Source organism: Neoaquamicrobium microcysteis (assembly GCF_008180155.1).
GTDB classification, from domain to species: Bacteria; Pseudomonadota; Alphaproteobacteria; order Rhizobiales; family Rhizobiaceae; genus Aerobium; species Aerobium microcysteis.
Genome location: NZ_VSZS01000063.1, coordinates 1 through 55,707, shown reverse-complemented (window position 1 = coordinate 55,707; position 55,707 = coordinate 1). Strand labels below are relative to the sequence as shown.

54 protein-coding genes (1 of these 54 only partly in view) are annotated in these 55,707 nt (G+C 64.7%); 21 read left to right on the top strand and 33 right to left on the bottom strand.

Annotated elements, in window-relative coordinates:
* Window positions 1-941, bottom strand: partial view of a threonine synthase gene (gene thrC, locus FY036_RS12240; protein ID WP_148915022.1) — the 5' portion only. 472 nt of this gene lie to the left of the window's left edge; only the first 941 of its 1,413 coding nucleotides appear in the window; it begins with the start codon at window positions 939-941; its stop codon lies off the left edge, out of view.
* Window positions 942-1,059: 118 nt separating this feature from the next.
* Between thrC and FY036_RS12235 the strand changes: the two genes are divergently transcribed.
* Entirely contained in the window at window positions 1,060-1,653 is a 594-nt protein-coding gene (locus tag FY036_RS12235) for a hypothetical protein (RefSeq protein WP_148915021.1), read from the top strand.
* 7 nt (window positions 1,654-1,660) lie between these two features.
* On the opposite strand, the gene FY036_RS12230 is transcribed toward FY036_RS12235, so the two are convergent.
* Window positions 1,661-2,350, bottom strand: a complete 690-nt coding sequence (locus FY036_RS12230; RefSeq protein WP_148915020.1) for an HAD family hydrolase — start codon at window positions 2,348-2,350, stop codon at window positions 1,661-1,663.
* A gap of 159 nt (window positions 2,351-2,509) precedes the next feature.
* Between FY036_RS12230 and FY036_RS12225 the strand changes: the two genes are divergently transcribed.
* On the top strand, window positions 2,510-3,643 hold the full coding sequence (locus tag FY036_RS12225; protein WP_148915019.1) for a site-specific DNA-methyltransferase: 1,134 nt from the start codon (window positions 2,510-2,512) through the stop codon (window positions 3,641-3,643).
* 110 nt (window positions 3,644-3,753) lie between these two features.
* Here FY036_RS12225 and FY036_RS12220 read toward each other — a convergent pair whose 3' ends face one another.
* Window positions 3,754-4,362 (bottom strand): HAD family hydrolase, encoded by a 609-nt coding sequence (locus FY036_RS12220; protein ID WP_148915018.1) that lies wholly within the window; start codon window positions 4,360-4,362, stop codon window positions 3,754-3,756.
* Complete coding sequence (gene mutY / locus FY036_RS12215) at window positions 4,359-5,474, bottom strand: A/G-specific adenine glycosylase (RefSeq protein WP_148915261.1); 1,116 nt, start codon at window positions 5,472-5,474, stop codon at window positions 4,359-4,361. The genes FY036_RS12220 and mutY overlap by 4 nt, the downstream gene beginning before the upstream one ends.
* Window positions 5,475-5,529: 55 nt before the next feature.
* Between mutY and FY036_RS12210 the strand changes: the two genes are divergently transcribed.
* The 4 genes from FY036_RS12210 (at window position 5,530) to FY036_RS12195 (ending at window position 10,850) form a co-directional block, all read left to right on the top strand.
* The gene (locus tag FY036_RS12210; protein WP_148915017.1) at window positions 5,530-6,027 is read left to right on the top strand and encodes a DUF721 domain-containing protein; all 498 of its coding nucleotides are present in this window, start codon (window positions 5,530-5,532) and stop codon (window positions 6,025-6,027) included.
* Window positions 6,028-6,172: 145 nt separating this feature from the next.
* Window positions 6,173-6,880, top strand: coding sequence for a DsbA family protein (locus FY036_RS12205; RefSeq protein WP_148915016.1), 708 nt, complete (start codon window positions 6,173-6,175; stop codon window positions 6,878-6,880).
* 51 nt (window positions 6,881-6,931) lie between these two features.
* The gene (gene smc / locus FY036_RS12200) at window positions 6,932-10,390 is read left to right on the top strand and encodes a chromosome segregation protein SMC (RefSeq protein ID WP_148915015.1); all 3,459 of its coding nucleotides are present in this window, start codon (window positions 6,932-6,934) and stop codon (window positions 10,388-10,390) included.
* Window positions 10,391-10,436: 46 nt separating this feature from the next.
* Complete coding sequence (locus tag FY036_RS12195; protein WP_148915014.1) at window positions 10,437-10,850, top strand: hypothetical protein; 414 nt, start codon at window positions 10,437-10,439, stop codon at window positions 10,848-10,850.
* 13 nt (window positions 10,851-10,863) lie between these two features.
* Here the strand turns inward: FY036_RS12195 and FY036_RS12190 are convergent, their stop codons facing one another.
* On the bottom strand, window positions 10,864-11,205 hold the full coding sequence (locus tag FY036_RS12190) for a VOC family protein (protein WP_148915013.1): 342 nt from the start codon (window positions 11,203-11,205) through the stop codon (window positions 10,864-10,866).
* A 199-nt stretch (window positions 11,206-11,404) separates the two neighbouring features.
* Between FY036_RS12190 and ppdK the strand changes: the two genes are divergently transcribed.
* Window positions 11,405-14,068 carry a pyruvate, phosphate dikinase gene (gene ppdK / locus FY036_RS12185; RefSeq protein ID WP_148915012.1) on the top strand — a complete coding sequence of 888 codons (2,664 nt, stop codon included), beginning with the start codon at window positions 11,405-11,407 and terminating at the stop codon, window positions 14,066-14,068.
* A gap of 76 nt (window positions 14,069-14,144) precedes the next feature.
* Here the strand turns inward: ppdK and FY036_RS12180 are convergent, their stop codons facing one another.
* From FY036_RS12180 to FY036_RS12170, 3 genes are all read right to left on the bottom strand, one after another.
* Entirely contained in the window at window positions 14,145-15,767 is a 1,623-nt protein-coding gene (locus FY036_RS12180; protein ID WP_148915011.1) for an ABC-F family ATP-binding cassette domain-containing protein, read from the bottom strand.
* A 75-nt stretch (window positions 15,768-15,842) separates the two neighbouring features.
* Entirely contained in the window at window positions 15,843-17,240 is a 1,398-nt protein-coding gene (locus FY036_RS12175) for an aminotransferase (RefSeq protein ID WP_148915010.1), read from the bottom strand.
* Between the two features lie 70 nt (window positions 17,241-17,310).
* On the bottom strand, window positions 17,311-17,730 hold the full coding sequence (locus FY036_RS12170; RefSeq protein ID WP_148915009.1) for a hypothetical protein: 420 nt from the start codon (window positions 17,728-17,730) through the stop codon (window positions 17,311-17,313).
* A gap of 170 nt (window positions 17,731-17,900) precedes the next feature.
* Here FY036_RS12170 and FY036_RS12165 point away from each other — a divergent pair, with 170 nt between their 5' ends.
* Window positions 17,901-19,529, top strand: a complete 1,629-nt coding sequence (locus FY036_RS12165) for a 3-(methylthio)propionyl-CoA ligase (RefSeq protein ID WP_148915008.1) — start codon at window positions 17,901-17,903, stop codon at window positions 19,527-19,529.
* A gap of 134 nt (window positions 19,530-19,663) precedes the next feature.
* A complete protein-coding gene (locus FY036_RS12160; RefSeq protein WP_161601129.1) occupies window positions 19,664-20,455 on the top strand; it encodes a DUF1499 domain-containing protein in 792 nt (263 codons plus the stop codon).
* Here the strand turns inward: FY036_RS12160 and FY036_RS12155 are convergent.
* Window positions 20,426-21,331 carry an MBL fold metallo-hydrolase gene (locus FY036_RS12155; protein ID WP_148915006.1) on the bottom strand — a complete coding sequence of 302 codons (906 nt, stop codon included), beginning with the start codon at window positions 21,329-21,331 and terminating at the stop codon, window positions 20,426-20,428. The two genes, FY036_RS12160 and FY036_RS12155, sit on opposite strands and share 30 nt — an antisense overlap.
* A gap of 123 nt (window positions 21,332-21,454) precedes the next feature.
* On the opposite strand from FY036_RS12155, the gene FY036_RS12150 reads away from it, so the two are divergent.
* Window positions 21,455-22,045 (top strand): biotin transporter BioY, encoded by a 591-nt coding sequence (locus FY036_RS12150; RefSeq protein WP_148915005.1) that lies wholly within the window; start codon window positions 21,455-21,457, stop codon window positions 22,043-22,045.
* A 67-nt stretch (window positions 22,046-22,112) separates the two neighbouring features.
* On the opposite strand, the gene FY036_RS12145 is transcribed toward FY036_RS12150, so the two are convergent.
* The 11 genes from FY036_RS12145 to FY036_RS12095 form a co-directional block, all read right to left on the bottom strand.
* Window positions 22,113-23,231 carry a DegT/DnrJ/EryC1/StrS family aminotransferase gene (locus FY036_RS12145; protein WP_148915004.1) on the bottom strand — a complete coding sequence of 373 codons (1,119 nt, stop codon included), beginning with the start codon at window positions 23,229-23,231 and terminating at the stop codon, window positions 22,113-22,115.
* A 104-nt stretch (window positions 23,232-23,335) separates the two neighbouring features.
* Window positions 23,336-24,634: a sigma-54-dependent transcriptional regulator gene (locus FY036_RS12140; protein ID WP_148915003.1), complete on the bottom strand. Its 1,299-nt coding sequence runs from the start codon at window positions 24,632-24,634 to the stop codon at window positions 23,336-23,338.
* Window positions 24,631-26,049, bottom strand: a complete 1,419-nt coding sequence (locus FY036_RS12135; RefSeq protein ID WP_161601128.1) for a sensor histidine kinase — start codon at window positions 26,047-26,049, stop codon at window positions 24,631-24,633. The genes FY036_RS12140 and FY036_RS12135 overlap by 4 nt, the downstream gene beginning before the upstream one ends.
* 58 nt (window positions 26,050-26,107) lie before the next feature.
* Window positions 26,108-26,968, bottom strand: a complete 861-nt coding sequence (gene mnhG / locus FY036_RS12130; protein WP_148915001.1) for a monovalent cation/H(+) antiporter subunit G — start codon at window positions 26,966-26,968, stop codon at window positions 26,108-26,110.
* On the bottom strand, window positions 26,965-27,261 hold the full coding sequence (locus FY036_RS12125; RefSeq protein ID WP_201744750.1) for a monovalent cation/H+ antiporter complex subunit F: 297 nt from the start codon (window positions 27,259-27,261) through the stop codon (window positions 26,965-26,967). The genes mnhG and FY036_RS12125 overlap by 4 nt, the downstream gene beginning before the upstream one ends.
* The gene (locus tag FY036_RS12120; protein ID WP_148915000.1) at window positions 27,258-27,578 is read right to left on the bottom strand and encodes a Na+/H+ antiporter subunit E; all 321 of its coding nucleotides are present in this window, start codon (window positions 27,576-27,578) and stop codon (window positions 27,258-27,260) included. The genes FY036_RS12125 and FY036_RS12120 overlap by 4 nt, the downstream gene beginning before the upstream one ends.
* Window positions 27,575-29,113, bottom strand: coding sequence for a proton-conducting transporter transmembrane domain-containing protein (locus FY036_RS12115; protein ID WP_148914999.1), 1,539 nt, complete (start codon window positions 29,111-29,113; stop codon window positions 27,575-27,577). Before FY036_RS12115 ends, FY036_RS12120 begins: the two co-directional genes overlap by 4 nt.
* Complete coding sequence (locus FY036_RS12110; RefSeq protein ID WP_148914998.1) at window positions 29,110-29,520, bottom strand: NADH-quinone oxidoreductase subunit K; 411 nt, start codon at window positions 29,518-29,520, stop codon at window positions 29,110-29,112. Before FY036_RS12110 ends, FY036_RS12115 begins: the two co-directional genes overlap by 4 nt.
* Window position 29,521: 1 nt before the next feature.
* Entirely contained in the window at window positions 29,522-29,917 is a 396-nt protein-coding gene (locus FY036_RS12105) for an MnhB domain-containing protein (protein WP_148914997.1), read from the bottom strand.
* Window positions 29,914-32,214 (bottom strand): hydrogen gas-evolving membrane-bound hydrogenase subunit E, encoded by a 2,301-nt coding sequence (gene mbhE / locus FY036_RS12100; RefSeq protein WP_148914996.1) that lies wholly within the window; start codon window positions 32,212-32,214, stop codon window positions 29,914-29,916. Before mbhE ends, FY036_RS12105 begins: the two co-directional genes overlap by 4 nt.
* A 183-nt stretch (window positions 32,215-32,397) precedes the next feature.
* Window positions 32,398-33,408 carry a GlxA family transcriptional regulator gene (locus tag FY036_RS12095; protein WP_235897649.1) on the bottom strand — a complete coding sequence of 337 codons (1,011 nt, stop codon included), beginning with the start codon at window positions 33,406-33,408 and terminating at the stop codon, window positions 32,398-32,400.
* Between the two features lie 109 nt (window positions 33,409-33,517).
* Between FY036_RS12095 and FY036_RS12090 the strand changes: the two genes are divergently transcribed.
* Window positions 33,518-33,967: an SRPBCC domain-containing protein gene (locus FY036_RS12090; RefSeq protein WP_148914994.1), complete on the top strand. Its 450-nt coding sequence runs from the start codon at window positions 33,518-33,520 to the stop codon at window positions 33,965-33,967.
* Window positions 33,968-33,995: 28 nt separating this feature from the next.
* On the top strand, window positions 33,996-34,946 hold the full coding sequence (locus FY036_RS12085; RefSeq protein WP_148914993.1) for an alpha/beta fold hydrolase: 951 nt from the start codon (window positions 33,996-33,998) through the stop codon (window positions 34,944-34,946).
* A gap of 63 nt (window positions 34,947-35,009) precedes the next feature.
* Here FY036_RS12085 and FY036_RS12080 read toward each other — a convergent pair whose 3' ends face one another.
* The 6 genes from FY036_RS12080 to FY036_RS12055 all read right to left on the bottom strand — a co-directional run bounded on the left by FY036_RS12080 (window position 35,010) and on the right by FY036_RS12055 (window position 40,607).
* Window positions 35,010-35,387: a hypothetical protein gene (locus tag FY036_RS12080; protein WP_148914992.1), complete on the bottom strand. Its 378-nt coding sequence runs from the start codon at window positions 35,385-35,387 to the stop codon at window positions 35,010-35,012.
* A 27-nt stretch (window positions 35,388-35,414) separates the two neighbouring features.
* A complete protein-coding gene (locus FY036_RS12075; RefSeq protein ID WP_235897648.1) occupies window positions 35,415-35,927 on the bottom strand; it encodes a NuoB/complex I 20 kDa subunit family protein in 513 nt (170 codons plus the stop codon).
* 89 nt (window positions 35,928-36,016) lie between these two features.
* Window positions 36,017-36,607 carry a TetR/AcrR family transcriptional regulator gene (locus FY036_RS12070; RefSeq protein ID WP_148914991.1) on the bottom strand — a complete coding sequence of 197 codons (591 nt, stop codon included), beginning with the start codon at window positions 36,605-36,607 and terminating at the stop codon, window positions 36,017-36,019.
* Between the two features lie 308 nt (window positions 36,608-36,915).
* On the bottom strand, window positions 36,916-39,120 hold the full coding sequence (locus FY036_RS12065) for a xanthine dehydrogenase family protein molybdopterin-binding subunit (protein WP_148914990.1): 2,205 nt from the start codon (window positions 39,118-39,120) through the stop codon (window positions 36,916-36,918).
* Window positions 39,121-39,123: 3 nt separating this feature from the next.
* Window positions 39,124-40,101 (bottom strand): FAD binding domain-containing protein, encoded by a 978-nt coding sequence (locus tag FY036_RS12060; protein WP_148914989.1) that lies wholly within the window; start codon window positions 40,099-40,101, stop codon window positions 39,124-39,126.
* Window positions 40,098-40,607, bottom strand: coding sequence for a 2Fe-2S iron-sulfur cluster-binding protein (locus tag FY036_RS12055; RefSeq protein WP_148914988.1), 510 nt, complete (start codon window positions 40,605-40,607; stop codon window positions 40,098-40,100). Before FY036_RS12055 ends, FY036_RS12060 begins: the two co-directional genes overlap by 4 nt.
* Window positions 40,608-40,928: 321 nt before the next feature.
* Here FY036_RS12055 and FY036_RS12050 point away from each other — a divergent pair, with 321 nt between their 5' ends.
* The 3 genes from FY036_RS12050 (at window position 40,929) to katE (ending at window position 44,334) form a co-directional block, all read left to right on the top strand.
* A complete protein-coding gene (locus FY036_RS12050) occupies window positions 40,929-41,507 on the top strand; it encodes a DNA-3-methyladenine glycosylase (RefSeq protein WP_235897647.1) in 579 nt (192 codons plus the stop codon).
* Window positions 41,508-41,627: 120 nt separating this feature from the next.
* Window positions 41,628-42,125 (top strand): YciE/YciF ferroxidase family protein, encoded by a 498-nt coding sequence (locus FY036_RS12045; protein ID WP_148914987.1) that lies wholly within the window; start codon window positions 41,628-41,630, stop codon window positions 42,123-42,125.
* Window positions 42,126-42,213: 88 nt separating this feature from the next.
* On the top strand, window positions 42,214-44,334 hold the full coding sequence (gene katE, locus FY036_RS12040; RefSeq protein WP_148914986.1) for a catalase: 2,121 nt from the start codon (window positions 42,214-42,216) through the stop codon (window positions 44,332-44,334).
* Between the two features lie 244 nt (window positions 44,335-44,578).
* Here the strand turns inward: katE and FY036_RS23925 are convergent, their stop codons facing one another.
* The 4 genes from FY036_RS23925 to FY036_RS12025 all read right to left on the bottom strand — a co-directional run bounded on the left by FY036_RS23925 (window position 44,579) and on the right by FY036_RS12025 (window position 47,145).
* A complete protein-coding gene (locus tag FY036_RS23925) occupies window positions 44,579-44,752 on the bottom strand; it encodes a hypothetical protein (RefSeq protein WP_201744749.1) in 174 nt (57 codons plus the stop codon).
* Complete coding sequence (locus tag FY036_RS12035; protein ID WP_148914985.1) at window positions 44,749-46,272, bottom strand: PQQ-dependent sugar dehydrogenase; 1,524 nt, start codon at window positions 46,270-46,272, stop codon at window positions 44,749-44,751. Before FY036_RS12035 ends, FY036_RS23925 begins: the two co-directional genes overlap by 4 nt.
* Window positions 46,265-46,636 carry a DUF2231 domain-containing protein gene (locus FY036_RS12030; protein ID WP_235897646.1) on the bottom strand — a complete coding sequence of 124 codons (372 nt, stop codon included), beginning with the start codon at window positions 46,634-46,636 and terminating at the stop codon, window positions 46,265-46,267. Before FY036_RS12030 ends, FY036_RS12035 begins: the two co-directional genes overlap by 8 nt.
* Before the next feature lie 137 nt (window positions 46,637-46,773).
* Entirely contained in the window at window positions 46,774-47,145 is a 372-nt protein-coding gene (locus tag FY036_RS12025) for a PRC-barrel domain-containing protein (RefSeq protein WP_148914983.1), read from the bottom strand.
* Window positions 47,146-47,311: 166 nt separating this feature from the next.
* Between FY036_RS12025 and FY036_RS12020 the strand changes: the two genes are divergently transcribed.
* Window positions 47,312-47,569, top strand: coding sequence for a hypothetical protein (locus FY036_RS12020; protein WP_148914982.1), 258 nt, complete (start codon window positions 47,312-47,314; stop codon window positions 47,567-47,569).
* A gap of 346 nt (window positions 47,570-47,915) precedes the next feature.
* On the opposite strand, the gene FY036_RS12015 is transcribed toward FY036_RS12020, so the two are convergent.
* Window positions 47,916-48,908, bottom strand: a complete 993-nt coding sequence (locus tag FY036_RS12015; RefSeq protein WP_148914981.1) for a sugar-binding transcriptional regulator — start codon at window positions 48,906-48,908, stop codon at window positions 47,916-47,918.
* A gap of 263 nt (window positions 48,909-49,171) precedes the next feature.
* Between FY036_RS12015 and surE the strand changes: the two genes are divergently transcribed.
* Entirely contained in the window at window positions 49,172-49,936 is a 765-nt protein-coding gene (gene surE / locus FY036_RS12010; RefSeq protein ID WP_148914980.1) for a 5'/3'-nucleotidase SurE, read from the top strand.
* 59 nt (window positions 49,937-49,995) lie between these two features.
* On the opposite strand, the gene FY036_RS12005 is transcribed toward surE, so the two are convergent.
* Window positions 49,996-50,853: a metallophosphoesterase family protein gene (locus tag FY036_RS12005; protein ID WP_148914979.1), complete on the bottom strand. Its 858-nt coding sequence runs from the start codon at window positions 50,851-50,853 to the stop codon at window positions 49,996-49,998.
* A gap of 181 nt (window positions 50,854-51,034) precedes the next feature.
* Here FY036_RS12005 and FY036_RS12000 point away from each other — a divergent pair, with 181 nt between their 5' ends.
* The 4 genes from FY036_RS12000 to FY036_RS11985 all read left to right on the top strand — a co-directional run bounded on the left by FY036_RS12000 (window position 51,035) and on the right by FY036_RS11985 (window position 55,312).
* Window positions 51,035-52,141, top strand: coding sequence for an ABC transporter ATP-binding protein (locus tag FY036_RS12000; RefSeq protein ID WP_148914978.1), 1,107 nt, complete (start codon window positions 51,035-51,037; stop codon window positions 52,139-52,141).
* An 88-nt stretch (window positions 52,142-52,229) separates the two neighbouring features.
* On the top strand, window positions 52,230-53,519 hold the full coding sequence (locus tag FY036_RS11995; protein ID WP_148914977.1) for an ABC transporter substrate-binding protein: 1,290 nt from the start codon (window positions 52,230-52,232) through the stop codon (window positions 53,517-53,519).
* Window positions 53,520-53,588: 69 nt separating this feature from the next.
* On the top strand, window positions 53,589-54,473 hold the full coding sequence (locus FY036_RS11990; protein WP_201744748.1) for a carbohydrate ABC transporter permease: 885 nt from the start codon (window positions 53,589-53,591) through the stop codon (window positions 54,471-54,473).
* A complete protein-coding gene (locus FY036_RS11985; protein WP_148914976.1) occupies window positions 54,470-55,312 on the top strand; it encodes a carbohydrate ABC transporter permease in 843 nt (280 codons plus the stop codon). The genes FY036_RS11990 and FY036_RS11985 overlap by 4 nt, the downstream gene beginning before the upstream one ends.
* A 154-nt stretch (window positions 55,313-55,466) precedes the next feature.
* Here FY036_RS11985 and FY036_RS11980 read toward each other — a convergent pair.
* On the bottom strand, window positions 55,467-55,707 hold a 241-nt coding region (locus tag FY036_RS11980; RefSeq protein ID WP_148914975.1), incomplete at its 5' end, for a DUF2188 domain-containing protein.

Sequence of the window (55,707 nt, the reverse complement as noted above, 5' to 3'; positions counted from 1 at the left end):
GACGACACCTGGATGTCCATGGAAGGCGAAGTCGTCTCCACCACGCCCCGCGTCTCGTAGGTGCCGGTCGCCAGCGTGCGGGCGAGAATGTCGTTGTCGTTGGTGGCGATCACCAGCCGCTCCACCGGCAGCCCCATGCGCTTGGCTGCATAGGCGGCGAAGATGTCGCCGAAATTGCCGGTCGGCACGGTGAAGGACACCGGGCGATCCGGCGCGCCGAGAGAGACCGCCGACGAGAAATAGTAGACGATCTGGGCCATGATGCGCGCCCAGTTGATGGAGTTCACGCCCGACAGGTGCACGCCATCGCGGAAGGCGTGATGGTTGAACATGCCCTTCACCAGATCCTGGCAGTCGTCGAAATTGCCCTCGACGGCGATCGCATGAACGTTGGTGGCGGTGGACGTGGTCATCTGCCGCTGCTGCACGGGCGATACCTTGCCGTGCGGAAACAGGATGAAGATGTCGGTGCGGTCGCGCCCTGCAAAGGCGTCGATGGCCGCCCCGCCGGTGTCGCCGGAGGTTGCGCCCGCGATGGTCGCCCGCTGGCCGCGCTCTGCCAGCACATGGTCCATCAGCCGCGCCAGAAGCTGCATGGCGACGTCCTTGAACGCCAGCGTGGGCCCGTGGAAAAGCTCGAGCACGAACTCGTTGGGCGCCGTCTGCACCAGCGGGCAGACCGCATCGTGACGGAACGTGGCGTAGGCCTCGCGCACGATGGCGGCGAACGCGGCTTCCTCGATCTCGCCGGCAACGAAGGGGGTCAGCAGGCGTATGGCAAGGTCGGGATAGGTCAGCCCCCGGAGCGCACGTATCTCGTCGGCGCTGAAGCTGGGCCACTCGGCCGGGACGTAAAGCCCGCCATCCCGCGCGAGGCCGGCCAGAAGCACGTCGCGAAAGCCGAGTTCGGGCGCACCGCCCCTTGTACTCACATAACGCATGATAGCTCGTTCATCATCCTGATCTAGGGCGGCAGATTGGAAAAACGCAATCCACCAGTCGCAATTTCATCGCGGCGTTGATATAGAACGCCAGCTTTGCGTGAGGGAAGTGCAGTTTATGGCAAGCAGGTTGTTTGATCGCAGAAAGCTCTCGGGTCTGGCGGTTGCGGGCCTCGCCGTTCTCATCGCCGGTTGCCAGTCGGGCAATCCGCTGGGCGCACTCAATATGGGTGGCGGTGACGGCGGCGTCCAGCAGCAGGCCGCGGCACCGGACGGACGCATCACCGTGGAGGAACTGCGCGCATATTGCCCGTCGGCTTCTATCCGCACCGACGGCGTGATCCACGGCTCCTACCAGCGCAACGCGCAGGACGATCCCTCGGCGCTGATCTATCAGGCGTCGGTCAGCGACGTGACGCGCAGCTGCACCTACCAGGGCGGGATGGTCAACATCAACGTCGCGGTGGCGGGCAGGGTGGTTCCCGGCCCGCAGGGTCGGCCGGGCACGGTGGCGCTGCCGATGCGCATCACTGTCTTCCGCGACACCGAGGAAATCCAGTCCCAGGCCGTCAGCCATCAGGTGGCCATTGCCGATGTGGCCGGCGCGACGCAGTTCGTCTTCACCGACGCCAGCATCACCATACCCAACCCCACCGCACGCAACATCCGCGTCGTCGTGGGCTTCGAGCCCGCCGCGACGGCAAGGCGCTAAACCCGGATCAGGCGTCTTCCGACCACTCGGAGAGCGCCGCTAGCATCGCGGGGAAGTCCGCCCAGCGGCGTATCGCCGTCTCGGCGCCCGCTTCCATCAGCATGTCGGCATGGCCCGGATGGCTGTGCGATGCGCCGGTGAAGCCGATGACGCGCATGCCGGCCGCGCGCGCGCCGGAAACGCCGTGCACCGAATCCTCGATCACGAACGTCCGGCGCGGGTCCGCATCCATCTTGTCGGCCGCATGGAGAAACACGTCCGGCGCCGGCTTCGGCTTCTTGGAGGGCGTGTCGAGCGAGGAGAAAATCCTGCCGTCGAAGAAGGGCAGGATATGCGTGCGGGTCAGCATGGCCTGCAATCGCTCCGCGCTGGAGTTCGAGCATATGCAGCGCTTGCCGGTGACCGACGCCACGGCCTCGTGGACACCTTCGATGGCGCGCACTTCGGAGCGAAGGCGGCGGTCGACCATCGCCTCGGCCTCGCCGATCAGGCTCGCCTGAAAGAGCTGCTGCGATTCCTGCTCGATGCGCAGCATGATGTCCTTGAACGTCAGGCCCGAATAGAGCCGCGCCAGTTCCTCGGCCTCGATCGGGTAGCCGGCGGCCGTCAGCAGTTCCGCCTCGACCCGCGCCGCGATGATCTCGGAATCGACCAGCACGCCGTCGCAATCGAAAATGACAAGATCTATTTCGGACATGGTGTGCGCATTCTCCAACGGGTGCCGCCTGAATGAAGGCGCGGGGCTTACACCATGCCGGCCGCATCCGCAAATCGCGGCGCGCCTGTTTTCATTAAATGTTTACGCAGAAGGGTAACCATAACGCTCAGTAAACAGTAACGCGTTCCCGGTGTATCCATGTCTGTCCTGCGTCTTATCGACGACCTTTCCCATGCCGCGCCCTCGGCCGACTGGCTCGACACCATTCTGAAGGGCGATTGCGTCGCGGCGCTGGAACGGCTGCCGGAAAAATCCGTCGACGTGATCTTCGCCGACCCGCCTTACAACCTCCAGCTCGACGGCGACCTGCATCGCCCGGACCAGTCCAAGGTCGATGCGGTGGATGACGCATGGGACCAGTTCGAGAGCTTTCAGGCCTACGACGCGTTCACCCGCGCCTGGCTGCTGGCCGCCCGCCGCGTCTTGAAGCCGAACGGCACGATCTGGGTGATCGGCTCCTACCACAACATCTTCCGCGTCGGCGCGACGATGCAGGATCTGGGCTTCTGGATCCTCAACGACGTCGTCTGGCGCAAGACCAACCCGATGCCGAATTTCCGCGGCCGCCGCTTCCAGAACGCGCATGAGACGATGATCTGGGCGTCGCGTGATCCCAAGGCCAAGGGCTACACCTTCAACTACGAAGCGATGAAGGCGGCCAACGACGACGTCCAGATGCGCTCAGACTGGCTGTTTCCGATCTGCACCGGCGCCGAGCGGCTGAAGGACGAGAACGGCGACAAGATCCACCCGACGCAGAAGCCCGAGGCGCTGCTGGCCCGCGTGCTGCTGTCGTCGTCGAAGCCCGGAGACGTGGTGCTCGACCCCTTCTTCGGTTCGGGAACGACGGGCGCGGTGGCCAAGCGGCTCGGCCGCCACTTCGTCGGCGTCGAACGCGAACAGTCCTATATCGACGCGGCACTCGAGCGTATCGCCCATGTGCGCCCGCTCGGCGAGGCTGAACTGTCGGTGATGACCGGCAAGCGCGCCGAACCGCGCGTAGCCTTCGTCAGCCTCCTCGACAACGGCCTCATCAAGCCGGGCAGCATGCTGTTCGATGCAAAGCGCAAATGGAGCGCGCAGGTGCGCGCGGACGGCACGCTTGCCAGCGGCGACGTGTCGGGCTCGATCCACCGCGTCGGCGCGGCCGTGCAGGGTTTCGACGCCTGCAACGGCTGGACCTTCTGGCACTATGAGCGCAATGGCGGCCTCACCCCGATCGACGAACTGCGCCGCATCGCGCGCCTCGGCATGGAGCGTGCCGGCGCTTAAAGCATGTTGCAGTCGGGTGGAATCACCCGGCGTCGCATACATGCGGCTAAATCAATAAGTTAGACCATGATGTCGTCCGAAAACCGGTTCCCACTTTTCGGCATCATGGTCTAAAGCACGCCGAAGCTCTTGAGGTCAGCCCGCAGCTTCTCTGGATCGGTGAAATGCACCGCATTCCAGCCGGCAGCCTTCGCGCCTTCGACGTTCTTTTCGCTGTCGTCAATGAAAAGAGTGGCCTCCGGCGTCAGGCCGAACGTCTCGGCATGGGTGCGGTAGATGCGCTCGTCGGGCTTGATGAGGCCGACCTCGCCGGACACGGTCACGCCGCGCGGCTTGTGCAGGAACGGGTACATCTCCTTGGCTTCGCTGAACGTGTCGGCCGCGAAGTTGGTCAGCATCGTCACGTCGTGACCGGCCTCTATCAGCCCTTCCATGATCGCCACCGAGCCGTCGTAGGAGTGCGGCACCATCTCGCGCCAGTGGCGGCGGAACGAGCGGATCAGCTCTTCCTCGTGCGGATGCCGCTCGATCAGCAGCGCCTCGGCGTCTTCCCAGCGCCGCCCGCGATCCTGCTCGATGTTCCAGTCGCTCGTGCAGATCTCGTCGAGAAAACGAAGCCGCTTCTCCTGGTCGGGTATCAGCCTGCGATAGGGCAGTTCGGGATCGTAGTGGATGAGCACCTTGCCGATGTCGAAGACGATGTGGCGAATCTCGGTCATTCGGGTTCCTTGCGTGGATGAGGTTGTCTGGTTGCGCCCGGTATCGCAGTTTCGATTGCCTTCTTCATGACCGAAGGCAAGGCCTCGCCGGGCAATTCGTCGGGTTTCGACCACCACCAGCCTTCCGGCGCTTCGCAAGACACGGCTTGAGCGCGATAAATGTCGAGCACGAGTTCGAAATGCGTGAAAACGTGGTGGATGGAGCCTTTCATCGCCCAGATGGCGGGAAACGGCGCGGCTTGAACGCCGGTCTCGCCATCGGCGCGCGAGGTCCAGTCGGTTGTCGGCGGTTCGGCCATGTCGCCGAGCAGGCCTTTGGCTGGACGCTTGCGCAGCAGAACCGCCCCGTCGCCCCGCACCGCCACGAAAGCCGCGCCGCGCCGCCGGGGCTTTTCGCGCTTGGCAGCCTTGACGGGGTAGAGCTCCGGATCGCCGGCCAGCAGCGCCTCGCAGCCTTTCTTGATCGGGCAAAGCAGGCATTTGGGCCGGCGGGGCGTGCAGACGGTCGCGCCCAGGTCCATCATCGCCTGCGCGAAATCGCCCGGCCGGTCATGCGGCAGCATCGCCTGCACCCGCTGTTTGATTTCCGTCTTGGCGGCAGGCAGCGGGGTCGAGATCGCAAACAGCCTTGTGATGACGCGCTCGATATTGCCGTCCACCACCACGGCCGGCCTGGCGAATGCGATGGCCGCGATTGCGGCCGCCGTGTACGCGCCGACGCCGGGTAGGGCACGCAGGCCTTCTTCGGTATCGGGAAAGTGGCCCCCATGCGCATCGGCAACGAGGTCGGCGCAGGCCTTGAGATTGCGGGCCCGCGAATAGTAGCCGAGGCCCGCCCATGCCTTCATGATGTCGTCGCTGTCGGCCGCCGCAAGTTCCATCACCGACGGCCAGCGTTCCAGAAAGCGCGCGTAGTACGACTTCACCGCCTCGACGGTGGTCTGCTGGAGCATGATTTCCGACAGCCACACGCGATAGGCGTCGGGCTTGCGCCCGGCCGCCAGATCGCGCGGGGGCACGCGCCACGGCAGCTCGCGATGGTGCTGGTCGTACCATGCAAGAAGGGCTGCCGCCTGATTTTCGTTGCGATTGCTGCTAGAGTGCCCCGTCATCAACCGATATAGCCACGATCGCGCACCCGTCGTGCGCAGGGAAAGCAGACCGCTCATGGCAGGGAAACGCAAATACGGCAATGCCGCCGTGCCGGTGAGCGACGTCGCAAGCGACATCATCGACCCCGTGCTGCGCAAGCGCGCGGGCATCACCATCGGTCTGGTGCAGAGCTGGGAGGAGATCGTCGGCGAGCGGCTGGCGGCCAGCACGCGCCCAGAAAAGATCGCCTGGCCGCGCAGGCTCAACGAGGACGACCCGTTCGAGCCCGCCGCGCTGGTCATCGCCTGCGAAGGTGCGGCCGCGCTGCGCCTGCAGCACGAAACCGGCGAGATCATCGAGCGGGTGAACGCGTTTCTGGGCTTCGGCGCGATCGGCCGCGTGAAGATCGTTCAGAAGCCGGTGGCGCCGGCGCCGAAGCGCCGTCCCGTCCCCCGACGCCTCACCGGGGCGGAAACGGCGCACCTGGACAAGCTGGTCGACGGGATCGAAAATGACGGTCTGCGCGAGGCGCTGGCTCGGCTGGGGCGGTCGATCCTCGGCGAAAAACGCTGAATTGCGGCCTTGCGCATCGCGCTTTCGTGAACAATCTGTCACTTCGCGGCAATTGGATTGGGGACAGATTTGCCTTATTCGGCGACAACACTCGCGTTTAGCCCCTCAAAAGCTGCACGATCCAACCACTGAACAGGTGATTCGCATGACCCGCGCCATTCCTCGCCGTACCGTCCTCGCATCGCTGGTGGCTGTGCCCGCGTCGGCCATGCTGCTTTCGGCATGCAGCGATTCCGGCGGCAACGCGCAGGCCCAGACCTCGCCGACCCAGACGTCTTCCACCAGCGCCAGCGCGCCGCGCCCCTCCGGCACGGTGGACATGGCCAAGCTGATGGAGGAAGGCGCGCTGCCCGAGAAGGTGCTTGGCGAGGCCGACGCGCCTGTCACCATCATCGAATACGCGTCGATGACCTGCGGCCACTGCGCCAACTTCCACAACAATACGCTGCCCGAGATCAAGGCGAACTATATCGACACCGGCAAGGCCAAGCTGATCGTGCGCGAGTTTCCGTTCGATCCGCGCGCGGAAGCCGGCTTCATGCTGGCGCGCTGCGCCGACGACCGCTATTTCGCCATGGTCGACGTGCTGTTCAAGCAGCAGCAGAGCTGGGCTGGCGTGGAAAATGCACGCGCCGCGCTGCTCCAGATCGCCAGACTGGCAGGTTTTTCACAGGAGTCGTTCGAGGCCTGCTTGACTGACCAGAAGCTTCTGGATGATGTCAGATCCGTGCGAGCCCGCGGCGCAAGCGAGTTTGGCGTCGATGCGACGCCTACCTTCTTCATCAACGGAAACAAGTATTCGGGGGCACTGACGGTTGCCGAGATGTCGGCCATCATCGACAGCATGCTGTAACCGCACGGTTCCCGCGCGGCAACGCTTCCGCTCGTCTGCGGGGGCGCGGCCGTGAAGTTTTCCCGCCTTCGCCTTCTCGGCTTCAAGTCTTTCGTCGAACCCGGCGAATTCGTCATCGAGCGCGGCCTGACGGGCATCGTCGGGCCGAACGGCTGCGGCAAGTCCAATCTTGTCGAAGCCCTGCGCTGGGTGATGGGCGAAAGCTCCTACAAGAATATGCGCGCGTCCGGCATGGACGACGTGATCTTCTCGGGCTCAGGCACGCGCCCCGCCCGCAACACGGCCGAGGTCACTCTTTTCCTCGACAATGCCGACCGCACAGCGCCGTCCGCCTTCAACGATGCCGACGAGTTGCAGGTTTCGCGCCGCATCGAGCGCGAGGCGGGATCGGTCTATCGCATCAACGGCAAGGAGGCGCGCGCCAAGGACGTGCAGCTTCTGTTCGCCGACCAGTCCACCGGCGCGCGCTCGCCCTCCATGGTGGGGCAGGGGCGCATCGGCGAGCTGATCCAGGCCAAGCCGCAGGCACGCCGCGCGCTGCTGGAGGAAGCCGCCGGCATCTCCGGCCTGCATACGCGCAGGCACGAGGCCGAGCTGCGCCTGCGCGCCGCGGAGCAGAATCTGGAACGGCTGGACGACGTGGTCGGAGAGCTGGAAAGCCAGATCGAAAGCTTGAAGCGTCAGGCGCGTCAGGCATCGCGCTTCAAGAACATCTCGGCGGAAATCCGCAAGGCGGAAGCGATCCTGCTTCACCTGCGATGGACGCAGGCAAAGGCGCAGGAGGCCGAAGCCAAATCGGCGCTGGCGCAGGCGACCACGCTGGTTGGCGACCGCGCGGCCGCGCAGATGCAGGCCGCGAAGGACCAGGCCGTCGGTGCGCACAAGCTGCCCGAGCTTCGCGAGGCGGAAGCCGCCGCCGCGGCGGCCTTGCAGCGGCTGACCATCGCCAAGGCGCAGATCGAGGAAGAGGCCAACCGTATCCGCGCCCGCAACGCCGAGTTGCAGAAGCGGCTTGCGCAGTTCGACGCCGACATCGCCCGCGAAGAGCAGATGGTGCGCGACAATGCCGACGTGCTGGAACGGCTGGCGGAAGAAGAAGCCACGCTCGAGGCCGAAAATGCGGGCTCGACCGAGCGCGAGGCGCAGACCCGCGCCACCTTCGAGGAAGCGCAGGCGCACCTTGCCGCCAGCGAAGCGGCGCTCGCGAAGCTGACCTCGGAGCGCGCCGAGGCATCTGCGGCACGCGCGCAGATCGAGCGGGCGCTGCGCGACATGGGCGAGCGACGCGAGCGGCTGCAACGCCAGTTGAGCGAGATCGACCGCGAGGCCGACGAGATCGCGCACAAGATCGCATCGCTGGCCGACCCGGCGGAAAAGCGCGTTCTGGTGGAGGAGGCCGAAGCGGCTTCCGACGTCGCCGAGGGCGCCGCCACGACGGCCGAAACCGTGGTGGGCGAGGCGCGCGCGGCCGAAGCCGCCGCCCGGCCGCCTCTGGCCGAAGCGCGCGCCGAACTTCAGCGTGTCGAAACCGAGGCGCGGACGCTGGCAAAGATGCTGAACGCGGCGACGGGCGACCTCTTCCCCGCCGTGCTGGAGCAGGTGAGGGTCGAGCGCGGCTACGAGACGGCGCTTGGCGCGGCGCTCGGCGAAGACCTCGACGTGCCGCTGGATCGTGCCGCACCCGCCCATTGGGGCGATGCCGAGCCCCAAGGCGACGATCCCGCGCTGCCGGGGGGTGTCAGGGCGCTGGCCGAGCTGGTGCGCGCGCCGCATCAGCTGGCCCGCAGGCTGGCGCAGATCGGCGTCGTGGACGAGGCCGACGGCGCGCGGTTGCAGAAAGAACTCAGGGTCGGCCAGCGGCTGGTGAGCGTCAAGGGCGCGCTTTGGCGCTGGGATGGCTTGACCGCCAGCGCCGATGCCCCGACCGCGGCGGCGCTGCGCCTCGCGCAGAAGAACCGGCTTGCCGAGCTGGAGGCGGAGGCGACCGAGGCGACGCGGCATGTGCGCGCGGCGGAAGAAGCCCTTGCTCTGAACGAGGCGCGCGTGCGGCAGGCCGTAGAGACGGAGCGCACCGCGCGAGACGCATGGCGCAACGCACAGCGCCTGCTCGGCGAGGCGCGCGATGCGCTGGCGCGCGCGGAAAAGGCGGCGGGCGAGTTCATGAGCCGCCGGGCCGTGCTCGAGGAATCGCGCGGCCGGCTGACCGAAAGCCTCGAGGAAGCGCAGGCGGCCGCCGAGGAGGCAGCCGGCGCGCTGGAGGCTTCGCCCGACCTGTCGGAATTGCAGGCGCGGCTCGACGGGCTTGCCCGGGACGTCGCGGAAGACCGCGCCCGGCTGGCCGATGCGCGCGCCGCGCATGAAGGGCTCAGCCGCGAGGCCGAGGCAAGGACGCGGCGGCTGGCCTCCATCGCGGCCGAGCGCCGCTCGTGGATGCAACGCGCCGCCAATGCCGACACCCAGATAACCTCGTTGCGCGACCGCCGCGCGGAGGCTGAAGCCGAGTACGAGAACCTGGTCGATGCGCCCGACGAGATCGATGCGCGCCGGCGCGCTTTGCTTTCGCAGCTTGCCGAAGCCGAGACGCTTCGCAAGACCGCAGCGGACCGGCTTCAGGAAGCCGAGAACCGCCAGGCCGAACTGGACAAGGCGGCCACCGCCGCTATCCAGGCTCTGTCCGAGGGCCGCGAGAACCGCGTGCGCGCCGAGGAGCGCCTGACCGCCGCCGACGAGCGCCGCAGGGAGACGGAGGCGCGTATTCTCGAAGCGCTCAACGTTCCCCCGCACCTCGTCATCAGGCACACGGGTCTCGAGCCCGATGCGCCGATGCCGGATGCGGCCGAAATCGAGCGCAGCCTCGAGCGTTGGAAGATCGAGCGCGAGCGTCTCGGCGCGGTCAACCTGCGCGCCGAGGAGGAGCAGAAGGAGCTGTCGGAGCGGCTGGAGACGATCGTCAGCGAGCGGGAGGACGTCATCGAGGCGATCCGCCGGCTGCGTCAGGCTATCCAGAGCCTCAACAAGGAAGGGCGCGAGCGCCTGCTGGCGGCTTTCGATGTGGTCAACACCCAGTTCCAGCGCCTGTTCTCGCATCTCTTTGGTGGCGGTACGGCCGAGCTGCAGCTCATTGAATCCGACGATCCGCTGGAAGCGGGCCTCGAAATCCTTGCCCGCCCGCCCGGCAAGAAGCCGCAGACGATGACGCTGCTTTCGGGCGGAGAGCAGGCGCTGACCGCGATGGCGCTCATCTTCGCCGTGTTCCTGACCAACCCGGCGCCCATATGCGTGCTGGACGAGGTGGACGCACCGCTCGACGACCACAATGTCGAGCGTTTCTGCAACCTGATGGACGAGATGGCGGCCACCACCGAGACCCGCTTCGTCATCATCACCCACAACCCCATCACCATGGCGCGCATGAACCGCCTGTTCGGTGTCACGATGGCCGAACAGGGCGTCAGCCAGCTCGTCTCGGTCGATCTCCAGACCGCCGAGCAGTTGCGCGAGGCAAGCTGACGGACACCGTCGCTTCGATCCACCCCCCCGATTCAGGGAGCTTTCGATGACCAACCCCAACGCTGACAACGCGGCTCACGCCGCATCGCTCTCATCCGCGCTGAAGGATTTTCACCGCTCGCTAATCCGTGCGGAGATCGGCGACGATCCCGCCTTGCAGAACAACCCCTACACCATGCTGTTCGCGCTGATAGGCGATCCCCGCTTTGCATGGATGGGCGCGTTGTCCGAGCTTATCGCGCGTATCGACCAGACGGTCGCCGACGGAGAGGCGGCAGACATCGAAATCGTCTTCGCCTTCCGCGAGGAGGCTGCGGCATTGATAGGTGAGGGCGGCGGGGAGAGCGTTGCCGCATTCCGGCTGCGCCATCTCACCGCGCTGCAGAACGAGCCGGAAGTCGGACTCGCGACCGGCCGCCTGCGGAAGGCGCTTTCAGCCATCCCGTCCAAGAACCGCTGACGCGCGGCGCGCGTCACTCGCTCCACACCGCCAGTTCGTTGCCTGCCGGGTCGGTAAAGTGGAACCGCCGGCCGCCGGGGAACGAAAAGATCGGCCGGACGATCTGGCCGCCGGCCTCCGTCACTGCCTCCAGAGATTTTTCCAGATCCGTAGAGAAAAGCACCGGAAGCGGCTTCGTGTCGCGGCCGGCAGAGCCGTCGAAACCCCCGTCCAGCCCTTCCTCATAGGCCGCGTAGGACGGGCCGTAGTCGGTGAAGGTCCAGCCGAAGGCAGCGCTGTAGAAAGCCTTGACGCTGTCGATCGCACCCGCACCGGCCTGCATCTCCAGATAGTCCAGCTTGCCGTTCTGCCTCATCTTTCCAGCTCCGTTGTTCTTCTTTTGTTCTAGGCGCGTGTCGCCTGATGAGCAAGCGGAATTTTTCTTCCGCCCCTAATCGATTGATTTCTCCAGCGGCGCCCGCGGCTCCTTGCCTTTGCATGTTCGTGGTCTTATCGCTCAACCGGAGAGGGCGGGCTTCGCCCGACGCACAAGACACCGGAAACGGGGAAGCAGCATGACGAAGTGGGTGTACAGCTTCGGCGACGGCAAGGCGGAAGGCAGTGCCGGCGACAGGAACCTGCTGGGCGGCAAGGGCGCGAACCTTGCCGAGATGTCCAGCCTCGGCCTGCCCGTGCCGCCCGGCTTTACCATCACCACCGAGCTGTGCACCTCCTACTACGCCAACGGCCGCACCTACCCGTCCGAGCTTGCCGGGCAGGTCGCGACGGCGCTGGACGAGGTCGGGCGCATCACCGGCAAGACATTCGGCGATCCTGCGAATCTCCTGCTCGTTTCGGTCCGTTCCGGCGCGCGCGCCTCGATGCCCGGCATGATGGATACGGTCCTCAACCTGGGCCTCAACGACGAGACGGTTGCCGCTCTCGCGCGCGATTCCGGCGACGAGCGCTTTGCCTATGACAGCTACCGCCGCTTCATCCAGATGTATTCCGATGTCGTGCTGGGCGTCGATCACGAGCATTTCGAGGAAATTCTGGAGGACCAGAAGGCGCGGCGCGGCCACGAGCTCGACACCGACCTCTCGGCGGCCGAGTGGCAGCACGTCATCGGGCTCTACAAGGCGAAGGTCGAAGAAGAGCTTGGCTCGCCTTTCCCGCAAGACCCGCAGGAACAGCTTTGGGGCGCGATCGGCGCGGTTTTCTCCAGCTGGATGAACCACCGCGCGATCACCTATCGCCGCCTCCACGACATCCCGGAAAGCTGGGGCACGGCCGTCAACGTGCAGGCCATGGTGTTCGGCAACATGGGCGAGACGTCCGCCACCGGCGTCGCCTTCACGCGCAATCCGTCCACCGGCGAGCCGAAGCTCTATGGCGAGTTCCTCGTCAACGCGCAGGGCGAGGACGTGGTGGCGGGCATCCGCACGCCGCAGAACCTCACCGAGGAAGCGCGCATCGAGGCCGGCTCCGACAAGCCTTCGATGGAAAAGGTGATGCCGGAGGCGTTCGCCGCTTTCGTGGACATCTCCCAGCGGCTGGAGCGGCACTACCGCGACATGCAGGATCTCGAATTCACCATCGAGCGCGGCAAGCTGTGGATGCTGCAGACGCGCTCGGGCAAGCGCACGGCAAAGGCGGCGCTTAAGATCGCCGTGGACATGGCCGCAGAAGGGCTGATTACCACGCAAGAGGCGGTGTCGCGCATCGACCCCGCCTCGCTGGACCAGCTTCTGCACCCGACCATCGACCCTTCCGCCCCGCGCAACGTCATCGGCATCGGCCTTCCGGCCTCTCCGGGCGCCGCCACGGGCGAGATCGTGTTCTCGTCCGACGAGGCCGAGGAGATGCGGGCGCAGAACCGCAAGGCGATCCTCGTGCGTATCGAGACGAGCCCGGAAGACATCCACGGCATGCACGCGTCCGAGGGCATCCTGACCACGCGCGGCGGCATGACCAGCCATGCGGCGGTGGTTGCACGCGGCATGGGCAAGCCCTGCGTATCGGGTGCGGGTTCGCTGCGGGTGGACTATCGCAGCGGCACGCTGGTCGCGATGGGTCACACGCTGCGCAAGGGCGACGTCATCACCATCGACGGCGCGACCGGGCAGGTGCTGAAGGGCTCCGTGCCGATGCTGCAGCCCGAGCTGTCGGGCGACTTCGCCGCCATCATGGAGTGGGCCGACCAGATCCGGCGCATGAAGGTGCGCACCAATGCCGAGACGCCGGCCGATGCGCGCATGGCGCGTTCCTTCGGTGCCGAGGGCATCGGGCTTTGCCGCACCGAGCACATGTTCTTCGACGACGACCGCATCGTGGCGATGCGCGAGATGATCCTGTCCGACGTGGAGAAGGACCGCCGCGCCGCCCTTGCCAAGCTGCTGCCCATGCAGCGCTCGGATTTCGCGGAGCTGTTCGAGATCATGGCTGGCCTGCCGGTCACTATTCGCCTGCTCGATCCGCCGCTGCACGAATTCCTGCCCAAGAGCGAGGAAGAGGTTGCCGACGTCGCCAAGGCGATGAACGTCTCGGCCGAAAAGCTGCGCCAGCGCACGGAAGCGCTGCACGAGTTCAACCCCATGCTGGGGCATCGCGGTTGCCGGCTCGCCGTGTCGTACCCCGAGATCGCGGAAATGCAGGCGAGGGCGATTTTCGAGGCGGCCGTTGAGGCAGGCAAGAAGACCGGCAGCCCGGTCGTGCCCGAGATCATGGTGCCGCTGGTCGGAATCATGAAGGAACTGGATTTCGTCAAGGCGCGCATCGACGAGGTCGCAAAGGCCGTGATGGACGAAACCGGCACCACCATCGACTATCTCGTCGGCACGATGATCGAGCTGCCGCGCGCGGCCATCCGCGCCCACGTGATCGCCGAGGCGGCCGAGTTCTTCTCCTTCGGCACCAACGATCTGACGCAGACGACATTCGGCATATCGCGCGACGACGCATCGTCCTTCCTCGAAACCTATCGCCAGAAGGGCATCATCGAGCAGGACCCGTTCATCTCGCTCGACCTGGAGGGCGTGGGCGAACTGGTTCGCATGGCCGCCGACAAGGGCAGGGGCGCGCGGCCCGGCATCAAGCTGGGCATTTGCGGTGAACATGGCGGCGACCCGGCCTCAATCCATTTCTGCGAGGAAGTCGGGCTCGACTACGTCTCCTGCTCGCCCTTCCGCGTTCCGATCGCAAGGCTGGCGGCAGCACAGGCGTCGGCAAGGAAAGCGTAGCTAGTACGGACTGCGGCCGGAATTGAGAAATACCCTACGGGAAGAGTTGCCGTAGGCTATTTTGCGTAGTCACCCATCACCCCCGCAGGCCGGGTGCCTCCTGGCCTGTGCGCGCGACATACTCTGTGTAGCCTCCGCCATAGGTGTGTACGCCATCGGGCGTGAGTTCCAGCACCCGGTTCGACAGCGCGGCAAGGAAGTGGCGGTCGTGGCTGACGAACAGCATCGCGCCTTCGTAGCGCGACAGGGCATCGACCAGCATTTCCTTGGTCGCGATGTCGAGGTGGTTGGTCGGCTCGTCCAGCACGAGGAAGTTCGGCGGGTCGAACAGCATGATCGCCATCACCAGCCGCGCCTTCTCGCCGCCTGAGAGCACGCGGCACTTCTTTTCGATATCGTCGCCGGAAAACCCGAAGCAGCCTGCCAGAGCGCGCAGCGGCGCCTGTCCGGCCTGCGGAAATGCGTCTTCCAGCGATTGCAGCACGGTACGCTCGCCTTCGAGCACTTCCATCGCGTGCTGCGCGAAATAGCCCATCTTGACGCTCGGCCCGCGCGCGACGCTTCCCTCGTCGGGCTCGGCCGCGCCCGCGATCAGCTTGAGCAGGGTGGACTTGCCGGCCCCGTTGACGCCCATGACGCACCAGCGCTCGCGCCGCCGCACCTGAAAGTCGAGCCCTTCGTAGATGGTCTTGCTGCCGTAGGCCTTGTGGATGTTCTTGAGCGTGGCCACGTCCTCGCCCGAGCGCGGCGCCGGCTGGAACTCGAAACGCACGGTCTGCCGGCGCTTGGGCGGTTCGACCTTGTCGATCTTGTCGAGCTTCTTGACGCGGCTCTGCACCTGGGCTGCGTGCGAGGCCCGCGCCTTGAAACGCTCGATGAAGGCGATTTCCTTGGCGAGCATGGCCTGCTGGCGCTCGAACTGCGCCTGCTGCTGCACTTCGGCCAGCGCGCGCTGCTCCTGATAGAAGGTGTAATCGCCCGAATACGAGATGAGCGACCCGGCATCGATTTCGATGATCTTGCTCACGATCCGGTTCATGAACTCGCGATCGTGCGAGGTCATCAGGATCGTGCCTTCATAGCCTTGCAGGAAGGATTCGAGCCAGATCAGGCTTTCGATGTCGAGATGGTTGCTTGGTTCGTCGAGCAGCATCGCGTCGGGCCGCATCAAAAGGATCTTGGCCAGCGCGACGCGCATCTTCCAGCCGCCGGAAAGCTTGCCGACATCGCCGTCCATCATCTCCTGGCTGAAACCGAGCCCGTCGAGCACCTCGCGGGCACGCCCATCGAGCGCGTAGCCGTCCAGTTCGTCGAAACGGCCCTGCACCTCGCCGTAGCGGTTGATGATCTCGTCCATCTCGTCGGCGCGGTCGGGATCGCCCATGGCGGCTTCCAGTTCGGCCATCTCGGCCATCAGCGCGCTGACGGGACCGACGCCGTCCATCACCTCGGCGACCACGCTGCGCCCGGCCATCTCGCCGACATCCTGGCTGAAATAGCCGATGGTGACGCCGCGCTCGGTGGAGACCTGGCCTTCATCGGGGGCTTCCTGCCCCGTAATCATCCGGAACAGCGTCGTCTTGCCGGCCCCGTTGGGGCCGACCAGCCCGATCTTTTCGCCTTTCTGAAGCGCGGCCGACGCCTCGATGAAGACGATCTGCTGACCGTTCTGCTTGCTGATGTTTTCGAGACGAATCATGGATGGAGGGACCCTGCGGATTTCTGCGGGGTCCCTTACGGGATCAGATCATCGGGAGAAAGAGGCGACGTTGTCTCAGGCGGCCTTGCGCAGGCCTTCCTTGTCCACCCACGCTTCGGCATCGTCGAGCGCCTTTTCCAGCCGGTCGAACAGTTCGTGCAGCTCGCTCTCGCTGATGATCATCGGCGGGCACATCGCGATCGTGTCGCCGATGGCGCGCAGGATCGCACCGTGGTTCTCGCAGAATTTGGCGGTCTGCGGCCCGACGCCTTTCTTGGGGTCGAAGGAGCGCTTCGTCGCCTTGTCCGCCACCAGCTCCACGCCGCCCATCAAGCCGCAATGGCGCGCCTCGCCCACCAGCGGATGATCCGCCAGCTTCGTGATGCGCCTCTCGAACAGCGGCGTGAGCTTGCGGACATGGCCGATGATGTCGCGCTTCTGGTAGATTTCTATCGCCTTGACGCCAAGCGCGCAGCCCAGCGGATGCCCACCATAGGTGAAGCCGTGGCCGAAGGTGCCGATCTTGGCCGAGTGGTCGACATAGGCCTGATAGATGTCTTCGGGCACCATCACCGCGCCCAGCGGCGCGTAGGCCGATGTCAGCTGCTTGGCCGCCGATATGGTGGTGGGCTTCATGCCCAGCGTCTGGCAGCCCCACCAGTTTCCCGTGCGGCCGAAGCCGTTGATGACCTCGTCGTCGATCAGGATGATGTCGTGCTCGTCCAGCACTTCCTGGATGGCGGGGTAGTAGGCTGCCGGCGGCACGATGACGCCGCCCGCGCCCATCACGGGCTCGGCGATCATGGCGGCGATGGTGTCCGGTCCCTCGCGCTCGATCAGGTCGCGCAGCGACTTCACGATGCGCGCGGTGAACTCCGCCTCGCTCTCGCCGGCCTCGCCGAAGCGGTAATAGTGCGGGCAGTCTGTGTGCAGCACGCGGTCCACCGGCAAATCCCAGCCAATGTGGTTGTAGGGCAGCCCGGTTAGCGACGCCGACATGATGGTCACGCCGTGATAGGCCTTCACGCGCGAGATGATCTTCTTCTTGTTGGGCCGGCCGAGCGCGTTGTTCATGTACCAGGCGAGCTTGACCTGGGTGTCGTTGGCCTCCGAGCCCGACGAGGTGAAGAACACCTTGGAGACCGGCATCGGCGCGATCTCCTTGAGCTTCTCGGCCAGCTCGATGGCCGATTCCGTGCCCTTCGCGCCGAACAGGTGATAGTAGGGCAGCGTGCGCAGCTGCTCGGTCGCCGCCTCGACCATCTCCTCGTTGCCGAAGCCGAGCCCGGCACACCACAGGCCGGACATGCCCTCGATGTAGCCCTTGCCCTGCGTGTCGTAGACGAATACGCCTTCGCCGCGCTCGATCACCAGCGGCCCGATCTCGCCCAGCTTGTGGATCGGCGTGTAGGGATGCAGCACCGAAGCGACATCGCGCGCCTGGAGATTGGTGAGCGGGACGGACTGATTCATCTTGACCTCCTGAGTGGAGGCCAAATCTAGCCGCTATCGCTCGCCCGCGTAAGGCCGCGCGGTCGCTGGTTCACATCGCCATCGAGCTTGGCCCAGCCTCGTGCGTCGGTGGGGTCCAGCTTTCGGCAAGGCCGGCATAGGCCTGCGCGATGGTCGCGATCGGCAGTTCGCTCTGCGAAACCGGGGTGACGCTCACGCCCTGACCGCTGGACGGCAGGTCGATGATGGCGATCTCTCGCCCGTCGGCGGTTTCGAAGGCGACCGCAGCCATCCAGTGTTCTGCGCCGTCCTTGGCGGCCTTCATATGGAAAAGCAGGACGCCGCCCACTTCCTCGACTGTTTCGCGTATCGCGGCCTCGTATTCCTCGCCCTCGATCTTCTTCAGACCGAGCTCCAGCTCGATCTCCACGGCTTCCAGAGAGGGAAAGGAAGACAGTGGCGGCGGAGGCTGCAGCGGGGGAGGGGTCGCTTCGACAGCGGAAATTTCCATAGGGAGGGCCTCATCCTGTCAGACTTTTCTTAACCCACCCGCAAAACCACGGTTCCGCCGGAAGATGGCGTCTTTGTGGCGTCGCGCCGTGTACCATGGTCGCAATACATCGCATCTGGACAAGACGGACGTTCCGGCAAAGACTGCGGCCCGCAAACAGGAGGAATGCGATGCTCGGACTCATGCAGGATTGGCCACTGCTCTGCCACAAGATACTGGACCACGCGGCGGTGCAGCACGGTGGACGCGAAATCGTGTCGCGGTCCGTCGAAGGGCCGATCGTGCGGACCACCTACGCCGAGGCACGCACGCGCGCGCTCAAGGTCGCCCAGCTTCTGGAGCGCGAGGGTTTTGCAGCCGGCGACCGCATCGCGACGCTGGCGTGGAACACCGGCCGTCACCTTGAAGCGTGGTACGGCATCATGGGCATGGGCGGGGTCTACCACACGCTCAACCCGAGGCTCTTCCCCGAGCAGATCGCGTGGATCATGAACCATGCGGAGGATGCGGCCCTCTTCGTTGACCTGACCTTCCTGCCGCTGGCCGAGAAGATCGTGCCGCAGGTTGCATCGGTGCGAAAGGTCATCGTCTTCACCGATGCCGCCCATATGCCGCAGACGAGTCTGTCCAATGCGGTTTCCTACGAGGAGTGGTTGGCCGCAGCCGATGGCGATTTCGCCTGGAAGCAGCTGGACGAAGGTGCTGCCTGCGGCATGTGCTACACATCCGGCACGACGGGCGACCCCAAGGGCGTGGTCTATTCCCACCGCTCCAACGTGCTGCACGCGATGATCGCCTGCATGCCGGACGCGATGGGCATCTCGTCGCGCGACGTCATCCTGCCGGTCGTGCCGATGTTCCATGCCAATGCCTGGGGTCTTGCGCAGGCCGCGCCGATGATCGGCGCGAAGCTGGTCATGCCCGGCGGCAAGATGGACGGGGAATCGATCTACGAGCTTCTCGACACCGAGAAGGTGACGTTCACCGCCGCGGTGCCGACCGTGTGGCTCATGCTGCTGCAATATCTGGAGCAGACGGGCAGGAAACTGCCCCATCTGAAGAAGGTGGTGATCGGCGGATCGGCCTGCCCGCGCGCCATGACGCAGAAGTTCCAGCAGAACTACGACGTCGAGGTCATCCATGCCTGGGGCATGACGGAGATGTCCCCGCTGGGCACGCTTGGCACCATGAAGCCGGAATATGCGGCGCTGGAAGGCGATGCCCGGCTCGACATCCAGCAAAAGCAGGGTACGGCGCCGTTCGGCGTGGAGATGAAGGTGACCGACGACGACAACCGCGACCAGCCGTGGGACGGCAAGACCTTCGGCCGGCTCAAGGTGCGCGGACCGGCCGTGGCGGGGGCCTACTACGGCGGCGCTGGGGCCGACCAGTTCGACGAGGACGGCTGGTTCGACACGGGCGATGTCGCGCATATCGACCCCAACGGCTACATGCAGATCACCGACCGCGCAAAGGACGTCATCAAATCCGGCGGCGAGTGGATTTCGACCATCGACCTCGAAAACCTCGCGGTCGGCCACCCAGATGTGGCGGAAGCGGCCGTCATCGGCATCGCCCATCCCAAATGGGACGAGCGCCCGCTTCTGGTGGTGGTGCGCAAGGAGGGCAAGGAGCCGTCGAAGGACGACCTGCTGGGCTTCATGGAAGGCAAGATCGCCAAGTGGTGGATGCCCGACGACGTAGTGTTCGTGGACGAGATCCCGCATACGGCGACCGGCAAGATCCAGAAGACCACGCTGCGCAGCCAGTTTGCCGACTATCGCCTGCCGACGGGGTGAGGGTGCCGCACCCGGCTGCCGTCGTTCCTTCCGCGCGACATCTTTGACGCTCTGCCGGCAAGCCGGTAAGAGGCGAGCGGAGATCAGGATCGCGGGGTAGGATGGTGTTGTTGCCGGAACGGCGGGTTTCGCGAATGGCGCAGTGGGCCAGACGCATTTCCGGTTTTTCGCTCGTGCTGCTGGTCGTGGCATGCTTGGCGCATCGCTACGCGTTCATAGAGACGATCGGCTTCTTCTGGGTGCTGGGTCTGGCGGCGGCCCTCGCGCTCACGGGGCTGGCGCTCGCGGTGGGCGGATTTTTCCGTCTTTGGGAATATGGCGAAAAGGCCGGCCGGGCGTCGCTTGCGGCAACGGTGCTGTCCGTCATCGTGCTGGTGCCGTACCTTGGCGGAGCATGGCTCGTTCTGAGCAATCCTGCGCTCAACGACATCTCGACCGACCTGCTGGAGCCGCCGGAATTTGCCCGCGCCGCCCGCGCGCGCTCGGCTGAGATGAACCAGATAGGTCCGATAGGTGCAGAGGCGGCCGATCTTCAGGTCCGCAACTATCCCGATGTCAGCGCACGCCGCTACGACGCATCGACCGCGCGCGTGCTGAGCGCCGTTGCGGCCGTCATCACCGCGCGCGGCTGGACGCCATACGCACCGCTGCCCACCGACGCCGACGCGGGCGAGGTCGTCATCGAGGTCGAGGCGCCGACATGGCTGGTGCGTCTTCCCGCCGATGCGGCGATCCGGCTGACCGACGAGGGCGAATCGACCTTCGTCGACATGCGGCTTGCAGCGCGCTACGGCCTGCACGATCTTGGCGACGGCGCACGCCGCATCCGCGCCTTCATGGCCGATCTGGACGCTGAGTTTAACCGCCAGTCGCTCGAGATCATCGACATCCCCGCATCAGGCGAGGAAGAAGACGCCGTCGATTGAGGGTTCCCCTTCGGCCGTCACCACGCCGCGAGACGCCAGGTCCTCCAGATGCGCCAGCACCGACAGCCCCGCCGCCCCGTAGAGGCGCGGGTCGGTGTCGCGGTAGATCGCCGCTACCATCTCCGCGATGGTGCGGTCGCCGTTGCGCAGGCGCTCGACTATGGCGCGCTCGCGCATCTTGCGATGCGCCTTCAGCCCGCGCATGAACGACGAAGGGTGCGTGACCGCGCCGCCATGGCCCGGCAGGAAAACGCGATCCTCGCGCTGCAACAACCGGTCCAGCGAGGCCATGTAGTCCGACATGGCACCGTCCGGCGGCGCGACGATCGATGTAGACCACGCCATCACGTGGTCGGCCGAGAACACGATACCCGTTCCCTCCAGCGCGAAGACGACATGGTTGGCCGTGTGTCCGGGTGTGTGGAGGGTGCGCAGCGCCCACCCGTCGCCCTGCGTCAGCGCGTCGTCGGGCAGCGGCATGTCGGGCAGGAAATCCGTGTCGCCGCTGGCGTCCAGCGGGTTGATCTCGCCGATGCGCAGCGGCCGGGCAGGGCGGTGCGGCCCTTCCGCAAGCACCGTCGCGCCGGTGTCTTGCGCCAGCCTGCGCGCCAGCGGCGAATGATCGACATGGGTGTGGCTGACGAAGATGTGGCTGACGGGGCGTCCGTTGATCGCCTTCAGCAGCGCCGCCAGATGCGCCTCGTCCTGCGGGCCCGGGTCGATCACGGCCAGCGTATCCCTGCCCACCAGGTAGGAATTGGTGCCGTGAAACGTGAATGCGCTCGGATTGTTGACGGTGATTCGCGCGACACCCGGCGCAACCTCGACCGCCTCGCCATAGGCGGGTTCGAATTTGGTGTCGAAGTCGAGAGCCATATGGATGAGGACCGTGGTGGTGGACGGGAGGGCGAAACGAGTTGCCGCATATCACGGAAGCTAATATAGGGGGAACATCGCACCGGCGCTGCCCGGTCTGTGAAGTTTCTGATGGAGAACGACATGTCCGCCGCAATTCTCTCCCGCCCGCTGATCTCTCTCGCGCTGCCCGAAAAGGGTGTGGCGCGCTATGCCGTGCTCGGCTTTCTGGCGCTGGCCGGAACGCTGCTGCTGACGCTGTCGGCCAAGACCAAGGTCGTGCTCGGCCCCGTCGACATGTCGCTCCAGACGCTCGTCGTTCTCGGCATCGCCGCCACCTTCGGCCTGCGCCTCGGCGTTGCGACGCTCCTGCTCTACATGGCGCAGGGCGCGATGGGCTTCCCCGTGTTCCAGTCGACGCCTGAGAAGGGCATCGGCATCGCCTACATGCTGGGCACCACGGGCGGCTTCCTCGCCGGCTTCGTCGTCATGGCGGCCATCGTCGGCTGGGCTGCCGATCGCGGCTGGGACCGCAACCCCTTCAAGCTGTTCGGCGCGATGCTCGCAGCCGAAGTGGTGATGATGGCGATAGGCTTCGCGTGGCTCGCCACGATCATCGGCGGCGCTGCCGCCTGGCAGTTCGGCGTCGCGCCCTTCATCCTGCCCGACCTCGTCAAGGTCGCGCTGGCCGCCGCCATCGTGCCGGCCGTCTGGGCACTCTTCGCCCGCCGCTAGAACGCCAGACAGAACAGCAAAAAGGCCGGTCGCTCGACCGGCCTTTTTTTGTTGGTGCGGGCCCCGTTCAGCGCCCGATGAAATCCACGATCGTCGCGATGATGCGGTCCTGGTCTTCGCGCGAAAGATAGGGGTGCATCGGCAGGCACAGGATGCGGGTCGGCAGCTCTTCCGACAGCTCGAGCCCGCCCGGGGCCGTCTGGTAGCGCGCATAGGCGACCTGCTGGTGCAGCGGCTTGACGTAGTAGATAACCGAAGGGATGCCCGCCGCCTGAAGATGCGCCTTCAGTTCGTCGCGTCGCGGCGTCTCGATGGCGTACTGCGCCCAAGCGGAGCGGTTGCCGGCGGGCAGCTCGGGCACCTTCACGACGCCGCGCAGTCCGTCATTGTAGCGCAGGGCGATCGCCTGCCGCTTCTCCATCTCGTCTTCGAGGATCGCCAGCTTCTCGATAAGGATCGCGGCCTGCAGCGTGTCGAGGCGCGAGTTCAGGCCGACATGGATGTTGTCGTACTGCGTCTCGCCCTTGCCGTGGAAGGCCAGCGAACGCAGCTTCTCAGCCATCGCGTCGTCGTTGGTGAACATCGCGCCGCCGTCGCCGTAGCAGCCCAGCGGCTTGGCCGGGTAGAAGCTGGTCGAACCGACATGGCCGAAGCTGCCGCACATGCCGTTGCCGGACGATCCGCCGACCGACTGGGCGGCATCCTCGATCACGATGAGACCATGCCGCTCGGCGATGGCCGAAACCGCCTGATAGTCGGCCGACAGGCCGAAGAGGTCGACCGGAATGATCGCGCGCGGCGTCAGCCGACCCTCCGCCTTCACCATCTGGATGGCGGCTTCCAGGCTGGCGGGGTCGATGTTGTAGGTATCGGGTTCGATCTCGACGAAGACCGGTTCGGCCTGCCTCAGCGCGACCACCTCGGCCGTTGCGGCGAAGGTGAAGGAGGGCACGAAAACCGCGTCGCCCGGGCCGATATCGTGTGCCATCAGCGGCAGCAGCAGCGCATCCGTGCCGTTGGCGCACGCCACAACATGCTTCACGCCGACATAGCTCGCCAGCGCCTTTTCGAATTCGGCCACCTGCGGGCCCAGAATGTAGCGTCCGTCCTCGACCACGCCGTCGATTGCGGCCTTGAGCCTGTCACGAATGCGCTCCCGCTGAGCGCCGAGATCGATGAATTGCATGTCGTTCCGTTCGGTTTGTTTCCGCCGCCTGCCTGCCGCGCCCGCTGTTAGCAGAGTTACCGGCAGACCGAAAGCCGCGCGGATTGGCGCAGCGCCTCCCGGATCTAGGGCTTGGCGCGCCGCTTCCAAAGGGTCGTGCGCGAAATGCCCAGCCTTTTGGCCGCTTCGCCCACGCGCCCCTGCGATAGCGCGAGCGCGCGTTCGATCTGCTCGGCCTCGCTGTGGCGCCTTGCATCGGCAAGCGTTTCGGCGGGGATCGCGTCGAGGATGCGTTCGGGAAAGATGTCCGCCGGTTCGAGCGTGTCTCCGGCGGCCAGCACGTTCGCACGCTCGAGCCGGTTGCGCAGTTCGCGGATGTTGCCGGGCCAGTCGTGATGAAGCAGCGCGGCCACCGCATCGCGTGAAAGGTTGCGCACGGTCGTCCTGCTTCGCGCTGCCGCTTCGCTCAGAAACCGGTTTGCGAGTTCCTCGATCTCGTCGGCGCGTGCGCGCAGCGGCGGCAGCGGGATTTCGATCACGGAGAGCCGGTAGTAGAGGTCGTCGCGAAAGGTCTTTTCCGCGCGCATCGCTTCGAGGTCGGCATTGGTCGCAGCGACGATCCGCCCGCGAAAAACACGGTCGGTCCGCGAGCCGAGCGGACGAAAACGGCCATCCTCCAGCACGCGCAGAAGCGCCGTCTGGAGCCGTGCGTCCAGTTCGCCTATCTCGTCCAGAAAGAGCGTGCCTTCGCCCGCTTCCTCGAAAAACCCGACATGGGCCTGCGCCGCACCGGTGAATGCGCCGCGCTCATGGCCGAAGAACTGGCTCTCCAGAAGATCGTGGGGGATCGCGCCACAGTTCACCGCGACGAAGGGCTGTGCCGCTCTGGGCGACACGTCGTGCAGATAGCGCGCCGCGACTTCCTTGCCGGTGCCGGTTTCGCCGGTGATGAGAACCGGCAGGTCGGTTCCGGCGACGCGGCGCAGCTGCTCGGCGATGAGCTTCATCGCCGGGGAAATCGCAAACTCCACCGCGCGCTCGCCGTCCGGCTGGGATGGGCGTCCGGCCAGCCTGTTGCGGATGCGGGCGATGAGGTCGTCCACGTCGTAGGGCTTGGTCAGGTAATCGTCCGCGCCCGCCTTCATCAGGCGCACCGCCTGGTCGATCTGGCCGAATGCGGTTGCGAACAGGATGGGCGTGTCGCCCAGCCATGGCTGCGCCCGGCGATAGAGGTCTTCGCCCGACCCGTCCGGCAGCACGATGTCGGAAAGCACGAAGTCTGGATGGCGGCGCTTGAGCGCGGCCAGCGCCTCCGCGCAGCTTTGCGCCCATGCGATGTGAAAGCCTTCCAGCTTCAGTCGTTGCGAGATCGCGCCGCCGAGAATGGCGTCGTCCTCGACGATCAGAATGTGGGGCGAGTTCATTTCGCTGCCTCGTTCGCCCGGAAGGGCAGGCTCAGCGTTATCCTGGTTCCCGATCCGGTCTTCGCCTGCACCGATACGCGACCTTGCAGCCGCTCGACAAGGCGAATGACGACGGCAACCCCCAGTCCGGTCAGGTCCTGCGGGTCGCTGCCTTCCTCCAGCGCGCGCGCCGTCTGGGCGTCGAGGCCGCTGCCCCGGTCCTGCACTTCGATGACGAGTTCTCTGGCGTGCGCCTTCGCGGTCAGCTTCACGGTCTCGCCCTTGGCCGAGGCGTGAACGGCGTTCAGGAGCAGGTTGAGCAGGATCTGGCGCACCTCGAGCGCGGCGACGTGCATCTCGTCGGGTATGTCCAGTTCCATGTCGATCGTCACGCCGCGCGAACTTCCATCGGCCTCCACCAGCAGGCGCAGGTCGTGAAAATCCTGCCGCGACAGCGCGCGCCACTGGGGCCGGGCGCGGTGGCTCTCCAGCGTCGCGTTCACCACCTCTTCCAGCGCGCGCACGCCGCGTTCGAGGAAATCGACCGCCTCGTTGCGCGTTTCCGGCCTGTCGCCATATCGCTTCAGGGTGCCGACAGCGGTGCGCATGCCGCCCAGCGGGTTGCGTACTTCATGGGCGATGGTGGCCGCCAGCCTGCCCAGCACGGCCTCGCGCTCCTGGTCGGCCAGATGCGACAGCAGCGCCTCGCGCTCGTGGCTGGCATGGGCCATGGCGTTGAAGGCGTGGAACATGCGGGAAGCCTGTCGGTCGCCGCGCGGCATCTCGTCGTCGCCGATCGGGCGCGGTTCGCCGAACGCGGCGTCATAGAGCCGCCGGGCAAGCAGGGCGAGCGGCTGCTGCATCCGCCGCACCATGAAGAAGCCGATCACCGCGCAGGCAAAGCTGAAGGCGAGGTCGAACAGCAGCAGATAGAGGCGAAGTTGCCGCGGCTGCTCCTGAAACGACGATATGTCGAGGTTGGCGGCGACGATGCCGAGCTGCGTGTCACCGTCGTGAAGCCCACGCCAAATCCACACGTCTCCTTCGGGCGAGACGGGTAGCGCCCCGCTCTCCTCCGGGCCGATTGCGGGGGGAGGGCCGGTCTCCGGCAGTTCGTCGCGCTGCGCGTCGGCCACCACGGCCCGCTCGGTATCGAAATAGACCAGACGTCTGTCGACCACGCCTTCGTGAAACTTGAGAGCCCGTTCCAGAACGCTCTGGATGGCCGGCGCGTCGCCGTTAAGGGCCGGCGTCAGCAGGGCCGCCGAGAGGCCGTCGAGATAGACGTGGCCGAGGGTCGCGACCTGCTGCTCGGCCTGCCGCGACATGAAGATGATCGCCGTCTGCGTCGAAACGACGGCCGTGAAGAAGATCATCGTCGCAGCGATCAGCGGAAGCCGAACGGCGACGGGCATTTTCTGGGTCAGCGCATCCAAGACGCCGGCACTCCCGCTAGCGATTTCCCTTTCAGGTTCGCAAGCGCCGTGCCCGGCTTCAACTGAAAACGACGATTGGCGCATCACCTTTGTCCGAAGCCTCTGCCGGCGTGATGCGATGGCGCGCCAGCCGCGCCGCGGGATCGATCTGCTTTTCCGCCAGCCCGTGGTCGAACCAGGCGTGGCGCGGCAGCACGAGCGTGACGCCCCGGTCGAGCTGCGCGCGCAGGATCGCGACGGGATCGCCTTCCTCCACGCTGACGGCAAAGCGGATATTGGCGGCCCTGGCGGCCTGCTCGAACGACTGCACGGCCTCGGCCATCCTGTGCCGCGCCTTGGTCGTCAGCGTGTTGCGGAGCTGGGCTGCATAGTGGTTGCCGCCCAGCGGGACGGGGCCGACATTGTGGAGCGTCTTGGTGTCGACGATGGCGAGGCCAACCAGGTCGGCCTTGTGCGTTCTCGCCAGCTCGAGTGCTTCCGCGATGGCGGTTTCCAGACCGCGCCCGCTGGCCAGCCCCAGAACCACCTGATCTATCCCTTTTTGCATCTTCGTTCTCCGCGGACGCGCTGTGGCTGGCTGGTCGAAATCGCCACGACGCAGCTCGCCCTTGAGCTGGTCGTCGCTGGTGCCGCCCCACAGCGGTACGCCGGCGACATAGCCGGCGCGGGCAAGCAGGTGGCCCGCGATGGGTTGGGTCAGAAGCAGGAAGACGATCGCGATCGCGACCTTGATCCACATGCCGGGCGACGGCTCGGCAAAGGCCACGCCGATCAGCAGCAGGCCGCAGCCCGCCACGCCGGCCTTGGTGGCGGCATGCATGCGCATGAAATAGTCGGGCAGGCGCAGGACCCCGACGGCGGCGATGAGGCACAGCCCCGCGCCGGCCACCAGAAAGAGCGCGGACAGAAGCGCCATCATCCTTCTTCCTCCTCGTCGATGGAGCCGCGTTCGATGAAGCCGGCAAAGGCCACCGAGGCCAGGAAGCCCACCAGCGCGACGCCGAGTGCGATGTCGATGAAGGCCGTCGAACCGGAGACGATGACGGCCATGCCGGCCGCCGCGACGCCCAGAAGGCTGAGAATGTCCAGCGCGACGACCCGGTCCGGCCCGCTTGGGCCACGCACGATGCGCACGCCTGCGCACACCAGAGCCGCCAGCAGCAGCATCAGGGCGACGAACACGCCGCCGTGGTAAAGTGCCTGTACGATCATGGCAGCACCTCCTGAACGTGACGCTCGAAGCCGTCCTTGATCTGCGTGACCGTCTCGTCGGAGACGTTCATCACGTGCACGTAGAGGGTCGAGCGATCTTCGCTGACATGCAGGCTGGTGGTGCCGGGCGTCAGCGTAATCATGTTGGCAAGCAGCGCGATGCCGCTTTCGCTCTTCACGTCGAGCGGCACCGCCAGAATTGCCGAGCGGATTGGCCGACGCGGATTGAGCACGGTCAGCACCACGTCGTGCACCGACAGGGCCAGGTCACGGAAGAACAGGCCTGTCAGGCGCAGCCATGCGAGGGGGGCGCTCATGGGTTGACCTCCGCAAGTTGCTCGGCCGGGCCGAAGACCGCGTCGATGTAGACGGACTGGTCGAGGAGCTGCGCTCCCGCCCGCATCGAGAAGTCGACGAACGGTTCGGCGAAGAAGCCGATGGTGAGCGTAACGCAGGCCAGCGCCACGATGGGGGAAAGCATGATGAGCCGGGTCCGGCGGTCCGCCTGCCATGACTGCATGGCGGCCGTGGCGTTCTCCGGCGCGGCTTTCCAGAACGCCTCGTTCCAGATCTTCACCATGGAATAGAGCGTCAGCGTGCCGACCATCAGGCCCGCGCCGGCGAGGATGTAGTGCTCGGCATCGAGGCTGGCCTTGATGACCGTGAACTTGGACCAGAAGCCCGACAGCGGCGGCAGGCCCGCCAGCGACAGCGCGGGGATGAGGAACAGCACGCCCAGCATGGGCATGGTGCGGTAGAGGCCGCCGGTCTTCTTGAGGTCGAACGAGCCGCCGGCCCTGTTCACCACGCCCGCCAGCAGGAACAGGTTCGCCTTCACCACGATGTGGTGGATGACGTAGAGGATCGAGCCGCCGACGGCGAGCGGTGTCGCCACCACGATGCCGAACAGCATGTAGCCGATCTGGCTGATGATGTGGAACGACAGGATGCGGCGGATATCGAAGTGCGACGCTGCGCCCAGAACGCCGGTGACCATGGTGAAGATCGCGATACCCGCGACGATCGGCCCGGTATAGCCGGCGTCGCCGTCGAACAGCAGCGTGAAGGTGCGGATGATCGCGTAGACGCCCACCTTGGTCAGCAGCGCGGCGAAGATCGCCACGATGGGCGCCGACGCCGTGTGGTAGGCAGCGGGCAGCCAGTAGAACAGCGGGAACACGGCCGCCTTCGCACCGAACGCCATCAGGAACATCACCGCGATGGTCGTCACCAGCCCCTGGTTCTCGACGGTGGGCAGCACGCGGGCGATGTCGGCCATGTTGAGCGTGCCGGTGAGGCCGTAGAGGAAGGCGACGCTGATGAGGAAGAAGGTCGTCGCGATCAGGTTGAGCGTGACGTATTTGACGCCTGCGTCCAGCTGGTCGCGCGTGCCGCCCAGCGCCAGCAGGCCGAAGGACGAGATCAGCATGATCTCGAACCAGACATACAGATTGAAGATGTCGCCGGTGAGGAACGCGCCGGTCACGCCCAGCAGCAGCCCCTGATAGAGCAGGTGGTAGAACGCGTTTTCCTTGGGCTCGATGTTGCCCGCAAGCCCGTAAACACCCACGGCAACCGCCATGACGCCGGTAATCAGCACCATGGCTGCCGCAAACATGTCCGCCACGAAGACGATGCCGAACGGCGCGTCCCAGTTGCCAAACCGCGTCACCAGCACGGTGCCGTCATGGACCGCTGCCATCAATGCTATGGCCGAGCCCAGAAGCCCGATGCTGGCTGCCAGGTTTATGGCGCGCTGCGCGTTCTTGTTGGACCAGAACAGCGCGCAGAGCGCGATGCCCAGCGCGGGAAACAGGATCGGCAGTGTCAGAAGCAGGTCGGCGTTCATCATGCGTGCTCCGTCACCTTTGCGGGCGCGCTCCTGCGCGGCTCGGTCACGCTCTTTTCGGCCGGCCGTGGCTCGGCCTCGCGCATGGCCTCTGCATCGAGCGTGCCGAGGCGGCGGTGGGCGCTTTCGAACAGCACCACGGTGAAGGCGACGAGCGCGAAGGAGATGACGATGGCCGTCAGGATCAGCGCCTGCGGCAGCGGGTTGGCGCCACCCACGAGCATGGTTTCTCCGGCCGGCACGAGCGGCGGAATGCGCGAGTCGAGACGCCCGGCAAGGAAGATCGAAAGATTGGCGGCGTTGCCGAGCACGAGCAGGCCGAGCACGATCCGCAGCACGTTGCGCGACATCAGCAGATAGGCGGCGACCGCCACCATGACGCCGAAGGCGAGGGCGAAGACGGGCTCCACGTCAGTTCTCCAGATAATAGGACAGGAAGGTCAGCACCGAGCCGATGACGACCAGATAGACGCCCACGTCGAACACCAGCGTCGTGCCGATGGGCAGCGAGGCGAACGGCCATTGCTGCGTCAGGAACGGCTCCGCCAGCAGCAGTGCGGGGATGCCCGCCGCTATGCCGAGCAGCATTCCCGCGCCGATCAGCGCCTTGGGCCACACGCGCAGCAGCGCGATCAGACCGGTGCGGCCGCGCGGGATCGCGTGGACGGCGATGCCCGCCGCCGCGATCAGCCCGCCGATGAAACCGCCGCCGGGCTCGTTGTGGCCGCGCAGCAGCACGTAGATCGAGAAGATCAGCGCGGCCGGCAGGATCAGGCGGCTGGTGGTCGTGAGGATGAGAGAGCTCATGGGCGCTTCTCCGAGGTTGCGCGGCGCAGCCCGGCGAGAACTGCGGCTGCGGCGACGGCTGCGAGGCCGAGCACGATGATTTCGCCCAGCGTGTCGATCGCGCGGAAGTCGACGAGGATGACGTTGACGAGGTTGCGGCCATGGGCCTCCGGCACGCTCGTCATGCGGAAGTAGTCTGAAAGGCGCGGATCGAACGGCTGTGCCAGCACGGCAAGCATGATGAGCGTCGCCGTCACCCCGATGAGGCAGGCGATGCCGATATCGCGAACGCGCTCGCGCGACGGCCGGTAATCACGCTCGCGGAAAGGCATCCGCCCAACGATCGCCAACATGATGACGATGGCCAGAGCCTCCACCGAGAACTGGGTGAAGGCGAGATCGGGCGCGCCGCGAACCAGAAACAGCAGCGCCACCGTGAAGCCGACGAGGCCCGCCGCCACGATGCCTGCGACGAAATTGCGCGCACGCGCGACGGCCAGCGCGCCGATCACCAGCAGCACCGCCAGCGTGACGTCGGGCGTGAGGGCGCCTGCGAACGAAGGCATCTCGAACCCGCCGCGAATGAGCAGCGTGGCGAGACCCGCGACCGAAATGACCAGCAGCGTGCGGGCGACGTAGCCGCGCAGGCTGCCGGACTGGATGAGCTGCGTCTGCCAGGTGGACATGCGCTGAAGGCCGTCCATCGCGCGATCGTAGAGCCGGTCCGGCCCCCAGCTGTCGATCTGCGAGATGCCGGCGAGGCGGGGGCGGATGCTGTCCCAGCGCAGGAAGACGAACGCGCCGAGTGCCAGCGTCAGCAGGCTCAGCGCCAGCATCGGGGTGAAGCCGTGCCACAGCGACAGCGAATAGTCGACAGGGTAGCCCGCAACCGCGCTTGCCGCAGGCACGATGAGGCTTTCGCCCACGAGGCCGGGCGCGGCGCCGAAGACGAGGCCAAGCAGGGCCAGCACGGCCGGGCCGCCCAGCATGGCGAAGCCGGGATCGTGCGGGGTCTTGGGCGTCGAGGTCTGTTCGCCTGCAAAGCAGCGGATCGCGACGATGGCGGCGACCACCACCATCGCAATGTTTGCCAGAAGCGCTGCGGCCACCACCAGCCACCAGCCGGAGGTCTCGAGGCTCGTCTCGTAGACGAGTTCCTTCGAGGCGAAACCGATGAAGGGCGGCAGGCCGGCCATCGACAGCCCGCCCGCGAGCGCCACCAGCGCGGTCTTCGGCATGTAGTGGCGCAGACCGCCCAGCTTGGAGGAATCGCGCGTTCCCGTCTCGTGGTCGACGATGCCGGCGACCATGAACAGGCACGCCTTGTAAAGCGCGTGCACGATCAGGAAGGTGACGGTGGCGACTGCCGCCAGTTCACCCGGTATGCCGATCATCATCGTCAGCGTGCCCAGCGACACGATGGTCGAATAGGCCAGCACGCGCTTCAGGTCGGTCTCGCGCATCGCAAGCGTCGCGCCCACCAGCATCGTCGCCGCGCCGAACAGCGTCAGCAGCGTGATCCACAGGCCGGTGTCGGAGAAGATCGGGTCCATCCGCGCGAGCAGATAGACGCCCAGCTTCACCATGGTGGCGGAGTGCAGGAACGCGGAAACCGGCGTCGGCGCGACCATCGCGTTGGCGAGCCACGAATGCAGCGGGGCCTGCGCCGATTTGGCGAACGCGCCGGCCGCGAGGAGGATTATGATCGCCGGCGCGGCGGGATGCGCTGCAATGGCTTCGCGCTGGTCGAGGATTTCCGTGATCGAGAAGGTGCCCGCAGCCGTCCCCAGCAAAATCACGCCCGCCAGCATGGCGAGCCCCCCCGAAACCGTGATGAGGAAGCCCTGCTGCGCCGACCTGCGCGATGCGGCCGCCTCCGGCGTGTAGCCGATGAGCAGGAACGAGGTGAGGCTGGTCATCTCCCAGAACACGACCAGCAGCATCAGGTCGTCGGCCATCACCGCGCCCAGCATCGACGCCATGAAAAGCGTCAGCACCGTATAGAAGCGCGCCAGCCGGGGCGCGCCCTTCAGATAGGCCGAGGCGTAGAGGAAAACCGCCGTTCCGATACCCGATATCAGCAGCGCGAAGGTCAGCGACAGCCCGTCGAGCCTGAACGCAGCCCGGATGTCGAGGCTGGGAATCCAGCGGTGGGTTTCGTGCACGATCGCATCTGCCGACACATAGGGCATCATCGCCGCGAAGCCGATGAACAGCAGCAGCGGCACTGCCGCAACCAGCGGCGACGAACGGCCACCGGCCCAGCCGGCAAACGGTGCGAGCAGGAATGGAAATGCGATCAGTGCAAGTAGGGTCATCAGAAGGCTTCCGTTGTCGGAAACCCCAATGAAAGTTTCGTGCCAGTTCGGTTGAGGGCTGGAAAAGATTGCGAAAACAGTAGCTTGGCGCCGAGATCGCCAGAGTCGGCTGCCTGGGCGGTTAACCGGCGTTAACCTTGCATCGAGCGATGTTCACGAAACTGAACATGCGCGGCGTTGCGTTCATGCGGGAAGCCCGCGAATGCGATTGCGCTGTCGATACTGCGCCGGCGTGACCCCGGCGCGGCGCTTGAAGAGCCTGCGGAAGAAGGTCGGATCTTCGTACCCCACGCTCGCCGATATCTCTTCGATGGTGACGGCCTCGCGTTCCAGCATCTGCTTGGCTTCCTCGACCCGAAGCGCCTGCACATATTCGACCGGTGTGTACCCCGTGGCGGCTGAAAAGCGGCGCTTGAAGCTGCGCACCGAAAGGCCCGAGCGCTCGATCATGGCGGAGACGGGGTTCGGCGTGGCGTAGTTATCCACCAGCCATGCCTGTATCCGCGATATGGCGGCGTCGCTGTGCTGGCGGGGGCGCGCCATCGAGGCGAAGGGGAGTTGCCCGTAGCCGCGATCGCCGAGCAGGAACAGCCGGGCCACGCGCGCCGCCTCCTCGGCGCCGCAGAAGCGCGCGATCAGGTAGAGCGCGAGATCCTGCCATGCCGAAGCGCCGCCGGTGGTGATGAGCTGGCCGGCCCGGCCGCTGTCGCACAGGATGCGCTCCGGCCGGAAGCGCACGGTGGGGTAGCGGTCGCGAAACAGGTCCGCCATGCTCCAGTGCGACGCCGCCTCCGCGCCATCCAGCAGCCCGGCCTCCGCCAGCAGCACCGACCCGCTGCATGTCGAGCACACCAGCGCTCCTGCGGCGATGTGCCGGTGCACCCACGCGATCTCCTCGCGCCAGCGGCCTTGCGGGCTCTCATCCTGATCGAGGTGGATGTCGCAGACGACGACCACATCCGCGCATTCTACATGCAGCCCTTGCTCCGGCGTCACCTGCAGTCCCGTGCTGGAGCGGAACGAACCCTGCTCGCGAGCCACCAGCACAGGCTGGATCTGGCGGGACAATCCGCGCCCGTTTCTCAGTGTGTCGCCCAGCACTTCATGCAGGCCGAACGCGGCCATGGTTCCGCTTTCGGGCAGGCTCAGTATCGAGACCTGAAGCGGAGGCGCGGGTGTCGGACGTATCACCATAAGCTCAGCATGGCACAAATGCCCCGAAACGGTCGAGTCTCGCTCTAACGGCGCGCGCCGCTCCGTCGCATCCTTTCGCATCGAACAAGCACTGCGAAAGGAGAACGAGATGACGATCGTACCAGGAACGGTGGATTTGAGCCGGGATTTCAGACGCCCGGTCGAGGCGGTCTTTGCCGCCTGGGCCGACGAGCGGGCGCAACTGACGTGGGGCGACCCGGGCGAGGGATGGTCGATGCGTTTCGACGCGTTCCACTTTGCGGTCTGCCAGACCGACATATGCCGCTTCGGCCCGGATGGCGGCCCGCAATACATCAACGAGAACCGCTATCTGGCGATAGAGCCGGGCCGACGCATCGTCTACGCCACCTCGCTCGCCAGCGACGGCCGGCTCACCTTCGCCGGCACCGTGGCCGTCGCCTTCGAGGCGACGGGTGGCGGAACGCATATGCGCCTTGTCGAGCAGGGCCTCTACTTCGACGGACAGGACGACGTCGCGGGGCATCGCTCGGGCTGGGAAAGCATGCTCGACGCGCTCGGCGGATATCTCTGGCGCTGAACCGACCCACAACCGAGAGGAGAAGATCATGCTACGCATGTCAACCACTGCCATTGCCTTGCTCATGAGCCTGACGCCCGGCATGGCGCAGGAATCCGGCCGCGCCCTCAACGGCGATGTCGAGATCGCCTACTGGGTGCACGGCCCGGCAGACGGAGCGCCGATCATGCTCGTCAACGGGCAGGGAGCGGCCAGCCGCGTCGGCGAAGACGCGCTGGTGGATAGCTTCGTGGCCGACGGCTACCGCGTCGTCACCTTCGACAACCGGGACTCCGGCCGCAGCACGCTCCTGCGTGGCGCGGGCGCACCGCCCGACACGGAGGAAATTCTTGCCGCACTTGCCGCCGGCAAGCCGCCACAAATCGCCTACGACCTCTCCGACATGGCGGACGATGCCGTCGCCGTCCTTGATGCCGCCGGCATGGAGCGCGCGCATGTGCTTGGCCATTCGCTGGGCGGCATGATCGCGCAGGTGATGGCCGCGGAGCACCCGGACCGCGTCCTTTCGATGATCTCCGTTTCGGCGACGTCCGGCGAGGCGGACCTGCCTTTCGGCCCGGCGCTGGCCGCGCTGTCCGACCTCGGCACGTTCGCGTCCATGGATATGGTCGCGGGTCAGATGAAGGCCTACCGCATCTTTGAAGGCGACGCCCGCCTGCGGATGACGGACGACGAGGTCGCCGCGCGGGTCGCGGCCGACATGGCGGCTGACGATCCCGAGGCGGCCGCCCGGCAGGCCGCCGCGGCGACGGCGACGGGAGACCGGCGCGCGCTGCTGGCCGCCATCCGCCCGCCTGCGCTCGTCATCCATGGCGGCGACGATCCGTGGTTCCCGATCGTGCACGCACAAAGCACGGCGTCCGCTCTCGGCGTGCCGGTCGAGGTGATCGACGGCATGGGCCACATCATCGCCGACGCGGCCGCCAACGCCGTGGCCGAGCGCGCATCGGCCTTCATCCGGCGTCTTCCGGCGCCGTGATACCTGCGGCGATGCCGGCCTTCCGATGTGCTTTCGCCGGTGTCGCCGCTCCTTACATGCATCTCAGAACACCATCGCAGCCGTACCGAGTGCCGCGATGGGCAGGAAAAGCCAGCCTTGCGGCAGGTCGCGATAGCTGGCGCCCACGGCCGGCGCCAGCGCGATGCCGACCAGCGTGTATCCCCACGCGAGCACCGTTCCGGCGATGGCAAAATCCGGGCGCGAGGTGAGTATGGCAACGAGGAACATCGCGGCCATGATGGCGACCGTCACCGTCACGCAGTGCCAGCACAGGTGAAGTGTGTCGCGGACGGACGGGTCTAGACGGTGCGATGAGGAGCGCAACGGACGCTCGACCTCCCTCCCGCCGACAGACACATGCACGACGAGCCACAGCGCCGCTATGCCGCCCGCAATTGCAAACAGGATCTGGTCCGTCATTCTCTTGTTCTCCGTGTGAACCGTGCGTCAGCGCTCGATCGTGCCGGTGCGGCGGATTTTCTTTTGCAGCAGCAGCACCGCGTAAAGCAGCGCCTCCGCCGTCGGCGGACAGCCGGGCACGTAGATGTCGACGGGCACGATGCGGTCGCAGCCGCGCACCACCGAATAAGAATAGTGATAGTAGCCGCCGCCATTGGCGCACGAGCCCATGGAGATGACGTAGCGCGGCTCGGGCATCTGGTCGTAGATCTTGCGCAGCGCCGGCGCCATCTTGTTGGTCAACGTGCCGGCGACGATCATCACGTCCGACTGACGCGGCGAGCCGCGCGGTGCGGCACCAAACCGCTCCAGATCGTATCGGGGCCCCGACGCGTGCATCAGCCCTTCCACGGCGCAGCACGCCAGCCCGAACGTCATCCACATCAGCGACCCGGTGCGCGCCCAGTTGATCAGCGCCTGCGAGTTGGTGACGAGATAGCCGCGGTCGGCGAGAAGATCGGTGAAATCTGCATAGTCGTCGGGGGCGGAGGCCATTGTCATGGCGCGATCCTTCTTCTCCATACGCATGCGTATGTAAGCGAGGTTGCCGGCAATGTCCATACGCTTGCGTATGGTATGGCGTGCCGCCGCTATCCGGGCTTTCTGTCCTTGCCGGGGGCCTCGGCGATCAGCCGCTCGACGATGAAGGTCAGCACGTCGTCTTCGGCCACGGCCGATCCCGATGCGCGGGCTGCAAACAGCCCGATAACGGTCAGATGCATCAGCTTGCTCATCTGCAGGGCCGTGGCCGGGTCATAGCCGAGCGCCGCGATCTGGTGGGCGAGGAACGCCGTGCGGTCGTCTTCCACCTTTGCGAAGCGTTTGCCGATGGCTGGGTCGCGCGATGCCCACGCGCGGATGGCGGCCTCGGTCCGCGCCACGTCGACGCCGTTGGTTTCGGCGTCCAGCGTATCGCGCGTCAGGCCGCGCAATCGTTCCACCGGGTCGGCGACGGCCCTGGCGCGCTCGATCAGGTCTGCCGTCCCCTCGCGCTCCCAAAGGTCGAACATGGCTTCCAGCAGCGCCGGCCTGTCGGCGAAATGCCAGTAGAAGGAGCCCTTGGAAGCACCCAGCTGTTTGGCGATGCCTTCCACCGAAACCGCGTCCACTCCGCCCTCGGCGAGAGCGCGGGTCGCGGCGACGATCCAGTCTTTCGGCTGCAGCGTATTGCGTCTGGCCATAGGTATCCTGCGTGGCTCCAGCTTCTTATGCGCAGCGATGGACACTGCGCAACCTGCCGGACGCTGTCCGGGTCGGACCGGGCCGATTCGGAAACCGGATATTCGAAATCAAGCACTGGGTCGTGCCGGCGAATAGCGCACGTTGGAGCGCGGGTGCTGGAGAGCCTGAGGCGTGTGGGCCCCCCGATCTTGCAATGGAGGCTCGCTGGATATCACAATAAACAGGTCACGGCGCTCGAGGTAGCCATCTAGGCCTTCAGCCGAGGGCCCGACACTCATTCTTCACCTTCGTCTAAAGCCAATGTCCCCTATGACGGCAGTCCCTCGAGGAGCTTGTCGAGCGTGGCGGGCAGATCGCGTACGCGCACGCCGGTGGCGTTGTAGATCGCGTTGACGATGGAAGCAGCCGCGCCGCAGATGCCGAGTTCGCCGATGCCCTTGGCGTGCAGCGGATTGGCCCACGCATCGCGCTCTTCCAACAGCACCACGTCTATTTGCGGCACATCCGCGTTTACCGGCAGATGGTATTCGGCAAAGTCGCGGTTGACGATGTGCCCGTCGCGGTGGTCGTGGACAAGCTCTTCGGTCAGCGCCATGCCGATGCCGAAGGTCATGCCGCCGAGGCATTGCGACCGCGCCGTCTTGGCGTTGAGGATGCGGCCGGCTGCGAAGACGCCGAGCATCTTCCGGACACGTGTTTCGCCTGTCACGGAATTGACCGCGACTTCGGCGAAGTAGCTGCCATAGGTTGCCTGCCGGACCTTCTTTTCGGCCTTGCCGGGCTCGGCGTGACCGTCCGCCGCCAGATCGCTCCCGCCAAGCACGTCCTGGATGCTGGTGCGACGGTTCGCTACGGTCGCATAGCCGTCCTTCAGTGTCAGTTCGTCTGGCGCGCAGCCGAGCCGCTCGCAGAGCTGGCGGCGAATGTCCTCGCAGGCGAGGAAGACCGCCGTCCCGTTGGAGGCAGCGCCAAACGAGCCGCCCGACCCGGATGCGGGCGGCAGATCGGTGTCTCCGAGAATGGTATTCACGCGCGCCATGGGCAGGCCGAGCATTTCGGCTGCGATCTGGCCCAGCACCGCATAGGTGCCGGTGCCGATATCCGTCATGTCCGTCTCGACGGATGCGCGCCCGTCATTTGTCAGCGTCACGCGCGCTTTCGACTCGATCAGCATGTTGACACGCGCGGCCGATGCCATGCCGCTGCCGATCAGCCATTCTCCGTCGCGAACCTTGCCAGGTTCGCGATTGCGCGGTTCCCAGCCAAAATGCCTGGCTCCGGTCTTCAGCGCTTCGGACAATGTATGCGAGGAAAACGGAATGCCTTTCGACGGGTCTTCATCCGGAATATTGCGCAGGCGCAGCTCTACGGGATCGATCCCCGACTTCACCGCCAGCTCGTCGAGCGCGATTTCCAACGCGGTGAGGCCGACCGCCTCGCCCGGTGCACGGACGGAGCCGGCCGGCGTTCGGTGAATGCGGGCGATCCGGTGACCTATGACGCGGTTTTCACCCCGATAGAGAAAGGGCGTAGCCTGCGTGACGGGTTCGGAGAACTCCTCGCCGGAAATGTTCGAGACGAGCGCCTCGTGGCCGATGCCGGTCAGCTTGCCGTACTCGTCGGCTGCCAGGCGAATATGCTGGCTAGTTTCAGAGCGGCGAAGCACCATTTCGAAGACGTTCTGGCGGGTCATCGCGACGGCCACCGGCACGCCCAGTTCCTTTGCGGCAATGGCAGCCGCCACGCCTTCAGGCGATATGCCCAGCTTGGAGCCGAAACCGCCGCCGACATAAGGCGCCAGGATGCGGACTTTTTCCTCCTTGATGCCCAGTGAGTCGGCCAGCTCCGCGCGGTTGAAGCGCAGCATCTGGTAGCTGCCGTGGAGCGTCAGGCTGTCGCCGTCCCAACGTGCAACGGATGCGTGCGGCTCCATGGCGGCGCTGACATGGCCCGGCGTGGTGTAGGTCTCATCGACGGTGAATGCTGCTTGGCGCATCGCCTTGTCGAGGTCGCCCGTCGACGACTGCTTCTTTTTCGGTGCCTCGATCTGGGCGTTTCGATCAGACGGGTTCACCGCCGCCTCGTCAGCGCCTTCCATCTTCAACGCCAGCATTTGCGCGCCGTGTCGTGCCTGCTCGAAGCTGTCGGCTACGACAAGCGCCACCGGCTGACCGAAATAGACGATTTCGTCGGTGCCCTGAGCGGGGGCTTCGCCGGCCATGCCCTGCGCGGGATTTCGCGTGAAACGGTCGTCCCGCAGCACTGCGCGAATGCCGGGCAGGGTTTCGACAGCGGCCGCATCGATATGCTCGAGTTTGCCTTTGGCGATCGTGGATCGCACAAGGACACCGTGAAGGCAGCCGTCAGGAAGATCGTCCATCGCATAAGGCGCGCGACCTGAAACCTTCAACTCGCCTTCGGGCCTGTCCAGCGGTCGGCCAATCACGCCTTGCACCATCTCTTCGAGGCGGTCGCGATCGATACGGTCGTCCATCTTGATGTGAGTGGTCATCGCTCAGCTTTCCGTAAGTTCGGTAAGAACGGCTTGGGCGGTGCGTTTCAGGAGGGGGACCTTAAACGCGTTGTCGCCGTGGGTGGATGCGTTTGCGACCAAGGCGTCCGCAGCGCGCTCGAACAGCGCCGGGGAGGGCTCGTTGCCTTCCAGTGTCGCCTCGAAATCGCGGTCACGCCATGGGCGCGGCGCGACGCCGCCAAACGCGAAGCCCGCCCGCGCGATCCTGCCGCCTTCCATGCGGATTCGTCCTGCCACCGACACGAGAGCGAACGCATAGGATGCCCGGTCACGGACTTTCCTATATGTCTGGCGGCCTTCTTCCGGGGGCGGCAGGATCACCGAGGTGATGAGGTCGCCGGGCGCCAGAATCGACTCGATGTGCGGCGTATCGCCCGGAAGACGATAGAATTCGTCCAGACCGACATTGCGTACCGCGCCATCCGCACCCTCGATCTCGACCCTGGCGTCGAGCGCGCGCAGCGCGACGGCCATGTCGCTGGGATGCGTCGCGATGCAATGCTCGCTCGCGCCGAAAATCGCGTGGAGCCGCGTCACCCCACCGATCGCCTGACATCCGCTGCCCGGCTCACGCTTGTTGCATGGCATGGCGGTGTCGTAAAAATAATAGCAGCGCGTGCGTTGCAGGAGGTTGCCGCCGGTCGTCGCCTTGTTGCGCAATTGGCCGCTCGCCCCTGCAAGAAGCGCTTTGGCGAGCATGGGGTAGTGCTTGCGAACGATCGCGTCGGCGGCAAGGTCGCTGTTGCGCACCATTGCGCCGATCCGCAATCCGCCGTCGCCGGTGCGGTCGATGCCATCGAGCTCCAGTCGGCTGATATCGACAAGCCGGTCCGGCGTCATGATCTCGAGCTTCATAAGGTCGAGGAGATTTGTACCGCCAGCTATAAAGGTGGCGCCTTCACGGCCGAGCCGGGAGGCCTCGGCCGGCGAGGATGCGCGTGTATAGTCGAAGGGGGTCATCCGCGTCTCCCTTTTCCCACTTCCATGATGGCGTCGACGATGTTGGGGTAGGCCGAACAGCGACAGAGATTGCCGCTCATGCGCTCGGAAATCTCGTCCACCGTCAGTTCCGCTTTGCCGCTGACGTCGCTCGTGACGTGACTCGGCCAGCCGGCCTCGATTTCCTCCAGCATCGCGGTTGCGGAGCAAATCTGGCCCGGCGTGCAATACCCGCACTGGAATCCGTCATGATGAACGAATGCCTGCTGAAGCGCGGACAGACGCCCCGGTGCGCCAAGCCCCTCGATGGTCACGATTTCGTCGCCGTCGTGCATGCAGGCCAGCGTGAGGCATGAATTGATGCGCCGCCCGTTCACCAGCACGGTGCAAGCGCCGCACTGGCCGTGGTCGCACCCCTTCTTCGATCCCGTCAGGCCCAGATGATTGCGCAGGGCGTCGAGAAGGGTGGTGCGAGCGTCGGCATCGAGCTGATGGTCGTCGCCGTTTATGTGAAGTCGTGTCTGCATTGCGGGGTCTTCCCTGCTTCGGAGCACGGGCGAGTCGCGCCGGCACCGTGGCTGTTTGTCCAAGAGATCGTTCGACGCCGGGTTGGGCGTCAGTGAGAACCCTGTCGGTTAGAACCGTTCGTCGCGGCGGGCTGTATTGTCGGGCCGTCAGCACCCCCCGGCCTTCGGCATTGCGGTCAGGCATGGTAGCTGCGACCTCGTACTCAAGACGCCTTTCTTCTCGCAGCTCGCCGCAATACGGTCGCCTCCTTCCGTTCCGTTTAGCGGCAACGGGCGACTGGCGGCGATGTTCCTGCACCAACTGCGCCGGGCAAAAACGTGATGGCAGACAGGCAACTGATGAGCGTCGTTTTTCCCGCTTCCTTTTTCGATCGTGATGCGGTGAACGTGGCGCGCGCCCTGATCGGGACCGTATTCATGGTGGGAAGCGCGGGGGGCGTCGTCGTCGAGACGGAAGCCTACACGCGCGATGATCCCGCCTCGCACAGCTTCCGCGGGCAGACGCCCCGCAACGCACCCATGTTCGGCCAGCCGGGCACAGCCTACGTCTATCGCTCCTACGGGCTTCACTGGTGCATGAATATCGTTTGCCAACCCGGCAGCGCCGTTCTTCTACGTGCGCTGGAGCCGACCCACGGTTGGGCGGTCATGACCGAAAGGCGCGGCGTGGACGATCCTCGCCTTGTCGCCTCCGGACCCGGAAGGCTCTCGCAAGCGCTCGGCATAGACGGGTTGCTCAATGGCAGGTCCGTACTGGACCTTCCGTTTTCGCTACATCTGGGCGAGCCGGTCAATGTGGTATCAGGCGCCCGCATCGGTATTTCTCGCGGCATGGATCGGCCTTGGCGGTTCGGTCTGGCCGGATCGCGCTTCCTGAGCAGACCATTCCCGGTGCCCTGAGGTCGCGGGCAGTATTTTTCTTGTCCGATCGGGAACGGCGACCCGAATCCTTCGTTGGATTGTGGCGATCACAGCGGAGTGATCGCAACTCCAACAAGAATCCACGAAGGGACATTTCAAATGGCAAAAGAAAAGACGCTGGAAGACCTCTTCCACGATACGCTGAAGGACATCTACTACGCAGAGCGCAAAATCCTGAAGGCGTTGCCCAAGATGAAGCGTGCCGCGCAGTCGGAAGACCTGAAAGCTGCGTTCGAAAAGCACCGTGAGGAAACCGAAGGGCATGTCGAGCGCCTCCAGCAGGTGTTCGAGATCCTTGGAAAGCAGCCGCGCGGCAAGACCTGTGACGCGATCGAAGGCATCGTGGCGGAAGGCGAGGAGATCATCGAGGAGTTCAAGGGTACGGCCGCGCTTGACGCCGGGCTCATATCGTCGGCGCAGGCGGTCGAACACTACGAGATCACCCGCTATGGGACGCTGAAGCGCTGGGCGACCGAACTGGGCCTGGCCGACGCAGCCAAGCTGCTCGATCAGACGCTTCAGGAAGAATCCAAGACCGATAGCGATCTGACCAAACTGGCGGACGCATCGGCAAATCAACGCGCGAAGGCAGCGTAGGCGGTAGAGAAGGCGCGGGATCGATCCCGCGCCTTCTCCGCATTTTTGACACCATACGTCAGGGCAAAGCGAGCCACAGGAGCCATCCATGGCCAAGAACTCCAGAACACCCGGCACTGCCACGAAGACCACCAAAATTCACGACCAGACGCTTGTCCGCGGAACCGGCGGTGAGTTGCACCAGATCGCCGAAGGCGACGCGCCGGTGCTAACGACGGCACAGGGTGCGCCAGTATCGGATGACCAGAACACGCTGAAATACGGAGAGCGCGGGCCGAGCCTGATCGAGGACTTTCACTTCCGGGAGAAAATTTTCCACTTCGATCACGAACGCATTCCCGAGCGCGTGGTCCATGCGCGCGGCTACGGGGCGCACGGCTATTTCGAAACCTACAAGTCGTTGGCGAAATACACCCGCGCCGACATCTTCCAGCGCGCAGGCGAGAAGACACCGGCGTTCGTACGCTTCTCGACGGTCGCCGGGTCCAAGGGGTCGGCCGATCTCGCACGAGACGTGCGGGGGTTTGCCGTCAAGCTGTATACGCAGGAAGGCAACTGGGACATCGTCGGCAACAACATCCCGGTCTTCTTCATCCAGGACGCGATCAAGTTTCCCGACATCATCCACTCGGTGAAGCCCGAGCCGGATCGTGGCTTTCCACAGGCCCAGTCCGCACACGACAATTTCTGGGACTTCATCTCGCTGACGCCCGAGTCGATGCATATGGTCATGTGGGTCATGTCCGACCGCGCAATCCCGCGCTCCTTCCGTTTCATGGAGGGGTTCGGCGTTCACACCTTCCGCTTTCTCAACGAGAAGGACGAGTCCACCTTCGTGAAGTTCATCTGGAAGCCGAAGCTCGGGCTTCAGTCGGTGGTCTGGAACGAGGCGGTCAAGATCAACGGCGCCGATCCGGACTACCACCGTCGCGACCTTTGGAATGCGATCCAGGCCGGCGACTTTCCGGAGTGGGAGCTGTGCGTCCAGCTGTTCGACCAGGACTTTGCCGACAGCTTCGACTTCGACATCCTCGACCCGACCAAGCTCATCCCCGAAGAGATCATCGAGCCGATCCCCGTGGGCCGTCTGGTCCTCGACCGCATGCCGGACAATTTCTTCGCCGAGACCGAGCAGGTCGCGTTCATGACACAGAACGTGCCACCCGGCATCGACTTCTCCAACGACCCGCTGCTGCAGGGGCGAAACTTTTCCTATCTCGACACCCAGTTGAAGCGGCTAGGTTCGACTAACTTCACGCACCTGCCGATCAACGCGCCGAAATGCCCGTTCCATCACTTCCAGCAGGACGGGCATATGGCGATGCGCAACCCGGTCGGTCGCGCAAACTACCAGCCGAACTCGTGGGGCGAGGGGCCTCGGGAGAACCCTCAACGCGGCTTCCGCTCTTTCCGCGACGAGGTGGAGGGGCCGAAAGTGCGGCTTCGCGCGGAGAGTTTCGCCGACCATTACAGCCAGGCGCGGCAATTCTTCATCAGCCAGACCGTGCACGAGCAGAAGCACATCGCCATGGCGCTCACCTTCGAGCTCTCCAAGGTCGAAACGCCCGTCATTCGGGAGCGCATGATTTCGCATCTGCTCAATATAGACGAGGGTCTGGCGGAAACCGTTGCTGAAAAGCTCGGCATGAAAGACCTGCCAAAACCCGCCGATGCCGCCATCACCCCACGTGACGATCTGCCGGCATCCGACGCGCTGAGCATCATCAAGAACGGCCCTGAAAGCTTCGCGGGGCGAAAGGTCGGCGTGCTGGTCAGCGACGGCGCAGACGCAGCGCTTATCAAAGCCCTTGCCGCAGCGCTGAAGAAGGAAGGCGCTACGATGGAGATCGTCGCCCCCCGTATCGGTGGCGTGGAGGACACCGAAGGCAATGTCGTCGAGGGCGATCACATGATCGACGGCGGCCCGTCTGTACTGTTCGATGCAGTCGCCCTCATCGTTTCCAACGAAGGTGCTCAGCGCCTCGCGGGAGAAGCCGCGGCGCGCGACTTCGTGGCGGACGCCTTCGCGCATCTGAAATTCGTGGCCTATGTGAAAGCAGCCGCACCGCTTCTTGAGAAGGCGGGGATAGCGCTGGATGATCCCGACGAGGGTCTGATTGCGATCTCGTCATCCAGGGATGCCGGCGCTTTCGTGGCCGCATGCCGAAATCTGCGTGTCTGGGCGCGGGAGGAGGTTGTTAAGCTCTGAATGCGCGCTCCAGACCGGGCACGCTGTCGAGGAAATGAGCGCGGCGGCTTCTTGCCGCGCTCATCCGACAAGGGCTCGAGAAAAGAGAGAGGCGCCAGATGGGTTCGCCCTATAAGCCGAGCCACCACGGCGCCTCGGTCGTCATTATCGGTAGCTCAAGATCGGCCCAACACTGCCCACCCTCAATCCGTCTCGTGCCGGTGCGCGACCGAGTGCCTTCTCGCGGGCGGCAGACGCCGCCTGCCTACCCCTCAGCCTTCATCGTCCTTGCGATTTTGAGCAGCTTCTCCCGATCCGTTCCATGCTCGGCCACGAGTTCTTTCGCCTGAAGCGGAGAAAGATCGGTGTTTTCGACAAGGTGGCGTACAGCCGCTTCCTGCTCGTTGTCGGGATCCAGCCATTCGTGCTTCTCGCTCATTGCTCTTCCTCGTCAGGTTGACCTGCCCCATCCTCCGGAGACACCGCGGGAGCGATCTCCGTCTGAGGCGGCTCGGTGGGTTGCGCGGTGTCGCCAGCCGGTGGGGCCGGCGCGGCAGGCGCGCCCTGTTCGCCTGCGTCTTCACTTGTTTCGGCGTTCCCGCGTACCCTGTCCGTCGGGATTGGCTCGGGCGTTACCGAACCGTCCGCGGGCGCGACGCGCCACACCGTGTTGCCGGCGTCGTCGGCGATGAGCAGCGCGCCCGTTCCGTCCATGGCGAGGCCGACCGGACGCCCTCGCGCCTCATCGCCCTCGAGAAAGCCGGTTACGACGTCCTGCGCCATGCCAGACGGTCTCCCGTCCTCGAATGGGATGAAGATGACCTTGTAGCCGTTGAAGGTATTGCGGTTCCAGCTTCCCCGATTGCCGACGAAAGCGCCGTTCTGGAATTCCTCTGGCATCGCGGAGTCGTTGGTGAATGCAAGCCCCAGTGCCGCCACGTGGCTGGACAGCGCATAGTCTGGCGCGATCGCAGTCTCGACCAGATCTGGACGGGGCGGATAGACGCGCTCATCCACATGTTGGCCGAAATAGCTCCAGGGCCAGCCGTAGAAGCCGTCTTCCTGAACCGACGTCAGATAGTCCGGCACCAGGTCGGGGCCGAGTTCGTCGCGTTCGTTGACGACGGTCCACAACTCGCCGGTCTCGGGATGAATGTTCAATCCGTTGGGATTGCGCAGTCCCGATGCAAAGACGCGAGACGCTCCCGTTTCGCGATCGACCCGCCAGATCGCCGCGCGACCCTTTTCCGCCTCAAGTCCCCGTTCGCCGGCGTTCGAATTCGAACCAACGGATGCATAGAGATATCGCCCGTCGGGGCTAAGAGCCAGGTCCTTGGTCCAGTGGTGGTTTATCGGGCCGCCGGGCAGGGGCGTCAGCATCGTCGGGTTGGCCGAGATCTCCGTCGCCCCCAACTCGTAAGGATAGGACAGAATTGCATCCGCCGCTGCGACGTAGAGCGTATCGTCGTGCCAGGCCACCCCGAAAGGCGAAGTCAGCCCGGTCAGCAGGTCGACGCGCTCATCGACTTCGCCGTCCCGATCGGTATCGCGCAACAGCGTAATGAGATTGGTTTCCTGCTCGTCGCCGTCGTCACCCGCCGCCATTGCCATGATCCAGTCGCGGATCACGTCCTTGGGACGGTTGAGCGGCTTTCCGGGCGGCGCCTTGGATTGCACCACCAGAACGTCTCCGTTCGGCAGTGTATGCACGGTCCTGGGGTTGGCGAGATCCGTCGCATAGGGCGTGACCACCAGCCCGTCCGGCACCTCCGGGGTCTGGCCGTCCCGCCATCCCACCACTTCCGCCACACGCAGATCGGGCCAGAGGCTCTGGCTGGGGGCAGGCAGGACAGGATCGGGCCCGATCTGCTGGCTGACATCGAAATCATCCGAATTGCCGCAGCCTGACACGGCGATCGATGCTCCCGCGACGGCCAGGATGGAAAGCAGGCTACGCATGACGGCCTCCCAGACGGCCGAGCAGCCCGGTGGCAGCCATCGCCAGCACGGTCAGTATCGAGACGGTCAGGCCGTAGGGCATGACAGCGGTGATGCCGTCTTCGGTATGGATGAAATTGTTGATGGCGGCGAGGACGAGCACGACAAGTCCGCCGACGTAGTAGAACGGGGAAAACCGCGACCATCCGACCGCCGCTTCCACCAGTCTCACAAGCGCCGCCAGCACGCCGAAGACTATGCCGGCAAACAGCAGCCACTCCGAAAAATGAAGCCACAGAAGGTTGGCCGTCTGCCAGTAGGCGAGGTCGGTGAGCACGATCAGGCTGAAGGCGGCGATTGGAAAGGCCGACAATAGCCTGTACAAGCCGCCTGCCAGCGCTGGGGTCCCGGTCGTCGTAGGGGAATGGATCATCTGCTTTTGAGCTTTCGAGCTAAGCATCCCCGGCTGGAGAGCACCTTGGAACGGTGAGCCGCCCGGCTTGGCCGAGCGGCTCGTGGCTGTCAGATGTAGTATGGCGACACTGCGTAATACTCGTGGATGCGCCGACCGTTGTCCTTCGACCAGTCGTACTCGCCGCTGGCCTCGTATTTCGGTGCGCCCTCCACCTGTTCCTTGGTGACGTCGGTACGATAGCCACCCAGGCCTTCATCATAGGTCAACTTGGCCCAGGGAAGCGGGTAGTGGTCGTGTCCCAGTCCGAGGAAGCCGCCGAAGCTCATGACCGCATAGGCGACGCGTCCACTCCGCTTTTCCAGAATGAGCCGCTCGATCTTGCCCACATGCTCTTCCCCGGCGCCGTAGACGTCGGTTCCGACCACCTTGTCGCTGGCAATCAGATCATGGGTTTCGTGAATGTCCGGGTCGTTGGCCATTTCGCATCTCCTTGGATTGTTTCCTTAGCGACAACGGAAGCGGGCGCCGAGCGTTCCGGATTATGCAGAGGTTAGGATGCCGGAGACGTGAAACGTGATCGCGTGCCGGGAACTCCGGCGTTCGGAGGAAGTTCGAGAGGGAAGTAGCAAGTCCATGGAGGCCACAATGCCACGAACCCCATCGCAGACCGACCAAGCCACCAATCGGCCCGTTGCAAGGCCAGAGGGTGAGAGCAGCGCGCAACGCCGTCCTCGCGACGTTACCTACGATGGCCATCCGGACTTCTCGCAGGATGCCGCTGCCAACGTGCCGCCTAAAGGCATCGGCAACAGCGAACCGCTTGACGAGCGAGAAGCACAGACGCGCCACTCCAACGGCATCAACCCGCCGAAGCGGGAGGGCAGTACCAGGACGGACGAGTGAGAGGCGGATGCGTGAGCGGGCGCTCTGTGTCTTGTAGACGGGCAGCCTGCCGCAACCATCCACGGCAGATCTTGGGTGCGTGCTCGCTGTGACTATTGGTTCGAGAATTCACACGTTCGATAGGAACCCTTGGCAATCATCGCTCGTTGCTCGGTGCAGCCCACGATCAGAAGGACCCGCAAGATGTTCCGATTACTTTTTCTAAGCGCTCTCTATTGGTTTGGACGGAGCGTGTACCGAGAAAATGCGCGTCGCCGGCAGTTGGAGCCAGTGGCCCTGATTGCGTCGCCAGCCAGATCTCGCGCCCGAATTAGGCGTACGAAATAGCTGCTTTTTTGGCTGTAATCTAAAGCGCCTCTATGGGCGGCAGGTCCAGTAGGGCGTTTGCTGCGGCGATGTCGGTTATCAGGACCTTTGCGTTGGTTGCGGCTATCCCTGCGCGTATTGCGGGGGCCTTGCGCTGCCCGCCTGACGATATGATGACCTTGGGAACTTTTCGCAACTCCCTCGGGTTGATCGCCATCACGCGCTCGTTGACAGGATGGTCGACAATGTTGCCGTCCGCATCCACGAAGTGGCAAAGCGCGTCGCCGGCAGCCCCTGCATCGCGCAGGGTCTCGCCTTCCTCCCACGGAAGGATGTTGCGGCGGAAGATCGATGCATGGCGGCTGACGTCACCCACGCTGAACAGGGCGATGTCGACCTCTCCGGCCTGACGGCGCAATTCCTGCAGATCGGGCTCCTTCCAGAGTTCGCGAGCGAAGCGACTGTCGGCGACGAAAACAGGAGCCGTTATCTGGTAAAGTTCGGTCTGGTAGAAATCCGCCAGACGCCAGGCAACCGCCGAAGGATTATGGGCCGATGCATGGGTGAGGCCGCCTAGCAGCGATACGACCGTCATGTCGTTCAACTCACGCCAGGTGAGCGATCGCATGCAGACTTCCAGCGTGGAGCCCCAGCCGACCCCGATGGACATCCCGTCGGAAAGCTGGTCGGAAAGATACCTTCCCGTCGCGTGGCCGACCACGGCCGCGATGCTGCGCTCGCTTTGATCCGACGGCGAGACGACGACGGCCTCGAACAGCCCGAGATGTTTTTCCAGCGCACGCTGGAGTTTTACCGCCGATGCCGCCTGCGCGTTGATCGATATGGTGACGGTCCCGTCCTCGCGGGTGGCTGCCAGAAGACGGAACGCCTTTATCCGGCTGATGCCGAGCTGTTCGGCGACCTTTTCCTGCGTCAGTCCCTCGACGTAATACAACCACGCCGCCTGGATCTTCAGCTCGTTCTGATCGAGCTGAAACCTGGTCTTCCGGGCTCTTTCAGGCGTTCGCGCCATCTGTCGATCTCCCACTATGCAACCCCGGCGCGCCGCCACAACAGCCCACTGCGCGGCCGGTGCGAGATGCGTAGCTTGCGCATCCATGGCTGAGCAAATCGAAAATGACCATGACCACAGATTGAAATCCGGTCAAATGATAAATATGAACAAAATTATTGATAGAAGAATAATTGTTCATATAATGGATGCCATTCGGCAATCCAGCGTTCGCCAGGCTCGGTGCGGCCTACGCAGCGCAACCCCCTGTTCTGCGAGGCAATATGAAGATCTTGATTTCCAACGACGACGGCATCGATGCGCCGGGCCTTGCTGCGCTTGAGGCCGCGGCTCGCCTCGTCAGCGACGACGTGTGGGTGATTGCGCCGACCGGCAACAGGAGCGGATACGGCCATTCGATCACGTTGCGCACCACGTTCAGGGTCGAGGAGGTGGGCCACCAGCGCTACACCTGCACCGGAACCCCCGCGGATTGTGTTCTAGCCGGCGTTCACTGGGTCTTCGACGGTGCGGTCCGGCCGGACCTTGTCCTTTCTGGAATCAACGAAGGTCGAAACGTGGCCGAGGACGTGTCGTATTCCGGCACGATGGCCGTGGCGCGTGAAGCGGCATTGTGGGGCATACCGGGCGTTGCCTTCTCGATGCCGCGTGATGCCGCGCCCATGGCCGAGGCGGGGATCGACTGGCTGGCCGAGCGCATCCGGGTTTTCTGGGAGGCAAGGGCGCAATGGGCGACGGAAGGGCATTGGCTCAGTGTCAATCTGCCCCGCAACCTGCCTGCGCCCATGCGCGAGGCCCGTATCGGTCGCGACCGGGTGGCCACGAAAGTCGTCATTCATCGCCAGGACAAGTCGTGGGCCGACATCGAGCCCTTGGCCGATCGCAATTACCGCAGCACGCAGGGCGACGAAAACAGCCTGATCGATTCAGGTGTCGCGAGCGTAACCCGCCTCAACTGGATGGGCCATTCCGCGGTCCCCGCAGCCCTTCACCACGAAACCCGCGAGGTTCTGGCGGAGGAGGCTTAAGGCCCCGGTTCGGCGCAGACAAAAAGGCCGACCGCGTGATGCGGCCGGCCTTTTCGCGCTTACGTATCCTGCCCCATCGCGGGATAGACTTCCTTGATGCAGTCATCGAGATAGTCGTTGCCGAAGGAAGCGGGGCTGACATGCCTTGTCGTGACCGAGCCGTCCGCATGAAGTTCGTGCTCAAGGAAGCCGACCTCGCGCCTGCCGCCCATTTCCGGAACCAGTTCCTCGCGCGTGGTGAATGCGATCGAGGGGCACCACTCGAGCTTCACCGCTCCGAAAAGCCGGGATCGCTGCTGATGGAGATGGCCGGAGGCGATCAGTCTCAGGCGCGGATCCTCCATGAGGAATCGCAGGTTTTCACGGCCATCCGGATCGACGGTCCAGTAGGTGAGGTCGATCGGGTCAGGTTCGTCGACATAGAGCGGCTGATGTGTGAAGAGCGCGATATGGTTGGAGCCGGCCGTGGCCAGTTGCTCCCGCAACCATGCGTATTGCTCCGCTTCGCGCGCCTCTCCCGATCCCACGATCAGTGAATTTATTCCGATCAGCCGCCAGCCGTGAATATCGGTCGACCACCAGTGTTCGCCATGGAAGCGTTCGTATCGCGCGATGCGCTCGGCGTTGATGGCGCTTCCGCCGGCTGCGGCCGGTTCGGACAGTCGGGGATTGTCGCCGATGTCGTGATTGCCGGGAAGGAACATGATGTCCTTTCCGGTCCCCGCGAAGAACTCCTGGCAGAACGTATAGTCTTCTTCGTAGCGGATGCCATCGAGCGTGATGTCGCCGGTGTGGATGATGAGATCGTGATCCGCTTCGCCCAGCAATTTAGCCATGACATCGTTGTTGTGTCGAAAGTGGCTGGTACGGGGGGACAGGTGCGTATCGGAGATATGGAGAATTCGAAACGAGGTCATTGGGCGCTCCAGAATGGCAGAGATCGCATCTAGCGGCCCATTTCGACGGCGCGCAAGAGCAGGAAATCAAAAATGAACAAATGTATTGACCAAAAAAAGAAAGTTCACTAACTTTCAGAAATGGCAAGGGAAGAGGCGAGTATGCCCCGCAGGGCGGCGCGCCATTGCCGGAGGAGCTTTTATGAGCGGTATTGAAGTCGCTGATCTGTGCAAGCGTTGGGGCGCTGTCGCCGCCGTCGACAACGTCAATTTCGAGGTCAAGCCGGGCACGCTCACCGTTCTGCTCGGCCCCTCCGGTTGCGGAAAATCGACCACCCTTCGGCTGATCGCGGGCCTGGACTCTGCAAGTGCCGGTGCGATCCGGATTGGCGGGCGTGATGTGACCCACGCACCCCCGGCGCAACGCGGAATATCGATGGTCTTCCAGTCGTACGCCCTGTTTCCGCACCTGACTGTCGAAGAAAACATCATATTCGGCCTCCGGGTGCGCCGCGTTTCGGTCGACGAGCGCAACAGGCGTTTGAAGAAGGCTTCCGAGCTTCTGGGGCTCGGCGCGCTTCTCCAGCGCAAGCCGTCGCAACTGTCGGGTGGGCAGCAGCAGCGCGTCGCGCTGGGCCGGGCCATAGTGGCCGAGGCCCCGGTCTGTCTTATGGACGAGCCGCTTTCCAATCTGGACGCGCAACTGCGCCATGACATGCGCAAGGAAATACGCAGCATCCAGCAGCGTCTGGGCATGACGATGGTCTATGTGACGCACGACCAGATCGAGGCGATGAGCATCGCCGATCAGGTCGTCCTGATGCGCGGGGGCGTCGTCGAGCAGAAGGCCATGCCGCCGGAACTCTATTCGAGGCCGGCAACCACGTTCGCCGCGCGGTTCATCGGCACGCCTCCGATGAACCTCGTGGCGCTGTCCAACGGCACCGGTGGGGCTGTCGTTCGTGGAACGGACGGACCGCCGCTCATCGAGGGGCCCGGCGATGGACTTTTGCTGGGCTTGAGGCCGGAGGAACTGCGTGTCGGTGCGTCCGGTACGCTCGCAGCAGAAATCCTGGCCGTCGAATACCATGGCGCCGACAGCATCCTGGAGTGCCGGGTCGGCGATCAGACGCTGATGGTTCGCGTAGACGGCGTCCTGCGAAATCAGATTGGCGAGAAGGTCTGGCTGAGCTGGGCCGACGGAGCCGCGCACGTCTTTGACGAAAAGTCCTCGAGGCGTGTCGATCACCGGCCGATCGCGCTGGGCGCAAGGTCGGAGGACAATCGCGTACTGCATTCGGTGTCGTGAGATCGGCGTTCGCGCCTTGAATCAACCGCAAGAGTTGTGAGCCATCGACCAGATAGTTGGCGATGCGCGTCTTAGGAGGAGAAGTGCAATGAGCTACATGAGTACGTTACGAGCGTTCGCCGTTAGCGGCGCTTTGATGATGCCGGGTGCCGCCTGGGCGCAGCAGGTCGAGATCAATTTCTACTATCCCGTCGCAATCGGCGGTCCGGTCACCCAGATCGTCGAAGACCTCATCTCGCGCTTCGAGGCCGAGAACCCGGACGTAAAGGTCAACCCGATCTATTCGGGCACCTATTCGGAAACGATCAGCAAGGCGCTTGCCGCCTTCCGTGCGGGGCAGCCGCCCGAACTGGCGGTCATGCTTTCCGTCGACATGTACACGCTGGTCGACGAAGGCGCCGTGGCACCCATCGAGCGGTTCGTGGAAACCGATGAGGACCGTGCGTGGCTCGAAGGCTTCATGCCCGTATTCATGAGCAACAGCCAGACGGCCGACCAGACATGGGGCGTGCCGTTCCAGCGCGGTACGACCGTGTTCTTCTGGAACAAGAACATGTTCGAAGAGGCGGGCCTTGACCCCGATGTCGGCCCGCAGAACTGGGAAGAAGTGGTCGAGTTTGCCGGCAAGCTCACGAAGAGGGACGCCTCGGGCAATGCCACGACATGGGGAATGCAGGTTCCATCGTCCCTCACGTCCTACTGGCTTCTGCAGGGCTACGTTGCCCAGAACGAAGGAAAGCTCTTCGAATTGAGCGGCGACCAGACGTATTTCGACTCCCCCGAAGTCGTGGAAGCGCTGGAATACTGGGTGTCGCTCGCCCACGAGCACAAGGTCATGAAGCCGGGCGTCATCGAATGGGCCACCAATCCGAAGGATTTCTTCGAGGGCAAGGCTGCGATGATCACCACGACGAGCGGGAATCTCACCAACGTCAAGAACAACGCACCTTTCCCGTTCGGCGTGCAGATCCTGCCCGAGCACAAGAAGCGTGGGGCACCCACCAGCGGGGGCAACATCTTCATCTTCGAAGGCGTGGACGCTGAAAAGCAGGAGGCCGCATTCCGCTTCACCAAGTGGCTCACCTCTGCGGAGCAGTCTGCCGAATGGAGCATCAAGACCGGCTACATCGCTCCGCGCGAAGATGCCTGGGAGACCGCCGCGATGAAGACCTATGTCGAGGAGTTCCCCGAAGCGCTCGTTCCCCGCGAACAGATCCCGTTCATGGTGCCTGAGCTTTCGACCTACGAAAACCAGCGTGTGGCGCGTGTCATCGACGATGCTATCGAAGCGTCGCTGACGGCTACGAAGACGCCGGCGCAGGCCCTTGCGGATGCACAGGCCGAAGCCGAGCGCATCCTGCGCAACTATCGGAACTGATTTCGACAGGCGGGCCGCGCATAAGCCGCGGCCCGCCAATTCGGATGAACGCCAAGCCGGAATGAAGCTATGAGCAAATTGAGCAGGCTCCAAAGTCAGGCGACGCCGTGGCTTCTTCTTTTGCCGGCAGCCGTCCTGCTGGCGACATTCACCCATATTCCGGCTGTCACGACGTTCATCAACAGCTTCTACACGACACCGCGAGGCGCGCGCCCGGCACGCTTTGTCGGTGTGGAACAGTACCAGTCGATGCTGGCGGACCCGGTCTTTCTGGCCGCGCTCAAGAACAACGCCATCTATGCGCTCGGCACGGTGCCGCTCGCCATCGGTCTGTCGCTCCTGATGGCTATCATCGTCAATTCGAGCATCCGCGGCCGCGCGCTGCTCAGGATGTCCTTCTTCCTTCCGACGGTGCTGCCGATGATCGCGGTAGCCAATATCTGGCTGTTCTTCTACACGCCGGGATACGGCCTGTTCGACCAGATACTTGCCAATTTCGGGTTTTCTTCCACCAACTGGCTCGGCAGCCCCAACACGGCCCTGCCTTCCCTGATGCTGCTCGGCATCTGGAAGGAGGCGGGCTTCTTCATGATTTTCTATCTGGCTGCGCTCCAGCAGATCAGCCCGTCGCTGGCCGAAGCTGCAGCCCTGGAAGGTGCCAGCCGCTGGTACTATTTCCGGCGGATCGTGTTTCCGCTGTTGATGCCGACCACGCTCTTCGTTCTGGTCAACGCGCTGATCAACTCCTTCCGTCTGATCGACCACGTGATCGTCATGACGAGGGGAGGGCCCGACAACGCCAGCACGCTGCTTCTCTACTACATCTACAACACGGCGTTCCGCTTCTGGGATACTGCCTATGCGTCCGCGCTCACAATGGTGCTGCTGGCCGCACTCGCCGCCTTCTCCTTCATTCAGTTCGGCATCCTGGACCGCAAGGTGCATTACAAATGAGCACGATCGCACTTCCTCACCAGGAACGCGGCGCTTCCTTCTGGCGTCTCGTAGAACTCGTCGGTTGCTATGTGCTGGGTCTTCTCTGGATCATGCCGCTGCTCTACGCGGTCTGGATGGCGATCCATCCGCCGGAATACGAGGTACGGTTCGACCTGTTCGCGCCGCTGACGCTGGACAACTTCATTGCCGCTTGGTCGGCGGCTCCGTTCGCCCGCTATTTCTTCAACACCTTCGTGCTCATCTCGGTCATCCTGGTCGCCCAGTTCGTCATCTGCACGCTGGCCGCCTACGCCTTCGCCCGCTACGAGTTCAAGGGAAAGACCGTCATCTTCATGCTCATATTGCTGCAGCTGATGGTGATGCCGGAAGTGCTGCTGGTGGAAAACTACCGCACCATGGTTCGGCTCGGCCTTGTCGACACCGTGCTGGCCATGGGGTTGCCCTACATGGCATCCGCATTCGGCATCTTCCTGTTGCGCCAGGCGTTCCTGACCGTGCCGAAGGAACTGGACGATGCCGCACGGGTCGAAGGGGCAGGGTCGGTCGGCGTCCTGTTGAGGGTCTACGTTCCGCTCGCAAGACCGGTATACGTCGCCTATGGGCTGGTTTCGGTCAGCTACCACTGGAACAATCTGCTGTGGCCGCTGGTAATCACCAACTCGGTATCGACGCGTCCTCTGACGGTCGGCTTGCAGGTGTTCGCGTCGCCTGACCAGGGCGTGCAATGGAGCATCATCTCCGCCGCCGCCCTCATGACATCGGCCCCGCTCCTGATCGCGTTCCTCCTGTTCCAGCGCCAGTTCGTTCAAAGCTTCATGCGCGCCGGCATCAAGTAGCCTAGCTCACGAGCGCACGCGCGGCGTGCCAGCGCCGATAAATGCATGATTGTGATCTGCATCTTCCGGCGGCTATTCTCACGCTCGGCATGCACGCTACCTGCCTCAACCGGTGGCGCTGGGCGGGCAACCGGACTGCATTCCAGAAGCCCTGTCAGCCGATGACCTGTGCCTGGGGCCGGTCGCCGGCGCGAGAGAGTTCTGCGTGCCAGTGGCCAGTCGCGTCCTCCCAGACGATGCCGGTGGTCTCGCCCGGCCGCAACTGCTTGCAGGCCGCACGCCGGGCCGCGCCGAAGGCCGCGTCATGGCTGGGAAACGTCTCGGAATAGGTCCCGTCCACCCGATAGGCCCAGCCGCCGTCGTGTTCGACGATCCGATACTTCACATCGTTCATT

Bases quoted from the DNA above. Each gene is read 5' to 3' on its own strand.
- FY036_RS12145 (WP_148915004.1), bottom strand. From the start codon at position 23,231: ATGCAATTCATCGATCTCGGCGCTCAGCGGGAGCGCATTCGTGACAGG.
- FY036_RS12055 (WP_148914988.1), bottom strand. From the start codon at position 40,607: ATGCAGACACGACTTCACATAAACGGCGACGACCATCAGCTCGATGCC.
- FY036_RS12165 (WP_148915008.1), top strand. From the start codon at position 17,901: ATGCTCGGACTCATGCAGGATTGGCCACTGCTCTGCCACAAGATACTG.
- FY036_RS12060 (WP_148914989.1), bottom strand. From the start codon at position 40,101: ATGACCCCCTTCGACTATACACGCGCATCCTCGCCGGCCGAGGCCTCC.
- FY036_RS12195 (WP_148915014.1), top strand. From the start codon at position 10,437: ATGACCAACCCCAACGCTGACAACGCGGCTCACGCCGCATCGCTCTCA.
- FY036_RS12035 (WP_148914985.1), bottom strand. From the start codon at position 46,272: ATGCGTAGCCTGCTTTCCATCCTGGCCGTCGCGGGAGCATCGATCGCC.
- FY036_RS12045 (WP_148914987.1), top strand. From the start codon at position 41,628: ATGGCAAAAGAAAAGACGCTGGAAGACCTCTTCCACGATACGCTGAAG.
- FY036_RS12230 (WP_148915020.1), bottom strand. From the start codon at position 2,350: ATGTCCGAAATAGATCTTGTCATTTTCGATTGCGACGGCGTGCTGGTC.
- FY036_RS12080 (WP_148914992.1), bottom strand. From the start codon at position 35,387: ATGACGGACCAGATCCTGTTTGCAATTGCGGGCGGCATAGCGGCGCTG.
- FY036_RS12025 (WP_148914983.1), bottom strand. From the start codon at position 47,145: ATGGCCAACGACCCGGACATTCACGAAACCCATGATCTGATTGCCAGC.
- mbhE (WP_148914996.1), bottom strand. From the start codon at position 32,214: ATGACCCTACTTGCACTGATCGCATTTCCATTCCTGCTCGCACCGTTT.
- FY036_RS23925 (WP_201744749.1), bottom strand. From the start codon at position 44,752: ATGAGCGAGAAGCACGAATGGCTGGATCCCGACAACGAGCAGGAAGCG.
- FY036_RS12075 (WP_235897648.1), bottom strand. From the start codon at position 35,927: ATGACAATGGCCTCCGCCCCCGACGACTATGCAGATTTCACCGATCTT.
- ppdK (WP_148915012.1), top strand. From the start codon at position 11,405: ATGACGAAGTGGGTGTACAGCTTCGGCGACGGCAAGGCGGAAGGCAGT.
- FY036_RS12160 (WP_161601129.1), top strand. From the start codon at position 19,664: ATGGCGCAGTGGGCCAGACGCATTTCCGGTTTTTCGCTCGTGCTGCTG.
- FY036_RS12120 (WP_148915000.1), bottom strand. From the start codon at position 27,578: ATGAGCGCCCCCCTCGCATGGCTGCGCCTGACAGGCCTGTTCTTCCGT.
- FY036_RS12070 (WP_148914991.1), bottom strand. From the start codon at position 36,607: ATGGCCAGACGCAATACGCTGCAGCCGAAAGACTGGATCGTCGCCGCG.
- mnhG (WP_148915001.1), bottom strand. From the start codon at position 26,968: ATGATGGCGCTTCTGTCCGCGCTCTTTCTGGTGGCCGGCGCGGGGCTG.
- FY036_RS11985 (WP_148914976.1), top strand. From the start codon at position 54,470: ATGAGCACGATCGCACTTCCTCACCAGGAACGCGGCGCTTCCTTCTGG.
- mutY (WP_148915261.1), bottom strand. From the start codon at position 5,474: ATGACGGGGCACTCTAGCAGCAATCGCAACGAAAATCAGGCGGCAGCC.
- FY036_RS11995 (WP_148914977.1), top strand. From the start codon at position 52,230: ATGAGCTACATGAGTACGTTACGAGCGTTCGCCGTTAGCGGCGCTTTG.
- FY036_RS12015 (WP_148914981.1), bottom strand. From the start codon at position 48,908: ATGGCGCGAACGCCTGAAAGAGCCCGGAAGACCAGGTTTCAGCTCGAT.
- FY036_RS12095 (WP_235897649.1), bottom strand. From the start codon at position 33,408: ATGGTGATACGTCCGACACCCGCGCCTCCGCTTCAGGTCTCGATACTG.
- FY036_RS12105 (WP_148914997.1), bottom strand. From the start codon at position 29,917: ATGAGCTCTCTCATCCTCACGACCACCAGCCGCCTGATCCTGCCGGCC.
- FY036_RS11990 (WP_201744748.1), top strand. From the start codon at position 53,589: ATGAGCAAATTGAGCAGGCTCCAAAGTCAGGCGACGCCGTGGCTTCTT.
- surE (WP_148914980.1), top strand. From the start codon at position 49,172: ATGAAGATCTTGATTTCCAACGACGACGGCATCGATGCGCCGGGCCTT.
- FY036_RS12125 (WP_201744750.1), bottom strand. From the start codon at position 27,261: ATGATCGTACAGGCACTTTACCACGGCGGCGTGTTCGTCGCCCTGATG.
- FY036_RS12020 (WP_148914982.1), top strand. From the start codon at position 47,312: ATGCCACGAACCCCATCGCAGACCGACCAAGCCACCAATCGGCCCGTT.
- FY036_RS12180 (WP_148915011.1), bottom strand. From the start codon at position 15,767: ATGATTCGTCTCGAAAACATCAGCAAGCAGAACGGTCAGCAGATCGTC.
- FY036_RS12190 (WP_148915013.1), bottom strand. From the start codon at position 11,205: ATGAGGCAGAACGGCAAGCTGGACTATCTGGAGATGCAGGCCGGTGCG.
- FY036_RS12065 (WP_148914990.1), bottom strand. From the start codon at position 39,120: ATGACCACTCACATCAAGATGGACGACCGTATCGATCGCGACCGCCTC.
- FY036_RS12005 (WP_148914979.1), bottom strand. From the start codon at position 50,853: ATGACCTCGTTTCGAATTCTCCATATCTCCGATACGCACCTGTCCCCC.
- FY036_RS12205 (WP_148915016.1), top strand. From the start codon at position 6,173: ATGACCCGCGCCATTCCTCGCCGTACCGTCCTCGCATCGCTGGTGGCT.
- FY036_RS12085 (WP_148914993.1), top strand. From the start codon at position 33,996: ATGCTACGCATGTCAACCACTGCCATTGCCTTGCTCATGAGCCTGACG.
- FY036_RS12115 (WP_148914999.1), bottom strand. From the start codon at position 29,113: ATGATGAACGCCGACCTGCTTCTGACACTGCCGATCCTGTTTCCCGCG.
- FY036_RS12140 (WP_148915003.1), bottom strand. From the start codon at position 24,634: ATGAACTCGCCCCACATTCTGATCGTCGAGGACGACGCCATTCTCGGC.
- FY036_RS12000 (WP_148914978.1), top strand. From the start codon at position 51,035: ATGAGCGGTATTGAAGTCGCTGATCTGTGCAAGCGTTGGGGCGCTGTC.
- FY036_RS12155 (WP_148915006.1), bottom strand. From the start codon at position 21,331: ATGGCTCTCGACTTCGACACCAAATTCGAACCCGCCTATGGCGAGGCG.
- FY036_RS12050 (WP_235897647.1), top strand. From the start codon at position 40,929: ATGGCAGACAGGCAACTGATGAGCGTCGTTTTTCCCGCTTCCTTTTTC.
- FY036_RS12220 (WP_148915018.1), bottom strand. From the start codon at position 4,362: ATGACCGAGATTCGCCACATCGTCTTCGACATCGGCAAGGTGCTCATC.
- FY036_RS12175 (WP_148915010.1), bottom strand. From the start codon at position 17,240: ATGAATCAGTCCGTCCCGCTCACCAATCTCCAGGCGCGCGATGTCGCT.
- katE (WP_148914986.1), top strand. From the start codon at position 42,214: ATGGCCAAGAACTCCAGAACACCCGGCACTGCCACGAAGACCACCAAA.
- FY036_RS12150 (WP_148915005.1), top strand. From the start codon at position 21,455: ATGTCCGCCGCAATTCTCTCCCGCCCGCTGATCTCTCTCGCGCTGCCC.
- FY036_RS12090 (WP_148914994.1), top strand. From the start codon at position 33,518: ATGACGATCGTACCAGGAACGGTGGATTTGAGCCGGGATTTCAGACGC.
- FY036_RS12225 (WP_148915019.1), top strand. From the start codon at position 2,510: ATGTCTGTCCTGCGTCTTATCGACGACCTTTCCCATGCCGCGCCCTCG.
- FY036_RS12235 (WP_148915021.1), top strand. From the start codon at position 1,060: ATGGCAAGCAGGTTGTTTGATCGCAGAAAGCTCTCGGGTCTGGCGGTT.
- FY036_RS12170 (WP_148915009.1), bottom strand. From the start codon at position 17,730: ATGGAAATTTCCGCTGTCGAAGCGACCCCTCCCCCGCTGCAGCCTCCG.
- FY036_RS12210 (WP_148915017.1), top strand. From the start codon at position 5,530: ATGGCAGGGAAACGCAAATACGGCAATGCCGCCGTGCCGGTGAGCGAC.